This is a genomic window from Salinibacterium sp. GXW1014, assembly GCF_044769865.1.
GTDB lineage: Bacteria > Actinomycetota > Actinomycetes > Actinomycetales > Microbacteriaceae > Homoserinimonas.
This window is the reverse complement of the sequence record NZ_JBIZWA010000002.1, coordinates 678,977-723,732: the sequence shown is the minus strand read 5'-3', so window position 1 is coordinate 723,732 and position 44,756 is coordinate 678,977. Positions and strand designations below refer to the sequence as shown.

The 44,756-nt window shown below is 65.6% G+C and carries 39 protein-coding genes, 1 tRNA gene and 1 pseudogene; 32 read left to right on the top strand and 9 right to left on the bottom strand.

From position 1 onward, the window contains the following. The first annotated feature begins 554 nt into the window (after positions 1–554). The 19 genes from ACIQK7_RS13200 (at position 555) to ACIQK7_RS13110 (ending at position 18,740) form a co-directional block, all read left to right on the top strand. Complete coding sequence (locus tag ACIQK7_RS13200; protein ID WP_403025669.1) at positions 555–1,388, top strand: hypothetical protein; 834 nt, start codon at positions 555–557, stop codon at positions 1,386–1,388. A 58-nt stretch (positions 1,389–1,446) separates the two neighbouring features. Next, positions 1,447–2,412 carry an HAD-IIA family hydrolase gene (locus ACIQK7_RS13195; protein WP_403025666.1) on the top strand — a complete coding sequence of 322 codons (966 nt, stop codon included), beginning with the start codon at positions 1,447–1,449 and terminating at the stop codon, positions 2,410–2,412. Positions 2,413–2,457: 45 nt separating this feature from the next. Beyond that, positions 2,458–2,625, top strand: coding sequence for a hypothetical protein (locus tag ACIQK7_RS13190; protein WP_403025663.1), 168 nt, complete (start codon positions 2,458–2,460; stop codon positions 2,623–2,625). Beyond that, the gene (locus tag ACIQK7_RS13185) at positions 2,618–3,415 is read left to right on the top strand and encodes a TlyA family RNA methyltransferase (protein WP_403025727.1); all 798 of its coding nucleotides are present in this window, start codon (positions 2,618–2,620) and stop codon (positions 3,413–3,415) included. Before ACIQK7_RS13190 ends, ACIQK7_RS13185 begins: the two co-directional genes overlap by 8 nt. Positions 3,416–3,446: 31 nt before the next feature. Next, positions 3,447–4,421, top strand: a complete 975-nt coding sequence (locus ACIQK7_RS13180; protein WP_403025662.1) for an NAD kinase — start codon at positions 3,447–3,449, stop codon at positions 4,419–4,421. 27 nt (positions 4,422–4,448) lie between these two features. Continuing rightward, entirely contained in the window at positions 4,449–6,149 is a 1,701-nt protein-coding gene (recN, locus tag ACIQK7_RS13175; protein ID WP_403025659.1) for a DNA repair protein RecN, read from the top strand. A gap of 29 nt (positions 6,150–6,178) precedes the next feature. Next, positions 6,179–7,885 carry a CTP synthase gene (locus ACIQK7_RS13170; protein WP_403025656.1) on the top strand — a complete coding sequence of 569 codons (1,707 nt, stop codon included), beginning with the start codon at positions 6,179–6,181 and terminating at the stop codon, positions 7,883–7,885. 3 nt (positions 7,886–7,888) lie between these two features. Then, on the top strand, positions 7,889–8,467 hold the full coding sequence (locus ACIQK7_RS13165; protein WP_403025653.1) for an NUDIX domain-containing protein: 579 nt from the start codon (positions 7,889–7,891) through the stop codon (positions 8,465–8,467). Positions 8,468–8,471: 4 nt separating this feature from the next. Beyond that, a complete protein-coding gene (gene xerD, locus ACIQK7_RS13160; RefSeq protein ID WP_403025650.1) occupies positions 8,472–9,383 on the top strand; it encodes a site-specific tyrosine recombinase XerD in 912 nt (303 codons plus the stop codon). A gap of 165 nt (positions 9,384–9,548) precedes the next feature. Beyond that, positions 9,549–10,430, top strand: coding sequence for a ParA family protein (locus tag ACIQK7_RS13155; protein WP_403025724.1), 882 nt, complete (start codon positions 9,549–9,551; stop codon positions 10,428–10,430). Positions 10,431–10,434: 4 nt separating this feature from the next. Beyond that, positions 10,435–11,259 (top strand): segregation and condensation protein A, encoded by an 825-nt coding sequence (locus tag ACIQK7_RS13150; RefSeq protein ID WP_403025648.1) that lies wholly within the window; start codon positions 10,435–10,437, stop codon positions 11,257–11,259. Beyond that, entirely contained in the window at positions 11,249–11,869 is a 621-nt protein-coding gene (gene scpB / locus ACIQK7_RS13145; RefSeq protein WP_403025645.1) for an SMC-Scp complex subunit ScpB, read from the top strand. The genes ACIQK7_RS13150 and scpB overlap by 11 nt, the downstream gene beginning before the upstream one ends. Then, positions 11,856–12,623, top strand: coding sequence for a pseudouridine synthase (locus ACIQK7_RS13140; protein ID WP_403025643.1), 768 nt, complete (start codon positions 11,856–11,858; stop codon positions 12,621–12,623). The genes scpB and ACIQK7_RS13140 overlap by 14 nt, the downstream gene beginning before the upstream one ends. Beyond that, entirely contained in the window at positions 12,620–13,717 is a 1,098-nt protein-coding gene (locus ACIQK7_RS13135; protein WP_403025640.1) for a prephenate dehydrogenase, read from the top strand. The genes ACIQK7_RS13140 and ACIQK7_RS13135 overlap by 4 nt, the downstream gene beginning before the upstream one ends. A gap of 35 nt (positions 13,718–13,752) precedes the next feature. Continuing rightward, positions 13,753–14,433, top strand: a complete 681-nt coding sequence (cmk, locus tag ACIQK7_RS13130) for a (d)CMP kinase (RefSeq protein WP_403025637.1) — start codon at positions 13,753–13,755, stop codon at positions 14,431–14,433. A 32-nt stretch (positions 14,434–14,465) separates the two neighbouring features. After that, complete coding sequence (der, locus tag ACIQK7_RS13125; protein WP_325208947.1) at positions 14,466–15,971, top strand: ribosome biogenesis GTPase Der; 1,506 nt, start codon at positions 14,466–14,468, stop codon at positions 15,969–15,971. Positions 15,972–16,030: 59 nt separating this feature from the next. After that, a complete protein-coding gene (locus ACIQK7_RS13120; protein ID WP_403025633.1) occupies positions 16,031–17,092 on the top strand; it encodes a serine hydrolase domain-containing protein in 1,062 nt (353 codons plus the stop codon). A 42-nt stretch (positions 17,093–17,134) separates the two neighbouring features. Beyond that, on the top strand, positions 17,135–18,214 hold the full coding sequence (locus tag ACIQK7_RS13115) for an LLM class flavin-dependent oxidoreductase (RefSeq protein ID WP_403025630.1): 1,080 nt from the start codon (positions 17,135–17,137) through the stop codon (positions 18,212–18,214). A 55-nt stretch (positions 18,215–18,269) separates the two neighbouring features. Continuing rightward, positions 18,270–18,740 (top strand): NUDIX domain-containing protein, encoded by a 471-nt coding sequence (locus ACIQK7_RS13110; protein WP_403025628.1) that lies wholly within the window; start codon positions 18,270–18,272, stop codon positions 18,738–18,740. A 9-nt stretch (positions 18,741–18,749) separates the two neighbouring features. Here ACIQK7_RS13110 and ACIQK7_RS13105 read toward each other — a convergent pair whose 3' ends face one another. Genes ACIQK7_RS13105 through ACIQK7_RS13095 form a run of 3 tightly spaced genes read right to left on the bottom strand, consistent with a single transcriptional unit; the run spans position 18,750 to position 22,391 of the window. After that, positions 18,750–19,931, bottom strand: a complete 1,182-nt coding sequence (locus ACIQK7_RS13105; protein WP_403025626.1) for a TetR/AcrR family transcriptional regulator — start codon at positions 19,929–19,931, stop codon at positions 18,750–18,752. Further along, positions 19,928–21,139 carry a TetR/AcrR family transcriptional regulator gene (locus tag ACIQK7_RS13100; RefSeq protein ID WP_403025624.1) on the bottom strand — a complete coding sequence of 404 codons (1,212 nt, stop codon included), beginning with the start codon at positions 21,137–21,139 and terminating at the stop codon, positions 19,928–19,930. Before ACIQK7_RS13100 ends, ACIQK7_RS13105 begins: the two co-directional genes overlap by 4 nt. Positions 21,140–21,170: 31 nt before the next feature. After that, complete coding sequence (locus ACIQK7_RS13095) at positions 21,171–22,391, bottom strand: TetR/AcrR family transcriptional regulator (protein WP_403025621.1); 1,221 nt, start codon at positions 22,389–22,391, stop codon at positions 21,171–21,173. A gap of 267 nt (positions 22,392–22,658) precedes the next feature. On the opposite strand from ACIQK7_RS13095, the gene ACIQK7_RS13090 reads away from it, so the two are divergent. Further along, a tRNA-Pro gene (locus tag ACIQK7_RS13090) sits at positions 22,659–22,735 on the top strand. Positions 22,736–22,957: 222 nt separating this feature from the next. Here the strand turns inward: ACIQK7_RS13090 and ACIQK7_RS13085 are convergent. The 4 genes from ACIQK7_RS13085 to ACIQK7_RS13070 all read right to left on the bottom strand — a co-directional run bounded on the left by ACIQK7_RS13085 (position 22,958) and on the right by ACIQK7_RS13070 (position 27,594). Beyond that, the gene (locus ACIQK7_RS13085; RefSeq protein ID WP_403025619.1) at positions 22,958–24,937 is read right to left on the bottom strand and encodes a hypothetical protein; all 1,980 of its coding nucleotides are present in this window, start codon (positions 24,935–24,937) and stop codon (positions 22,958–22,960) included. Further along, the gene (locus tag ACIQK7_RS13080; protein WP_403025616.1) at positions 24,934–25,863 is read right to left on the bottom strand and encodes a hypothetical protein; all 930 of its coding nucleotides are present in this window, start codon (positions 25,861–25,863) and stop codon (positions 24,934–24,936) included. The genes ACIQK7_RS13085 and ACIQK7_RS13080 overlap by 4 nt, the downstream gene beginning before the upstream one ends. Positions 25,864–26,044: 181 nt before the next feature. After that, positions 26,045–26,920: a hypothetical protein gene (locus tag ACIQK7_RS13075; protein ID WP_403025613.1), complete on the bottom strand. Its 876-nt coding sequence runs from the start codon at positions 26,918–26,920 to the stop codon at positions 26,045–26,047. A gap of 254 nt (positions 26,921–27,174) precedes the next feature. Next, a complete protein-coding gene (locus ACIQK7_RS13070; RefSeq protein ID WP_403025610.1) occupies positions 27,175–27,594 on the bottom strand; it encodes a hypothetical protein in 420 nt (139 codons plus the stop codon). A 391-nt stretch (positions 27,595–27,985) separates the two neighbouring features. Here ACIQK7_RS13070 and ACIQK7_RS13065 point away from each other — a divergent pair, with 391 nt between their 5' ends. Continuing rightward, positions 27,986–28,834, top strand: coding sequence for a hypothetical protein (locus tag ACIQK7_RS13065; protein WP_403025607.1), 849 nt, complete (start codon positions 27,986–27,988; stop codon positions 28,832–28,834). A 449-nt stretch (positions 28,835–29,283) separates the two neighbouring features. Here ACIQK7_RS13065 and ACIQK7_RS13060 read toward each other — a convergent pair whose 3' ends face one another. Further along, a complete protein-coding gene (locus ACIQK7_RS13060) occupies positions 29,284–30,366 on the bottom strand; it encodes a hypothetical protein (protein WP_403025605.1) in 1,083 nt (360 codons plus the stop codon). A 269-nt stretch (positions 30,367–30,635) separates the two neighbouring features. Here ACIQK7_RS13060 and ACIQK7_RS13055 point away from each other — a divergent pair, with 269 nt between their 5' ends. Further along, positions 30,636–32,135 carry a competence protein CoiA family protein gene (locus ACIQK7_RS13055; RefSeq protein WP_403025603.1) on the top strand — a complete coding sequence of 500 codons (1,500 nt, stop codon included), beginning with the start codon at positions 30,636–30,638 and terminating at the stop codon, positions 32,133–32,135. 81 nt (positions 32,136–32,216) lie between these two features. On the opposite strand, the gene ACIQK7_RS13050 is transcribed toward ACIQK7_RS13055, so the two are convergent. Then, positions 32,217–32,570, bottom strand: a complete 354-nt coding sequence (locus ACIQK7_RS13050; RefSeq protein WP_403025601.1) for a hypothetical protein — start codon at positions 32,568–32,570, stop codon at positions 32,217–32,219. Positions 32,571–32,923: 353 nt separating this feature from the next. On the opposite strand from ACIQK7_RS13050, the gene ACIQK7_RS13045 reads away from it, so the two are divergent. The 10 genes and pseudogenes from ACIQK7_RS13045 to ACIQK7_RS13000 all read left to right on the top strand — a co-directional run bounded on the left by ACIQK7_RS13045 (position 32,924) and on the right by ACIQK7_RS13000 (position 44,489). Further along, positions 32,924–33,301 (top strand): hypothetical protein, encoded by a 378-nt coding sequence (locus ACIQK7_RS13045; RefSeq protein WP_403025600.1) that lies wholly within the window; start codon positions 32,924–32,926, stop codon positions 33,299–33,301. Between the two features lie 153 nt (positions 33,302–33,454). After that, entirely contained in the window at positions 33,455–33,766 is a 312-nt protein-coding gene (locus tag ACIQK7_RS13040; protein WP_403025597.1) for a hypothetical protein, read from the top strand. A gap of 900 nt (positions 33,767–34,666) precedes the next feature. Beyond that, positions 34,667–35,566 (top strand): hypothetical protein, encoded by a 900-nt coding sequence (locus tag ACIQK7_RS13035; protein WP_403025594.1) that lies wholly within the window; start codon positions 34,667–34,669, stop codon positions 35,564–35,566. Between the two features lie 550 nt (positions 35,567–36,116). Next, positions 36,117–36,293 (top strand): annotated as a pseudogene (locus tag ACIQK7_RS13030) (helix-turn-helix domain-containing protein); the annotation flags it as partial. An 80-nt stretch (positions 36,294–36,373) separates the two neighbouring features. Further along, positions 36,374–37,018, top strand: coding sequence for an N-6 DNA methylase (locus tag ACIQK7_RS13025; RefSeq protein WP_403025591.1), 645 nt, complete (start codon positions 36,374–36,376; stop codon positions 37,016–37,018). Continuing rightward, positions 37,015–38,676, top strand: coding sequence for an Eco57I restriction-modification methylase domain-containing protein (locus ACIQK7_RS13020; RefSeq protein ID WP_403025588.1), 1,662 nt, complete (start codon positions 37,015–37,017; stop codon positions 38,674–38,676). Before ACIQK7_RS13025 ends, ACIQK7_RS13020 begins: the two co-directional genes overlap by 4 nt. Then, positions 38,669–41,239 (top strand): DEAD/DEAH box helicase family protein, encoded by a 2,571-nt coding sequence (locus ACIQK7_RS13015; RefSeq protein ID WP_403025584.1) that lies wholly within the window; start codon positions 38,669–38,671, stop codon positions 41,237–41,239. The genes ACIQK7_RS13020 and ACIQK7_RS13015 overlap by 8 nt, the downstream gene beginning before the upstream one ends. Before the next feature lie 30 nt (positions 41,240–41,269). Continuing rightward, complete coding sequence (locus ACIQK7_RS13010; RefSeq protein ID WP_403025581.1) at positions 41,270–43,048, top strand: DUF262 domain-containing protein; 1,779 nt, start codon at positions 41,270–41,272, stop codon at positions 43,046–43,048. 119 nt (positions 43,049–43,167) lie between these two features. Then, the gene (locus ACIQK7_RS13005) at positions 43,168–43,293 is read left to right on the top strand and encodes a hypothetical protein (RefSeq protein ID WP_403025578.1); all 126 of its coding nucleotides are present in this window, start codon (positions 43,168–43,170) and stop codon (positions 43,291–43,293) included. A gap of 776 nt (positions 43,294–44,069) precedes the next feature. Continuing rightward, positions 44,070–44,489 carry a hypothetical protein gene (locus ACIQK7_RS13000; RefSeq protein WP_403025576.1) on the top strand — a complete coding sequence of 140 codons (420 nt, stop codon included), beginning with the start codon at positions 44,070–44,072 and terminating at the stop codon, positions 44,487–44,489. The last annotated feature ends 267 nt before the right edge of the window (positions 44,490–44,756 follow it).

Here is a 44,756-nt window from a genome sequence, read left to right as displayed (position 1 = left end):
CACCGGGACCAATCAGGAGAATATTCGTGAGCGAATCAGATCGTCCCCGCCGACCAGGTGAGCGCCCTGACGGCGCTCGCGATGACCGCCGCGGCCCCGCGAAGGGCCAACCGCGCGGTAGTAAGCCCCCGCGGCGTGACGCCCCCGGTTCAGGCGACGCCCGACGCGGCGGCGACGACGCTCGGCCTTTCCGTGACGATGACCGTCCGCGGCGCTCGGAGGACCAGCCGGGCAGCGGCGAGTCGCGCGCTCGTCGGGATGGGGATCGCCCCCGTCGCGACGGCGATTCCGCACGCCGCGACGGCGATCGCCCGCGTCGTGATGGCGATGCTCCGCGCAGGGACGGGGAGCGGCCTCGTCGCGACGGCGAGCGTGCATCCGGATCAGCACGCGGCGGCTCCGAGTCGCGGCCTCGCTGGAACGACGGTGGTCGACCCGAGCGTGGCGGCCGGCCTTCCGGTCCTCGGCGCCCCGGTGGTTCCGGCCGGGACGGGGTCTGGACCAAGGACGGCAAGCCGGCCCGCGGGGACCGGGATGCGCGCGATCGCGAGCCGATGGAGGATCGTGACCCCTACGGCATCCGTTCCGTGCGCAACCGGCACGATGACCCGCATATTCCCTCGGACGTGCGGCCCGACCAGCTCGACCGTGTCGCGCGTGCACAGCTGAAGACGCTGGCCAAAGAGAACGCCGATGTCGTCGCCACCCATCTCGTGATGGCGGCGCGGTTGATCGATGAGGACCCGGAGCTCGCACACCGCCACGCGACATCCGCTGCTCGCAAGGCCGGGCGCATCGCGGTTGTGCGTGAGTCCCTTGCGATCACGGCCTACGCGGTCGGTGATTTTGCCCTGGCGCTGCGCGAACTGCGCACCTACCGGCGCATCTCCGGCCGGGATGACCAGCTGCCGATGATGGTCGATTCTGAGCGGGGTCTCGGCCGGCCCGACCGGGCGCTTGAGCTTGGCCGCTCGGTGCCGCGCGAGACCCTTCCTGTGGATGTCCAGGTGGAACTCGCCATCGCGATGTCGGGAGCCAGGCTCGACCTCGGGCAGACAGATGCTGCTCTCCTGGAATTGGAGATTCCGCAGCTGGATCCGGAACGTGCCTACAGTTGGAGCCCCGCGCTGTTCTCGGCCTATGCCGCCGTGCTCGAGGACCTCGGCCGCGACGGGGACGCCGAAGATTGGTACCGCCGCGCCGATATCGCGGCGGCAGCGCTCGCTGGCGAAATGTCGAATGAAGAGGATGTCATTGAGGTTTTTGAAGAGGAAGCCGACGACGAAGGCAGCACACTCGTCAGCGACGACACAGGTGGGGTCGCCCCAGGCGAAGGCGGCGCCGACGCAGGGAACGCAGGACCGAACGACGACACCAGCAACGACTGAGCGCAGCGCGACGGCCCTTCGGGCGGGGGAGACTCCGCTCAGTGGAATCGACTGCGTCATGGTCGACCTTGACGGTGTCGTCTACAAGGGCGACCACGCCATCCCTGCGGCGGTCGAGAGCCTGACGTCCACGACGCTTCGTGTCGGATACCTGACGAACAACGCCTCGCGCACGGCGGCCTCGGTGGCCGAGCACCTGCAGCGGCTCGGGCTGCCGGCATCCGAATCGGATGTCGTCACCTCCTCGCAAGCAGCGGCGCGACTGCTGCTTGGGCTCGTTGATGAGGGTGCCGAGGTGCTCGTGGTCGGGGGAGAGGGCCTCATCGTGGAGGTGGAGCGCGCGGGCCTCACGCCGGTGCGCACCGCGAGTGACGCGACGGCCGCCGTCGTGCAGGGCTTCTCGCCCGAGGTCGGATGGAAGGACCTGGCGGAGGCTGCCTACGCGCTGCAGGGGGACCACGCCGAGCGGCCCTGGGTTGCGACGAACAACGACTGGACGATCCCGCTGGCGCGCGGCGTCGCGCCGGGCAATGGCACCCTCGTCTCCGCCGTGCACACGGCCGTGGCGAGGCTTCCCGTGATTGCGGGCAAGCCCGAGACGCCCATCTTCGAGGCGGCGATGGAACGATTCGGTGCACGCACGGCCCTGTTCGTGGGCGACCGGCTCGACACCGACATCCTGGGCGCCAACCGGACCGGCCTTCGTTCGGCGCTCGTGCTGACCGGCATCGACGGGGCGCGCCAGTTGCTCGCGGCCGACCCCTCGATGCGTCCCGATGTGATCCTGGGTGACCTGTCGGAGCTTGACGCGCCCTATCCCGAGGTCCTGAGCGAGGCGGATGGCGTCACGCGAGTGGGTGGTTCTGCCGTGCGGCTCGTGGGGCGGACACTCGAGCTCGTGGAAGCCGGGAATTTTGCGGATCTCGTGCGCGCGGCATCCGCTGCCGTGTGGGGTTCCGGGATGGCGATCTTCGCGATTGACGTGACCGGCCCGCTGCTCGACGCCCTGCGCATCGCGCGCTGAGCGGGCCGTCGACGGCTTCGGGGTCGCGTGTGGTGGAATTGGGGCATGGACCAGGAGCAACCCGTGCGTGACGACGCCGTCGCTGATGGCGAGTTCGTGTCTCGACTGCGCGTCATCGAGGATCAGCCGCTCGAGCAGCGCGCGGAGGCCTTCGTGCAGGTGCACGACGAGCTGCTCGCCATGCTCGAGGCGGGGGAGCACTCGCATCGCTGAGACGACCCGCCTCGACGCGGCACTTGCCGCGCGCGGACTCGCTCGATCGCGCACCCACGCCGCGCGTCTGATCGCCGACGGCCTCGTGAGCGTGGACGGCGTGCAGGCGGTGAAGTCGTCGCAGCAGGTGCTCGACTCGAGCGTGATCGAGGTTGCGGGCGCCGACCACTATGTCAGCCGCGCCGCCCACAAGCTGGTCGCGGCGCTGGACGCTTTCGCGATCTCGGTTGCCGGCCGCACGGCGCTGGATGTCGGGGCCTCGACGGGCGGATTCACGCAGGTGCTGTGCGAGCGCGGCGTCGCGCGGGTGGTCGCCCTTGATGTGGGGCATGGGCAGCTCGCGGCCGAGGTTGCGGCCGACCCCCGCGTCACAGTCGTGGAGGGGTTCAATGCCCGCGAGCTCAGCCCGCCATCGCTCGCAGAGGCCGTGGGTGAGCCGATGGCGCCCGACCTCGTGGTGGGTGACCTGTCGTTCATCAGCCTCACCATGATCATCCCGGCCCTCGTGCGGACGGCCGCCGAGGGAGCCGACCTCGTGCTCCTCGTGAAGCCGCAGTTCGAGGTGGGGCGCACGGGCATCCGCGAGGGAATCGTGCGTGACCCCGGCCTGAGGGCGGACGCCGTGGCGACCGTGCTGTGGAGCGCCTGGGATGCTGGGCTCGGCACGGCGGGTATCGTCTCCTCACCAATCCTCGGCGGCGCGGGTAATCACGAGTACCTCGTGCATCTCAGCACTGTCGGCAGCAATCCGACAGAATGGTTGGAGCGCGTTTCAGAGCTGAGCCGGTGACCCGGTTGGCCAGACCACTAGGGAGTGCCGAGTGAGTGCAGGTGACGGTTCGTCCACTGTGGCGGGCGCACGCAGCATCCTTGTCGTCTCCCACACGGGTCGCACGGAATCGCTCGCTGCGGCGGCGCAGGTCTGTCGCGAATTGCTCGACGGCGGGGTCGCGGCGGTCACGACGCGAGAGGAACGCCAGGACCTCATCAAGCATGACCCCGCGCTCGAGACGATTCGCGTGCTGGGCGAGGACGTCTCGATCGACATGCTCGAGCTCGGTATCGTGCTGGGCGGCGACGGCACGATCCTTCGCGCGGCGGAACTGCTGCGCGGCTGCTCGGCTCCCATCCTCGGCGTGAACCTTGGGCACGTGGGCTTCCTCGCCGAGAGCGAGCGCGACGATCTCGCCGAGACGGTGCGTCGTGCCCTCAACCGCGACTACCTCGTGGAGCAGCGTATGACGCTCGACGTGCGGGTCAAGGTCGGCAACGCGGTCGCCTACGAGACCTGGGCGCTCAATGAGGCGACGGTCGAGAAGGCGAGCCGCGAACGTATGCTCGAGGTCGTCATCGAGGTCGACCGGCGGCCACTCTCGTCGTTCGGTTGCGATGGCGTGGTGATGTCGACGCCGACCGGGTCGACGGCGTATTCGTTCTCGGCGGGGGGACCGGTGGTGTGGCCAGGGGTGGACGCGTTGCTGCTCGTGCCGCTCAGCGCTCACGCTCTCTTCGCACGCCCGCTCGTCGTTGGCCCTGACTCGGTGCTGGCCGTCGAGGTACTCGACCGCACGCAGGGCACGGGAGTGTTGTGGTGCGACGGTCGGCGCACCTGGGACCTGCCGCCGGGTGCCCGCGTGGTCGTGCGGCGTTCCGAGTTGCCGGTGCGCTTGGCGCGATTGCACGAGGCGCCATTCACCGATCGGTTGGTCAACAAGTTCCAGCTTCCCGTTGCTGGGTGGCGAGGACCGGAGAGCACGGCAACGCGCGAGGTCCCGATCCAGGCGGCACATGAGTGACTCGGCAGTACGTGGGGAGGGCGTGAGGTGATCGAGGAGATCCAGATCCGCAATCTCGGGGTCATCGGCGAGGCGAGCCTGCCGCTCGGGCCAGGGTTCACTGCGCTCACGGGTGAGACGGGTGCGGGCAAGACCATGGTGGTGACGGCGCTTGGACTCCTGCTGGGGGCCCGCGCCGACAGCGGCGTCGTGCGCAAGGGCAACCCCGCAGCATCCGTTGAGGGCCGGTGGCTCATCGACGAGGGCAGCCTCGTGGCCGAGCGGGTCTCGGATGCCGGTGGCGAGGTCGACCCCATCGGCGGCAGTCGTGCCGAGCTCATCCTGAACCGCAGCGTCACTGCGGAGGGACGCAGCCGAGCCGTTGTCGGGGGGCGCTCGGCCCCCGTCGGTGTGCTCGCCGAGTTGGGCAGCCAGCTGGTGGTCGTGCACGGCCAGTCGGAGCAGTTGCGCCTCAAGTCGTCCACTGCCCAGCGTGAGGCACTCGACCGTTTCGCGGGCGAGGAACTCGCAACGGTGCTTGCGGAGTACCACTCGGTGTACCGCGAGTGGCAGGACAGTCAGGGCGAGCTCGATGTGCTCGTGGCCGAGCGGGACCGGCGCGCGCGCGAGGCCGAGGAGCTGCGCGGAGCGCTCGACGAGATCGAGGCGGTCGAGCCGCTGGCCGATGAGGACACGCAGCTCGATGAGCGCATCGAGCGCCTCGGAAACCTTGAGGACCTGCGCCTCGCCGCCGAGTCGGCCCGCGTGCTCCTGGCCGGGGACCTCGATGAGACTCCGGCCGCCGCAACGCTCCTCGATGCCGCGCGCCGACAGCTCGAGCGGGTGTCGGACCACGATGCCTCGCTCGCCTCGATCGCCGAAGCCGTGACGAGCGCCTCCTTCGTGGTTGCCGACCTCGGCTCACAGTTGGCGAGCTACCTGGGCGGGCTCGACGCCGAGGCCGCGACGGAACTCGAGCGCCTCCAGGAGCGCCGGGCAGAACTTGCGACGCTCACGCGGAAGTACGGGCCGACCCTGGGTGACGTCATCGCGTTCGTCGACGAGGGCAGCACACGACTCCTCGAACTCGACAGTGACAGCGACCGCATCAGCGAGCTCTCGGCATCCGTCGAGCGCAGCAGGGAGCAGATCGGAACGCTCGCCTCCCGACTGCACGACATCCGGGCCGCCGCGGCCGGCAGGCTCGGCGACGAGGTCAGCGCCGAACTGAGCGCGCTCGCGATGCCCGACGCGACCCTCGCGGTCGAGGTCACGGAGCGGGCGGAATATGGGCTCAGCGGGAAGGACCAGGTCGCCCTGCTCCTGCAGCCCCACCCGGGCGCGGAACCGCGCCCGCTCGGCCGGGGCGCATCCGGGGGCGAGCTCTCGCGGGTCATGCTCGCGATCGAGGTCGTGCTGGCGGGCAGCGACCCCGTGCCGACCTTCGTCTTCGATGAGGTGGATGCGGGCGTCGGCGGTGCCGCGGCGATCGAGATCGGTCGACGACTCGCCCGACTCGCGGAGCGTTCGCAGGTCATCGTCGTCACGCATCTGGCCCAGGTTGCGGCATTTGCGAGCAACCATCTCTCGGTCGTGAAAGACAGCGACGGCTCCGTGACGGCCAGCAGCGTGCGCCAGTTGACGGGCGAGGAGCGCACTGCAGAGATGGCGCGACTGCTCTCGGGCCTCCCCGACTCCTCAAGCGGCCTCGAACACGCGCGAGAACTGCTGGAGCTCGCCGCCGAATAACGCAGACGCCGGTGATAGGCTGCAAACCCGTGGTGGACAATTCGAACGCGGGCACAACCAAGCACATCTTCGTCACTGGGGGTGTCGTCTCCTCCCTGGGCAAGGGCCTCACGGCGGCCAGCCTCGGCAACCTCCTGACGGCCCGCGGTCTGCGCGTCGTCATGCAGAAGCTCGATCCCTATCTCAACGTGGATCCAGGGACCATGAACCCCTTCCAGCACGGTGAGGTCTTCGTGACGGATGACGGTGCCGAGACCGATCTCGACATCGGGCACTACGAGCGCTTCCTCGACATCAACCTCGACGAGGCCGCCAACGTCACGACGGGCCAGATCTATTCGACCGTGATCGCGCGTGAGCGTCGCGGCGAATACCTGGGCGACACGGTGCAGGTCATCCCGCACATCACCGACGAGATCAAGCGCCGGATGCGCCTGCAGGCGCAGGAGCCGGCCGACGGAAGCCCCCGCCCCGACGTCATCATCACCGAGATCGGCGGCACCGTCGGCGACATCGAGTCGCAGCCCTTCATCGAGGCGGCCCGCCAGGTGCGCCACGAGCTCGGCCGCAACAACTGCTTCTTCGTGCACGTCTCGCTGGTTCCCTACCTCAGTGCGGCGGGCGAGCAGAAGACCAAGCCGACCCAGCACTCGGTTGCGGCTCTGCGTTCGATCGGTATCCAGCCGGATGCCATCGTGTTGCGTTCCGACCGCCCCGTCGCCGACAGCATGAACCGCAAGATCGCGCTCATGTGTGATGTCGACCCGGAGGCGGTCGTCAACTGCCCCGACGCATCCAGCATCTACGACATCCCGAGCACCCTCCACGAGCAGGGCCTCGACGCCTACATCATCGACCACCTCGGCCTCGAGGCAGACGCAGTCGACTGGACCGGGTGGCAGGAACTGCTCGATGTCGTGCACAACCCCAAGCACGAGGTGACGATCGGGCTCGTCGGCAAGTACATCGACCTGCCCGACGCCTACCTCTCCGTCACCGAGGCGCTCAAGGCGGGCGGTTTCGCCAACGATGCTCGCGTGCGTCTCGAGTGGGTGCCGTCCGACGAGTGCGAGACCCCCGAGGGTGCTGCCCGCATGCTGTCGCACCTCGACGGTATCTGCGTGCCGGGCGGCTTCGGCATCCGTGGCATCGAGGGCAAGCTTGGCGCCCTGCGCTTCGCCCGGGAGAACGGCATCCCGACCCTCGGGCTGTGCCTCGGCCTGCAGTGCATGGTGATCGAGTACGCGAGGGATGTCGCGGGCCTCGCCGGTGCGTCGTCGACCGAGTTCGACCCGGGCACGCCCGTGCCGGTCATCGCGACCATGGCGGAGCAGGTCGACATCATCGCGGGCGGCGACCTGGGTGGCACCATGCGCCTCGGTCTCTACGAGGCAGCCCTCGCCGAGGGCTCGCTCGTCTCGGAGCTCTACGGCGGCCCGAGCGCATCCGAGCGTCACCGCCACCGCTACGAGGTCAACAACGCCTACCGCGAGCAGATCGCGGATGCCGGCCTGTGGTTCTCAGGCACCTCGCCCGACGGCACGCTCGTCGAGTATGTCGAGCTGCCGCGCGACGTGCACCCGTTCTATGTGGGCACGCAGGCACACCCGGAGCTGCGCTCGCGGCCCAACAACGCGCATCCGCTCTTCTCCGGTCTTGTCGCGGCAGCGCTCGACCGGCAGAATGCGAGCCGCCTCTTCGAGGTCAGCGAGGCATCCGAGACCACCGCGGTCTGAGGGATGAGCGCTGAGCGGGGGAGTGACCAGCTGCTCGCGGATGAGCCCGCGCCGCAGGCGATCCTCGCCTCCGACACGGTGTTCGAGGGTGCTGTCTGGGACGTGCGCCGCGACCGGTTCAGCTATGGCGACGGCGAGATCGTGCGCGAGTACGTGGCGCACACGGGCGCCGTCGCCGTGCTCGCCCTCGACGAGCATGAGCGGATGCTCGTGATCAAGCAGTATCGCCACCCCATCGCGACGCGTGACTGGGAACTCCCCGCCGGCCTGCTCGACCAGGAGGGTGAGGACCCGCTGGAGGCGGCCAAGCGCGAACTCGAGGAGGAGGCCGACCTCTCGGCCCGCGAGTGGAGCCCCCTGCTCGAGTTCTTCACCTCGCCGGGCGGGAGCGACGAGCTTCTGCGCGTCTACCTCGCGCGCGGCCTCGAGTCGGTTACGCACGACTTCGAGCGCGGCGACGAGGAGGCCGACATGGAGCTCCGCTGGGTCGCGATCGACGAGGTGCTGGACGCGATCCGCGCGGGGCGCGTGCGCAACGGCATCCTCGTCGCGGCCACCCTGGCGCTCGCCGCGGGACGGTAGCGCCGTGACGGGCGAGGCCCTGCCGGTGCTCGTCGACCGGTACCTGCGGCACCTCGGCATCGAGCGCGGGCGCGCGGCGAACACGCTCGCGGCGTATGGGCGCGATTTGGGGCGATATCTCGAGTTTCTTGAGGCACGCGGCATCCGCTCGGCCGACGCGGTGACTGGCACGGATGTCGCGGCGTTCACGCAGGAGCTTGCCGCGGGGGAGGGCAAGAGCGCCTCATCGGTGGCGCGGGTGCTGTCGTCGGTGCGCGGGTTCCACCGGTTCTGTCTCGACGAGGGCTACGCGGTGGCGGATGCCGCGGCCGAACATAAGCCGCCGAAGCTCGCGTTGCGGCTGCCGAAGGCGATCGGGCTCGACCAGGTGGAGGCGATCCTGGCGGCGGCATCCGGGGACGACCCCGTTGCGCTGCGCGATCGCGCCCTCCTCGAACTGCTCTATGCGACGGGTGCCCGCGTCTCGGAGGCGGTCGGACTCAACGTCGACGATGTCATGGGGGAAGGCGACCTCGTGCGGTTGCTTGGCAAGGGCGGCAAGCAGCGCATCGTTCCCCTCGGCTCCTATGCGCGGCGGGCGATCGACGCCTACCTCGTGCGGGCACGCCCCGGAATGTCGGCGAAGGGCAAGTCGACACCCGCGCTCTTTCTCGGCGTGCGAGGGGCTCGGGTCTCGCGGCAGAACGCGTGGCTGATCATCCGGGCGCGGGCCGAGCAGGCCGGCATCGAGGGCGAGGTCTCCCCGCACACCCTGCGGCACTCCTTCGCGACGCACCTGCTCGAGGGCGGGGCGGATGTGCGGGTTGTGCAGGAGTTGCTCGGCCATTCTTCGGTCGCGACGACGCAGCTCTACACGCTCGTGACGGCGGACACGCTCCGCGACATGTACACGACGGCGCACCCGCGCGCGCGGTGACGGGCGCGCCAACCTTCAAGCACGGGTCGAGGTGACCTGACGGCACCCCACGCGTTGCGTCCGGGCTGCGGGCGACCTCCTCGATAGAATCGGGGCTTGCAGCCCGAGCATCCAATCGGGCGTGCGCTCACTGTGAGGATGAAGCGGATGGCGAGATCACGGGACATGTCGGCGGAACTCGACGGGGTCGACGTGCAGGCAGTGTCGCCCAAGCTGGGGCCCACCGGCCGGCCAGCGCGCGGCTTCCCAGCGCCGGAACCGCTGGGCTCGCACGGCCCTGCCCGCATCATCGCCCTCTGTAACCAGAAGGGCGGCGTCGGCAAGACCACGACGACCATCAGCGTCGGGGCGGCGCTCGCCGACTATGGCCGCCGGGTGCTGGCCGTCGACTTCGACCCCCAGGGTGCGCTTTCGGCCGGGCTCGGTGTGCAGACGCACGATGTGCCCAACATCTATGACCTCCTGCTCGGCACGCTGAAGGACCCCCACGAGGCGATCCAGCAGACGGCGACACCGGGCCTCGACGTGATCCCGGCCAACATCGACCTCTCGGCGGCCGAGGTGCACCTCGTCAATGAGGTCGCGCGCGAGCAGATCCTCGCCGGGGTGCTCCGCAAGGTCAAGGACGAGTACGACGTCATCCTGATCGACTGCCAGCCCTCGCTCGGCTTGCTGACCGTCAACGCCCTCACGGCGAGCCATGGCGTGCTCATTCCCCTCGAGTGCGAGTTCTTCGCCCTCCGCGGCGTCGCGCTGCTCATCGAGACGATCGAGAAGGTCAAGGACCGGCTCAACCCCGCCATCCAGCTCGACGGCATCCTCGCCACGATGTACGACTCGCGCACGCTGCACTCCCGTGAGGTGCTCGAGCGGGTCGTCGAGACCTTCGGCGACAAGGTGTTCGAGACCGTTATCGGCCGCACGATCAAGTTCCCCGACGCATCCGTCGCCGCGGCGCCCATCACCCAGTTCGCCCCCGAACACGCGGCCGCCGAGGCCTACCGGCAGCTCGCGAGAGAGCTCGTATTCCGCGGTGCGGTCGCTTGACGTCGTGACGGTGACTGAGGGGGCGGATGCCGCGGGCGCTGCCGGCTCCGCCGGCTTCACCGTCACGGTGGGCGACTTCGACGGGCCCTTCGACCTGCTGCTGACACTGATCGGCAAGCACGAGCTCGACATCACCGAGGTCTCGCTGAGCCTCGTGACATCCGAGTTCATCGCCTACTTACGCACCCTCGACACGCATGACGAGCTCAACGAGGCGAGCGAGTTCCTCGTGGTGGCCGCGACACTGCTCGACCTCAAGGTGGCCGGGCTGCTGCCGCAGGGCGAGCTCGTCGACGCGGAGGATGTCGCGCTGCTCGAGGCCCGCGACCTGCTCTTCGCCCGCCTACTGCAGTACCGGGCCTTCAAGGAGGCTTCGGCGTGGTTCGACGAGCGGCTCACGGCCGAGTCGAGCCGCACGGTGCGTTCGGTGCGACTGGAGGAGAAGTTCCGCGCCTCGACGCCCGAGCTCGTGTGGACGCTCTCGCCCGAGGAATTCGCGGCGCTCGCGGCCGTCGCGCTCGCGCCCAAGGAACTGCCGACCGTGGGGCTCGACCACCTGCACGCGCCGCTCGTGAGCATCCGGGAGCAGGCTGCGACGGTTGTCGCGCTGCTGCGCCGCGGCGAGCCCATGACGTTCCGCCAGCTCATCGCGGGGGCGGAGCAGAAGGGCGTCATCATCGCGCGCTTCCTCGCCGTGCTCGAGCTCTACCGCGGCGCCGCGATCTCCTTCGAGCAGATCGAGCCGCTCGGCGAACTGACCGTGCAGTGGACAGCGGAACACTGGTCCGACGAGAACCTCGCCAACCTGGGGGCTGACTATGGCAACTGATGAGAGCACCGCGACGATCGAGGCCGAAGCGGATGTCGCGGCTCCTGCGCCCCCATCGGCCGAGGAACTTCGCGCTCGACTTGAGGCGATCCTCATGGTCGTCGATGAGCCGCAGGGCGTCGTGACGCTCGCGACGGCGCTCGGGGCACCCGTCAAGGCGGTGCGCGCAGCGATCGACGCGCTCGTCGCGGACTACGACGGCGAGGCGGCGTCACCACGTCGCGGCTTCGAGCTGCGCGAGGTCGGCGGCGGATGGCGCATCTACGTGCGCGAGGAGCACGACGCGATCGTCAAGGACTTCGTGCTGACCCAGAACCCGAGCCGGCTGTCGCAGGCGGCTCTCGAGACGCTCGCCGTGATCGCCTACAAGCAGCCGATCACGCGCGGCGCGATCGCATCGATCCGCGCCGTCAACGTCGATTCTGTCGTGCGCACGCTGCTTGGCCGCGGGCTCATCACCGAGGCGTTCACGGATGCCGAGACGGGCGCGATTCACTACGGCACGACCGACCTGCTGCTGGTGCAGCTCGGCATCAACTCCCTCGACGAGTTGCCGCCAATCTCACCCCTGCTCGCTGACGGATCGGAGGGGTTCGATGACCTTCGCTGATTCGGAACAGCCCGAGGGCGTGCGGCTGCAGAAGCTCATGGCCGCCGCGGGCGTTGCCTCACGCCGCGTCTCAGAGAATCTCATCGCCGCCGGTCGTGTCGAGGTCAACGGCGAAGTCGTGACCGAACTCGGCCGTCGAGTCATGCCCGAGGATCAGGTGTCGGTCGATGGCGTCGCAATCCAGCTCGACACCTCGCGGCGCTACGTCATGCTTAACAAGCCGGTCGGCATCGTCAGCTCGTTGCAGGACGAGCGCGGGCGTCCCGACCTCGGTCGCTTCGTCTCGCAGTACGAGGAACGGCTCTTCAACGTCGGCCGCCTCGACGCGCAGACCTCCGGGCTGCTGATCCTCACGAACGATGGCGAGATGGCGCACGTGCTCGCGCATCCGTCGTTCGGGGTCATGAAGACCTACATCGCCAAGGTGCGCGGCAAGGTCACTGCGCAGACCATCGCAAAGCTCACGACCGGCTTCGAACTGGAGGACGGCTTCATTGCCGCCGACAAGGCTCGACTCCTCACGAGTGGCAGCAACGCCGATGCGTCGATGGTCGAGATCACGCTGCACTCGGGCCGCAACCGCATCGTGCGACGGATGCTCGATGAGGTCGGGCATCCCGTCATCGACCTGGTGCGCCGCCAGTTCGGTCCGCTGCACCTCGGCACGCTGAAGGCGGGACAGCTACGCGACCTGACAAAGGAGGAGGTCGGCAAGCTGTTGACGATCGCGCGAGAGAACGGATCCACCCGGTGAACGGCTCGATTGCAAGGACGAAGGGTCCCGTTAGGGTCGTCGGCGCAGGACTCCTCGGCGCGAGCGTCGGCCTCGGGCTGCGGGAGAAGGGCGTCGAGGTCATCCTGCACGATGCCTCGCCCACCAGCCTGAGCCTTGCTGTCGACTACGGGGCTGGACGCCGTGCCGAATCCTCGGACTCACCCGCGCTCGTCGTCGTCGCCGTGCCGCCGGACCTCGTGGCCGAAGTCGTGGCGCAGGAGCTGCAGGCGCATCCGAATGCCCTCGTGACGGATGTCGCGAGCGTCAAGATGGCGCCCCTCGCCGAGCTGAGCCTCGTCGGCGCCGACCTTTCGCGCTACATCGGTTCGCACCCCATGGCCGGCCGTGAGCGCGGCGGTGCCATCTCGGCGCGCGCCGACCTCTTCATCGGGCGCCCGTGGGTCATCGCGGCCCACGCCGGAATTCCGCCAGTACAGATCTCGGTCATCGAGCAGCTCGCCCTCGACCTCGGCGCCGTGCCCGTCGCGATGAGCGCGGAGGACCACGACCGTGCCGTCGCGCTCATCTCGCACGTGCCCCAGGCGGTGTCGACGCTCCTGGCCCGACGCCTCGTCGACGCCGAGGACAAGTCGCTCTCCCTCGCCGGGCAGGGCCTGCGGGACACGACGCGCATCGCCGCGAGTGCGCCCGAACTGTGGGTGCAGATCATGGGGGCGAACTCGAAGTTCATCATCGAGGTGCTCCGCGACATGCGCACCGACCTCGACGTGCTCATTCACTCCCTCTCCGACCAGGAGGCGTCTGGCGCCCGTCGCTCGCTCGCCCAGATCTTGGCCGGGGGCAATGCGGGAGTCGCGCGCCTCCCCGGCAAGCACGGCCAGGATCGACGCTTCGCGCAGATCACGGTCAAGGTCGACGACCGCCCGGGCGAGCTCGCCCGGCTGCTCACCGAGATCGGCGAGGTCGGGGTCAACATGGAGGACCTGCGCCTCGAGCACTCGCCCGGCGCGCAGATCGGCCTCGCGGAGATCGCCGTGCTCCCCGAGGTGGAGGAGCGGCTCGTGACCGAGCTCGAGCAGCGCGGCTGGAAGATCGCGGGCACGTACCGTTGAGTGCGTCGGAGCACACGGCAGAGCAGCACGCCGCAATGAGGGAGACCATGCAGGAGAAGATCATCGTCGCGGTCGACGGGCCCGCAGGCAGCGGCAAGTCGAGCGTGAGCCGCGCCGCCGCCCGGCGCCTCGGCTTCGACTACCAGGACACGGGCGCCGCATACCGCGCCCTCGCCTGGTTCGTGCTCGAACGGGGCATCGACCCCAGCGACCAGGAGGCGGTCGTCTCGGCGCTCGCCGACTTCGACTACGCGATCGGCATCGACCCCGACGACTACTTCGTGCGCGTCGGGGGAGTCGATGTCGAGGCGGCCATCCGCGAGCCGCGGATCTCGGCGGTCGTCAGCGCGGTCGCAGGCATCCTTCCCGTGCGGGCCTACCTCGTCGACCTGTTCCGCCACGTGATCGACTCGAGCGACAAGCCGGGCGTCATCACGGAGGGCAGGGACATCACGACCGTGGTGTGCCCGGATGCGCCCGTGCGCATTCTTCTCACAGCATCCGAAGAAGCTAGAATGGCGAGGCGCTCCGCTGAAATCACGGGGCAGTCGGCTGCCGAGGTCGCGAAGCATCTCACTTCGCGTGACGCGCAGGATTCCCGGGTGGTGGACTTCATGAACGCCGCGGAGGGCGTCACGGCGATCGACTCCACCAATCTCGACTTTGACCAGACCATCCAGGCGGTGGTCGATCTCGTGCACGATCGCGTCGGCTGATGCCGTCGCCGTGCCAGGACTGAAGGACACCAATGGCTGACCACGACGACTTCCCAGAGCTCGACGAGCAACTCGCCGAACGCATGGCGGCGCTCTCCGAGGACGAAGCGGCCATTCGGGCGAACGCGCTGCGCGCTGGGCTCGCGGACTACGAGCTCGACGAGGAGGACATCGATCTCCTTGAGGCGACGGGTGACGACGCCGACGAGGTCGTGTACCTCCCGGCCCTGCCCGTGCTCGCGGTCGTCGGTCGGCCGAACGTCGGCAAGTCCGCCCTCATCAACCGCATCCTCGGCCGTCGCGAGGCCGTCGTTGAAGACACCCCCGGTGTCACCCGCGACCGCGTGACCTACAAGGCCGAGTGGAACGAGCGTCGCTTCACCCTCGTCGACACGGGCGGGTGGGAGCCGGACGCCCGCGGTATCGACGCATCCGTCGCCGCCCAGGCCGAGGTCGCCGTCGACCTGGCCGACGCTGTGCTCTTCGTCGTCGACGCCAACGTCGGCGCGACCGCGACCGACGAACACGTCGTGCGGATGCTCCGCCAGGCGAAGCGCCCCGTCATCCTCGTCGCGAACAAGGTCGACGATGTGCGGCAGGAGCCGAACGCGGCCGAACTCTGGAGCCTTGGCCTCGGACAGCCGTGGCCGGTCTCGGCGCTGCACGGCCGCGGCGTCGCCGACCTGCTCGACCACGCGCTCACGGTGCTGCCCGAGATCTCGGCCGTCGCGAAGGAGGAGGTCGGCGGACCCCGTCGCGTCGCGATCCTCGGTCGACCCAACGTGGGCAAGTCGAGCCTGCTCAACAAGGCCGCGGGCGAGGAGCGCGTCGTCGTCAACGACCTCGCTGGCACCACGCGCGACCCGGTCGACGAGCAGGTGGAGATCGCGGGCAAGGTGTGGCGCTTCGTCGACACCGCCGGCATCCGTCGCCGTGTGAACCTCTCACAGGGCGCCGACTTCTACGCCTCGCTGCGCACGAGCGCCGCGCTTGAGAAGGCCGAGGTCGCCGTCGTCGTGCTCGACGTGACCGAGCCGATCAGCGTGCAGGATCTCAAGATCATCGACCTCGTGCTCGAGTCGGGTCGTGCCCTCGTGCTTGCCTACAACAAGTGGGACCTGCTCGACGACGAGCGCCGTATCTACCTCGAGCGTGAGATCGAACAGGACCTCTCGCACGTCTCGTGGGCGCCCCGCGTCAACATCTCCGCCAAGACGGGACGCCACCTCGAGAAGCTCGTGCCCGCCCTCGAGACCGCGCTCGAGTCGTGGGACACGCGCATCCCGACCGGCAAGTTCAATGCGCTGCTCGCCGACCTGACGGCCGAGCACCCGCATCCGGTTCGTGGTGGCAAGCAGCCGCGCATCCTGTTCGGCACGCAGGCGTCGAGCCGGCCGCCGACGTTCGTGCTCTTCACGACCGGGTTCCTCGACCCCCAGTACCGCCGCTTCATCCAGCGACGACTGCGGGAGATCTTCGGCTTCGAGGGCACGCCCATCAACGTGAATATGCGGGTGCGGGAGAAGCGCAAGCGCTAGGCTTCCTCCCCGGATTGGGGGTTGGTCGGCGATTCCTCGTCGACCCTAGACTCGCGCTCGTGACCGTCGACGAAACCCGAATTCGCTCGGTGCTCGACCGCTTTGCGGCGCGCGCCGACGTGGGTGCCGTCTCATTCGCGCTCGCGACGCCCAGCAACGGGTGGTCGATGCTCTATGAGAGCGAGTCGCCCGCACGACCGTACTTCATCGGGTCGATCACGAAGCTCTACACGGCGGCCATCATCATGCAGCTGCGCCAGGAGGGAGTGCTGGGGCTCGACGACCCCGTCACGACCTTCCTCGACCCCGACCTGGTCTCTGGCATCCACGTCTACCGCGAGACGGACTACTCGGAGCAGATCACGGTGCGGCACCTGCTCTCGCACACCTCCGGCCTGCCGAACTACCTCATGCAGCCCCGCGACGACGGTGGCTCGGTCTTCGGGGACGCGCTCGAGCGCGACCGCGGGTGGACCTTCGACCAGGCGCTGGGCGTGACGCGCACCATGCGACCGGCGTTCCCTCCCGGCACGTCGCGCCGAGCCCACTTCTCGCACACCAACTACGCGATTCTCGGGCGCATCATTGAGCAGGCGACGAGCGTGCCCTGGGAGGCGGCCGTCGCCGAGCGCATCATCGGGCCGCTCGGGCTCGCGGGCACGTGGTCGTTCTCCGTCGGTGATGTCGACCGCTATGACGGCGTCTCGCCCGTGCTGCACGGCCGTCGCACGGTGCGGCTGCCGCTCACGATGGCCTCGGTGCGGGCGCAGGGCGGCATCGTCTCGACTGCGGAGGACGGCATCGTGTTCCTGCGCGCGCTGCTCGACGGTGCGCTCTTCGACCGGCAGTTCGTGGGCGAGATGACGGGGGACTGGCGGCGACTGACCTTTCCCAGCCACGCGGGCGTGGGCATCATGCGTAGCCGTGTCTCGGCCCTCGCAACTCGAGGCGGGCCGCGTGAGTTCGTCGGGCATCCGAGTTCCACCGGTGCCGTGCTCTACTTCGCGCCCGGCGCGGGACTCTTCATCTCGGGCACGATCAACCAGATGCAGAACGCGGATGTCTCGCGCCGCCTGCTGGCGCAACTTGCCGTCGCGGCGAAGGGCATCGTGGGGGCGTAACCGCCCGGGGGAATAGCCGCCGGGAGCAGGCCGTTGCAGCCCATGATGACTTCTTCTGCGATTGACCCTGCCCAGCCGCATCCGCTTCGCCTCTCGGTGCTTGACCTGATTCCGGTGCGAAGCAACCAGACGACAGCGGATGCCGTGGCCGCCACGATCGAGCTGGCCAAGGTCGCTGATGAACTGGGTTTCGAGCGGTTCTGGGTCGCGGAGCACCACAACATGCCTGCGGTCGCCTCGACGAACCCGGCCGTGTTGATCGGCATCATCGGCGCGAACACCTCGCGCATCCGTGTGGGCTCCGGCGGGGTCATGCTGCCGAACCATTCGCCGCTCGTCGTGGCAGAGCAGTTCGCGATCCTGGAGGCGGCGTTTCCCGGACGCGTCGACCTGGGGCTCGGCCGGGCGCCCGGCAGCGACCCCGTCATCACCTCGTTCTTGCGCTCGAGTGGCACGACGAGCGACGTGAACGCCTTCGAGCAGAACGTGCAGGACATCGCAACGCTGCTCGATACCGAGGGTGCGATGCTGCAGCTGCCGAACGGCCGCAGCTATGCCTTGAGCGCCACGCCGAAGGCGTCCGCTGTGCCGCAGACCTGGCTCCTCGGCTCGAGTGATTACTCCGCGCGGCTCGCCGCCAAGCTGGGGCTGCCCTACGTCTTCGCCCACCACTTCTCAGGGGAGGGGACCGAGCGCATCCTGGAGCTCTATCGCAGTGGTTTCACGCCCGCCGCCGAGGGTGACTCGCCCCGCACCTTCCTCACACTCAACGTCTCGGTCGCGTCGACCGCGCAGGAGGCGATGGCCGCCGCGCTGCCCAACCTGCAGCAGATGGCGCGCCTGCGCACGGGCGCACCGCTCGGGCCCCTCGCGACGATCGAGGAGGCGGCGCGCGCTGAGTTGACGCCCGCGCAGCAGCAGACCGTCGACGCCATGCTCGAGCGCTGGGTCATCGACGAGCCTGTGGCGGCCGCTCGCCGCATCCGCGAACTCGCGCGACGCTACGGGGTCGACGAGGTCATGCTCGTGCCCGGCCTCTCGGCCAGCGACGCGGATGCCGCGAATGCCACGCCCGCCCGCGTCGACGCCCTCCGGCTGCTCGCCGCCGAACTGCTCGGCTGAGGCCCGGGGTTCGTCACACACGGTCTCATGAGCGCGCTCGTGAGAGAGTGGAACAGTGACGCACAAACCGCCCTACCGCCCCAGGACCTCGGGCGACGGCTGGGTGGAGGGCGCTGACGGCGCGCGGTTCTGGGGGCTCTACGGTGCCGCTGGCCTGCTCGCCCACGACCCCCAGCGCGGCGTGCTGCTGCAGCACCGCGCGATTTGGAGTCACTTCGGAGGAACGTGGGGCCTTCCCGGTGGCGCACGGCACGAGGGGGAGTCGGCCTACGACGCTGCCACGCGCGAGGCCGCCGAGGAAGCGGCTGTGCCGGGCGACGCGCTCGTGCCCCTCTTCGAGGAGATCCTCGACCTCGGCTTCTGGTCGTACACGACCGTCGCGGTGACCGTGACGCGCGCCTTCGACCCGAGGATCGCCGACCCCGAGAGCCTCGACCTGCGCTGGGTGCGGCTCGATGCGGTCGAGTCGTTGCCGTTGCATCCGCTCTTCGCTGAGGCGTGGCCCGCCCTCATGCGCCGGCTCTGACGCGGTAGCTCAGCAGGCGCGGATGGTCGCCATGGCGGCGAGCACGACGCGCTGCACGCGGGTCTCGGTGAGCTCGTCGCGCTGCCAGCCGAGCTTGCGCCCGAGATCGTTGACGATGCACATGCCCGCGAACACGAGGAACTGTGCCTCGGGCAGGGAGAGCTCCGGCCGGATGCCGAGCAGGGACCGCACCCAGTGGCCGACCGTGAAGGCCTGCATCCTCAGGAACTCCAGCTTCTGCTCGCCTGGCATGCGGCGGCCGTCGTTGAGGAAGGCCGTCATGCCGTCCGGTTCATCGAAGGAGTAGTGCACGTAGTTGCAGGAGAAGCCGACGAGGGCATCCCGAGGAGTCTCTGCCGTGGCGAGCACGTCATCATCGATGCGCTGCAGTTCGGCGTGACCCACACAGCACGCATCCAGAAGCAGGCCTGAGAGGTCGCCGAACTCGCTCGCGATCACGTCGACCGAGACGCCGGATGCCGCGGCGACGTCGTCGGGGGCGACAGCACAGAAGCCGTCCCTGGCAAAGAGGCTCAGGGCGGTGCGCTGGATGCGGCTGCGCGGGGAGTCGTCGTGCCGCCACGGCAGGTGCACCTCGCGGGCGGGGGCGATCTCGCTCGGCCGCACGGGGGAGCTGTCGAGCACCCGCATGGCCGCCGTGGTCAACAGCGTCAGGATCTTCTGCTCCGGCATGTCGGTGGGGTGGATCGTGATGCTCGCGACCGCGCTCTGGGATGCGGCGGCGAGCAGCGCGATCTCGGCGGGCTCCAGATCGGGTCGCATGACGGCCAGGGGGCGGCGGATGCGTGCCTGCACCTCCTCGACCATCGCCGCGTTCTCGGCACGGTCATCCGGCAGCAGGTGGCGCACCTCGGAACGGTAGAAGCCGCTCGCGTTGCGCTGCGCTATCGTCGCCCTCGCGGACGCCTCGATGACCGCGGCCAGCTGGGCGCGCGCTTGGCGTGAGTCGTGCACGTCAGCGACGAGGTGGTCGCTGGCCTGCAGGAGGGTTCGCGCGGCGCCGAGCACCGATTGCGCGAAGAGCGTGTACTTCTCGGGAGAGTGCCGTTCGACGTTGTCGCTCGATAGGCCGGCCGCCGCGGCGATGTCGTGCAGCGTGGTGCGGAGGTAGCCCTGGGCGGCGAAGACCCGTGCGGCCGCAGAGCGCACGAGTGTCGAGGTGTCGGTCACCTGATCAACGCCATGACCATGCACGCGAACTTCTCGATGCGGCTCGTGGTCGCATCGTCGTTCTTCCACCGGAGCATGCGGGCAAGGTCACTCACGAGGCTCATGGCGGCGAAGACCAGGAAGGTCGCCTCCGTGTGCGACAGCTCTGGCCGGGCATCCTGCATGGCCTTCGTGCAGAGGTTGACCGAGTAGTCCTGCAACGCGAGCATCGTGCCGTGGTTGCCGTCGTCGAAGTTGCGGGCATCGGCGAGGTAGACGGTCATGAGCTTGTAGTCGACCATGTAGTGGCGCACGTAGGCGCGGCACAGGCCCAGGAGGGTGTCGCGCGCGCTGACGGAGCTCTCCAGCGCATAGTTCAGATCGATCTCGAGCGCCTTGTGGCCGCTGAGGCATCCGCGCGTGAGGATGTCGGAGAGGGACGTATGCTGCCGTGCCCACTCGACATCGACACCCGCTGCCGTGGCGACCTCGTCGATCGTGACGGCGTGGTACCCGCGCTGGAAGCACAGGTCGACGGCGGCCTTGAGGAGCTGCCCATCCCTGCTGGTGTCGTCATGCCAGGCGGGCCGGGTCGCCGGCTGGTCCATGTGCACCTGCGCGGGGGAAGGCTCGCTGTCGAGCATCCTCATGGCGGTGACCGTGAGGAGCGTCTGCACCTTGGGTGCGGGCAGGCTCGTGGCGTGGATCGTGATGCTCGCGATGACACTGAAGGCGGCCGCGGCCATGAGGGTTGCGTCGTCCTCGGTGAGCTTCGGGCGGTGGAGCATGAGCGGTTGCCGCACTCGGCGGTGCAGTTCGCCGATGATTCCGCTGAGCTCGCGGGCGTCTTCGCGGCGAAGGTAGCGGTGCTCGGAACGGTAGAAGCCGCCGGTCGCGCGAGTGGCGATGGCGACCCGGGTGGCGTTCTCGATGATGCGGGTGATGACGCTGCGGGCCTGCCGCGGGTCATTCGTCTCGATGCCGTCGGTTGCGCGCACCATCTCCCGCGCGTTCGCGAGCACGACGTCCTTGAAGAGCGCGTACTTGTCCTCGTAGTGGGCGGAGAAGGTCTCGGCGTCCACGCCCGCTTCAGAGCACACCTCTTCGACGCTGGCGTCGTTGTAGCCGCGTTTGGCGAACACGCCGGCGGCGACCAAGCGCAGACGGGTGCGGGGGTCTGCATCGGTGGCGGTCATGGCGGCGCCCGGGTTCGACGTGTCGTTGTGCATCCGTTGCTCCTTTGCTGCGCGTGGGCGCGCTTCAGCGGCCGCCGATGAGGGTGGCGAGGACGAGACGCTCGGTCTTTGCCATGGCCTCGTGGTCGTACTCCCAGTTCACGTGGATGCCGACGTCCTCGACGATATTGAGGGCCGCGTACACGAGGAAGCGGGCTTCGGCGTCGGCGAGCTCCGGGCGGATGGCCTTGACGTTCTCCAGCCAGCCGTCCATGAACTCCTCGTGCAGCTGCTCAGCCCGCTCTGCGTACTGGGCCGGGAGGTGGTGCCCGTCGAGGATGAACACCGTCATGAGCTTGGGGTCGGTGAAATAGTGCTCGACGAACTTGTGGCTGAGCGCGAGCAGGATGTCGCGGGGGAGGCGTCCGGCCGCCGCCGCCGCGGTGCCCATGGCATCCCGCATGATGGCGCCGCCCGTCGCGAAGGCGGCGGTGAGGAGGTCGGCGGTGTTCTTGACCTTCCGCTCGATCGCCCACTTCGGGAACCCGGTCTCCCGGGCGATGTCCTTCATGGTGACCGCGGAGAAGCCCTTCTCGTAGACGAGGTTGATGGTGGCAGCGATCACGCGGCCCGCCTTGCTCTTGTCGGCCATCCACGGCGGGGTCATGCGCTGGCGGAACTCGCCGGTGCGGGCGGTGAGGGCCGACTGACTCTCGAGAAGACGCATGGCCGACACGACGAGGATCGTCTGCAACTTGGGGCTGGGCAACACGGTCGGCGCTGCCCCCGCGGTCGCAAGCGTGCTCGCGGCGGCGAGGGAGAGGAGTTCGACGTCGCCGCTGTTGAGGTCGGGACGCACGCGATGCAGCAGGGCGGCGATGCGCTCGTTGACGGTGGCGTGGGTGGCGCGGAGCTCAGCCTGGTCTTCCGCGGTGAGGTAGCGGTAGTCGCCGCGGACGAAGCCGGCGCGGGTGCGGCGGGCGACGTGGGCGGCGGCGAGTGACTCGAGCATGGAGACGAGGAGGGTGCGTGCCTGGCGCGTGTCGCTGGGCACGTTCACGCCGATGTCAGTGGCGGCTCGCAGCTCGCGGGCACTCGTGAGCATGCACTCGCGGAAGAGGTCGTAGATCGTGGGGAACTCCGCCTTGAGCGTGTCGCAATTGATCCCGGTCTCGGAGCAGACCTCTTCGAGCGTGGCGTTCACGAAACCCCGGGTGTCGAACAGCTCGATGCCTGCGTCGATGATGCGCCGCCGGAGGTCCGAAGTCGTTTCGGAGGTGCGGGCGGCGGAATTCGGGTGGGACATTTCGGGTTTCCCTTCGCCTTGCTCGTCTTCCCAGTGAATCACGTTGGGGGGACAAATTGGGGGTACAAGATCCCCCAGTGCGGGGGGAAATAAGGGGCATTCCGCAGCGGAACCGGGGTACAAGAGACTCTCGAGTTTGTACCCCGTCTGCTCACATGAGCGGGGCGCGACGGTCGAAAGCGTCGTGTTCGGATGCGCGCCAGAAACACGATAAGCTTGTCCGGTTGCTTCAGCCGCCGAGAGATCGGAAGCCGCAGCAGCAAGCCACGGGCTGTGGCGCAGCTTGGTAGCGCACTTGACTGGGGGTCAAGGGGTCGCAGGTTCAAATCCTGTCAGCCCGACCAATGGGTCGAACCAAAAACCGTCCCAAATACTCAAAGCGAAATCCCTTTCGGCAGATGCCGGGAGGGATTTCGTCGTTTTCGGAGGGGTTGAAACGGGTTGAATGCGCTCGGCCAGCCGATTCCCGATGCTCTGGGCGTTAAATGGCGAAACGCGCCCGTTTTCGGGCGCGTCGTATTGATCTGAATGCGGGGTGTGGGGGCGGAAACTGTGGGCGGGGTTGCCTAGGTTCTGAGCGGCGACGCCAATTTGCCTTGGTGGTAAAGAAGGATGACCGGATCGCTCGGGAGAGTTCCCGTGTAGCGGTTGATGCTCACACGGTCGCGGCGGCGCTGCTTCTTCTCGCCGGGGTCGCTCGGTTGGTCTTTCAGCGCTGCGATGGCTTCTTCTTTTAGGAAGGTGGCAACGGCGCGCAGGTTGTAGACGGTGAGCAGGAACGCCATGAAGAAGCCGGCGGCTGCGAATCCGCGGACCCGACGCCGCGAGGGACTATCGATGCTCTCCTGGCCGTCATCCTTGCTGTTGCCGTTGAGACCTTCGATGCTGTTCCGAGCGTGCTCGTGGAACTCATGCCATTCCTCGCTCTTGTACTGGAAACCTTGGCTGGTTCGAATGTCGTCCTCCTGCTGCAGTGTCACGGAGTGCTGGCGGCAGATCTTGGGGAGGAAATTCATGTCAGGAGCATCCGCTTCGTCAACGCGGATGCGCTCCTTCTCCGCGACTGCGGGAAGAGCCTTACCCTCACGTTCCATCAGGAGTTCGAAGATGGGGCAGCTGACGGTCGGGCTGTTGCTTCGGGCGGGGCAACTGACGGGTTGGCGTCCCTTGGCATCGGGGCGCTCTTTGGCTCGGACCTGGAACGCGCGCCGATTCTCGATTCGGACCTTATAGACCTCGTCATCGACGCCATTCTGTTTCTTCTCATGGTCAACCGAGGCCATCTGCAGCGCTTTCGGCGTGCCGGGGCACAAGCGGAGACCTTCGATGAATATGACGCCGTCCTTCGTCCCGAGCTCGCCGTCCTTCCCCTGGGGGCCAAGTCGGTCGATTCTGTAGTCGGTTGACGGGGTCCAGCCCAACGCCCGTGCGGGAAGGTGCAGCCGGGACGGTAGCGCGTTGGCCCAGTACTGTTTGTCGGCGTCGGCGAGACCTGGAGTGAGTCCGATCTGTGCCGCAATGCGCATGAGTTCGACGGCTTCTTCGGAGACGCCGACGTTAGGCATGCTGAGGGTGGCTGCCACGGCGAGTTGCGGAAACCGCCTGGCTCCGGGCGCCTCCGAGTCCACCCGGACAGCGATGTTCACCTCCCATCCCCAGATGTACTCCGTGTCCTTACCGCCGCGCTTCACGGGCGACGTGGAGTCTCTGCTGCCGGGAGCGAGGTCAGAGCGGTTGTCTTCACTCTTGGCATGGAATCCGGCGAACGGGTCGACAGTGCTGGTTTTCGAGAGTCGCTGGATTTCGTCGATGTCGCCGCTAGCAATCGCCGCGACCTCCGCGGCGATGAGTGCCTCCAAACGCTTCGGTGCGTATTGCTTGGCTAGGCTTGCGGAGCGGATGACGGTCTGGTCGAAGGAAATGTCGAGCTGGTTGCTGACCCTGCGTATGTGACGTGGCTGCTCGCGGTATGTCATGTGCAGCAGGGCATTGGTGAACTCGTTCAGGCGTGCTCGTGCGATCTGTTCGCGGTGCTTGTCGTGGGCCGCCAGAACGTCTCTGATTTGGCCGTAGGCGAGATTTACGTATCGCTTCATTGGATACGGGTCCATGAGCCGCAGGATTCGGTGGAACGAGTTGCCAACGTTCTTCTCCCACCGTGTCTCTTCGCCGGATGCAATGCCGAATGATGCAACCGGAGTGGGCAGTCCGAGGTAATCGCGCGATTCTTGAGTGAGACGGCGATAGAGAACACGGTTGAGGTTGCGGATCCACAGGGAGTTCTTCTCCGAAGCGAGGAGGAGCATTCCAACCAGGATCGCGCCGCGGGGGATGACCGGTGGCCGGCCGCCGCGTCCGGGCACTGGATTGTCGATCTGATCCCAGTCTTCGAGCAGCGTCAGGACGCCGGACTTCATGATCCTGGTCGCGGCGCGAACGACGTCTGCGTGACTGATCTCTGTTTCCAGTCGACCGCGCTGGTCGACTTCGACCTCGGTGAACCCGCCGAAACGGTCGTCGCCGTGGTCGTCAACTGTGCTGATCATGCGTTGACCTCGCCGGTGATGTGGGCGAGCCAGTCGGTGGTGCTACGGGCTTGGGTGTGCCGAAGGTAGGGGGAGAGGCTGGCTGGTGTCGTGAATCCGGTGACCTCCAGAAGCACGTCGATGGGCAGGTTCGCGTTGATGAGGGAGACGATCCACCCTGAGCGCAGTCGAGCAACAGATGGTCGTAGCTCTCCTCGGTTTTTGGTGAGGAACTGCTGCAACTGGTGGGGCGGATACTCGTCTAGTCGATAGGCGTGGAACACGTCGCCTGCGGTTCGAGCGCCGATCGCACGGCTCAGAGGTTGCACCCACGATGCGCGCACAGGTACTCGACGTTCGATGGGTTCGCGAAGGGTCACGAACGCGCGACCATTGGTGAGGTCGACGTCACTGACCTGTGCGTCCATGATCTGTTGCGCGGTCAGCCCCGCTCCGGCAGCCAAGGCCAGCAGCGCCCGCGCGTTCTGCCGTTTCAGTGGCGTCGACAAGGTATCCGACCACGAGCGCAATCGGGCGACCTCGTCTGCTGAGTGGGGAGTGACCGCTTCGGCTTGGCGAGGAGTCGGCAGCTTTTCGAGAAGAACACCAGCAACTGTCACCGCCACTCGCGCGATGATCCGCGACACATCAAATCGGTAGCTCGCGGAATGCTGGGCAAGCCCGACGTTGAGGTATCGGTTGAGGTGCGCCTGGGTGAAGATTCGCGCAGGCTCCACCGGGCAGCCGGTGGCGGTAACGACCCACGCGCTGAACAGTCCAATCATGGTCATCAAGCGGCGCGCATTTGCGTGGGTGCGCGGTGACATGGTGATCGTGCAGTCGATGGTGAACTGGCGGACCTGTATCCAGATCGCCGTTTGTGGGTTGGGTGTGTAGCCGGCGATGATTCGGGCGCACACGGTCGGGAGATGGGGGTCTGCCAGCATGAGGGCGGCCTCGGTGGCAGCGCGAGCAGTGGTCTTGTTAATGAGTCGGTTGTTTTCCACACCCCGTATGGATGCGGCACGAACTGATTTCTTCGCTGTTTCGAGATCTTTTTTCCGGGAGATTGCGCGGGCACGCAATAATCCCCGGTCAGAAGCGTATTCATCTGGCCAAAGTTTTTTCTCAAGGATCCCGTTTCGGGATCATTGGCGCGAATCGGTCCAGGGCGGCGAAGTTCTTCAGTCCCGAGATGCGAAGGACTTCCTCGGCCGGTGTTCCTTCGGCCAGGTGTTGGATCAGCCAGGTTGCACGCATCCGCACAGGCCGCACGTCCAAGGGACTACGTGATCGGGTGAGGAAGTCGGTGATCTGTCCCGGCGTGGCCGTTTGCCTCCCGGGGCGGAACAGCCAGCTACCGGCCGGAACCTCCAGCAGGGTCTGTCGCAGCGGTGCCACCCAGTCGGGAGTCACAGGGATGACCCGGGTGCGGTTCTGCCACACCACGATCCGGGCGGTCGGAACATCTCCCGTGGTGTCGATGACCACGTCGGTGGTCTGCACGTCGAGGAGTTCACGGGCTGCGAGGCCGGCGCCGAGGCCCAGGGCGAGCATGGTGCGGGCGTCTCGGCGGCGCCCGGGTGTGGCCTGGGTACTCGCCCAGGATACGAGGTCAGCTATCTCGGTCGCACTGTAGGGGCGAGTCGGAGCGGACCTGGCAATCGGTCGGTGCGGTGCGTCTGCTTGGTCCGGGTTGAGTATCTCGGCGATACGCCACAGGGTTGCCCGCAACGTTGCCTGACTGCCGCGGGCGGCACCTGGCATGCCGAGGTGGATGAACTGGTCAATCATGGTGGTCCGAAAAATGCGTGCCCGCTCCAGAGGGGTGCCCCGGGCCCGCCAGCACCACAACACCATCGGAACCGCCGCCGCGTACAGGTCCCGGTCGCGTCGCTGGGTATGGGGGAGGCAATCAGCGACGACCGCGTCTACGAAGGGGCCGATGGTGTCCCAGTAGGGCAGCGCCAAAATCGGCACGTAAGCGGTCGGTGGTTTTGTCATGGCGTCCTCAACTGGGCACCGCGTCTCGGGCCTAGCTCTCACCGTAGGAACCAGATGGCTGAAATAACCGCCGAGTCATTGACACTCCAACTGAGTAGCGCACACGGGAGGCGTCGTGCCGCGCACAGACCTTCTGCATCACACCGGGTGGTGCAGAGAGGCACCTCAGTCCCATGCGCACCACTTCGCGAACGCTCTACCTCCATGCCAGCACCCTCTGGGGCGCAGTAGCCGACACTGACCCGCGATCGGCCCTATTCGAAGCCGCCGAAGATCGCATCACGAGGAACAGCGTCGTCCGCGTTCCGGCCAGGCAGCGCCGATGGATCAGTCAGCTCCACTCCTATGAATCGTTCTGGGTTGAGCGAGGCAAGGCAGCCCGCGAGAATACCCGAGACCGAAGTTCCCTTCCGGACGAGGAGCGGCGTCTCGGCGAGTGGGCCCGCTACCAGCGCCGGAATCGAGCGGGCCTTTGTATTTACCAAACTGTGCGACTGGACGTATCGCCGGCATTCGAATGGGATCCCCAGACCGCCGCCTGGAACAGCAATCTCGCTGCATGCCGCCGGCACCTCGTCGCGACTGGCACCCTCCCGATCCTCGATGCAAGCGATGCCGGCCAGTTCGCTCTGGCGCGCTGGCTCGGTCGGCAACTCGACCTTCGGCGCCGGCATCTGCTTCCTCCACCACGGGCAGCGCAGCTCGACGCACTTATAGAGATGAGCAGGACCACCTGAACTCGTCCGCTCATCGCCAGCGTCCACCCCGTGATCTGCGTTCCGAAACGGCGACCGGGGGCTGCGCAGGCGCGGATCGTGCACAAACACACCGACTCATCGACAGCAGCAGCGCTATCCCTCTCAGCAGATTGACCCGAGCTATAGCGTCAGACCGCTATTGTTTCCGCTGTTGTGCGGCATCAACTTGAGGAGAGAGTCATCGAAACGGTGCCTGCCCATGCTGCTGCAGATCGATCCGCACCTGATGGGTGTCGCGCTCACCCCTCGTGGGTCGACCCGGTGGTGTCTTCGAGCGAGTCCCACCTCCGGGTATGGGGCTGAGTGAATGACTGACGTGCTCCGTCCCCTAGAGACGTTGGCCACTGCGAGACGCTTGGGGGTTCTCGGCGACACCCATGGCGACATGGAACATGTACTCGCCGTTTCCGCCCGAATGCACGAGCGCGGTGTGCGTGTGCTTTTGATTTTGGGGGATTTTGGCTTTATCTGGCCGCGCGGCAACTGGGGTGTGGATCTGAGCAAGCTCAGTCGGCGCCTTGCCGCCCGGCAGCAGAGCCTGTTCTTTGTTGACGGGAATCACGAGGACTTCGCGAGGTTGTACCGGCATCCGGTCAGCGCCGATGGGTTGCGGTGGCTGCGGCCCAACATCGCCCACATCCCGCGCGGCTACCGCACGGTCCTCAGCTCCGGGAAGACCCTTGCCGCGTTGGGCGGGGCCGCCTCAGTTGACGTCGGCAACCGGGTGGAAGGGCAGTCGTGGTGGGAGGAGGAGACCATCACCGACCACGACCTGGAGGTCCTTGGCCACGAGCACGCCTGCGTACTCGTCGGACATGATGCCCCTATCGGGGTCCCGACTCTGGAGGCACATCTGACCGCCACCAACCATTGGTGGCCGACGAGTGGCCTGGCCCATTCGGCTATGGGGCGGCGGATGTTCCATCGCGGCTTCATGCAAGTGCGGCCCAAGCTATACCTCGGCGGACACTACCATCTTCACGTTGATGAGACCGTCGAGTTCCACGACGATGCCGGCGACTTCACGTCGAGGATCGTGATCCTCAACATGAACGGACATGCGACGGTCAGCCAAGCGGTCCTGGATGTGGACACTCTGCAGCTAAAGTTCTTCTCCCTCCGCGACGAACACCGCACGCCAGTAGGGGAGGACTGACGATGATCCCCGGTCGCCACCCTCCGTCAGGTCCGTCTGCCAAGTCCCCGAAGTATGAAGGCAGTGAGGAAACGGTCCGCTACTTCGCGACGCTCGGCCGGTGGGTAAGTGCACAAGCCGTGATGGATTACTGCCAGATCTCAGCGGACACCCTGCGGGGATGGCGAGAAACCGATCAAGTGCTGGGGGCGGAGTTCAACGACGGAAACGTCTACTACCCGGCCGCGCAATTCCGAGACGGGCGAGCTGCGCCCGGGTTGTCAGACGTACTGGCCGTACTGTCACGCGGATACGGGGGCAACGCAACCCGGATTGCCTGGTTCGCCGGCCAGGCCTACATCGGCGACGAGCGGACGCGTTGGGACCTGCTGCTAGAGGGAAGAATCGGTCTCTTGATCGAGTGGGCAGAGCAAGACGTGGCACGAATCACAGGGCCCTGACCTAGACGATCACGCCGCGAATAGACCTACCCGGCGAGGGCCCCGCAGCAGGGTCCGCGACTCAGGATCGCTGCGTGTCGGAACGTGGACCAGGTACTGGTCGAGGTTGTCGAGCTGGGCGATGCCGCCAGCACGAAACAGCACCGTCAACGGAGTGCCAAGACCCAGATGCGTCACAATCCACGTTGCTCGCAACCGCTGACTCGCCGGCGCACCGGCCGTGGCGGCATGGATGAACTCGCTGATCTGATTCGGACGCACCCGTCGCTGCGCGGCGCCCCACACGAAGTCGCTGGGCTCCCTCTCGGCGACGGACTCGATGACCCACTGCTCCCACTCGTGAAGGACCGCCACCTGACGAGGCTTCGAACCGTGCACCGTCAGCAGCACCCCGTCCCCATCAACACCGACGTCCTCCACGCGCAGCGTCGTCGTCTCTATCGGACTCAGTCCCGCACCAGCCATCAGCGCAATCATCACCCGAGCCTTTTGCTTCAACTGTTCCGTCCGCTGGGCGCCGGCCCAGGCCCGGTACTCGTCCAACTCAGTCTCTCGGTAAGGCGGCTGCACGGTTCGTTTCGGCAGAGGGGTCGGGGCCGGAGCGTAGGCGAGGGCGTTGACTGTCCGAGCGGTGGTGGTCAGCGCCGACCGGTAGGAGGCAACGGTCCCGGCGGAAAGGGTCAGTGAGAGGCAGTAGGCATCGATAGTCTCCTGCGTGAAGAGATGTTGCGGGTCGGGCTGGATCCTGCGCGTTGTGACGCACCATAGCGCGAACGGCCCGACGATGCGCATGAGGGTTTTCGCCGAGAGCGTCCGCGCCTCTGCGGTGCGGGCGACCGCATCACGCACGATGTGACGCACCTTAGGCCACTGCTTCTGTGCAGATCGGTAGTGCTCGACCTCCGCGACAATCTGTGGACTGCACGACAGGTAGTACTCCCCGGTACTGAACGAGGCGGGCACCCCTGCAGGGATGCTGTTGTCTGCGAGCGGGGAATCGGTGCGGAGCGTGGTCAAGTCGGAAGCGAGGTTGTCGGTGAGTCGGTAATCGTTCATGTCGACCATGAGCGCGGCCAATTCGAGAATCACCATGAATCGGCAAGAATTTTTTCGCACACTCCATCCGACACCTTCTTTCGTGCTGCTGATCAGAACGCGGGATGGACCATGTTTCGCGCCGACAAGCTCCAAGCCTCGGTAGGCCGCCCGGCTGAAACCGTGAAAAGTTCTGCCAGCAACATCCGGTAACCGGCGGCGCCGCATGGGGAATCGCGCCTCTAGGCAACGGACGAGGAGACGCCGGAGGTAGATCCCTCGAACGTGGGCTTACGGGCGTAGCGGCTCATCGTGAGGATGTTGACATGCCGATCACCGCGTTCTTGGGCAACGAAGCGCTCGTGAGCACCGAGCTCAGCCAGGCTGATTTCGATGGGCTCAGAGGCGAAACGCAGCTTCAGTTTCGTTGCGGGGTACGTGCCATCCCTCGGCGTTCGGGCGCGGGGTTTCCGCACTTCTACCATCAAAGCCTCGCCGAATGCGACTTCCCGCACACGAATCCCGAGACTGACGAGCACCGCGCTATCAAGTCGGCGATCATTCGTGGCGCTTTGGCTGCAGGGTGGTCCGCGGAGGAAGAGTTCCCCAACGAGGACCGGACGTGGATTGCAGATGTCCTCGTCTACAACGGCTCTAGGCGTATTGCCTTCGAAGCGCAATGGTCCAAGCAAGATGATGAACAATTCCGTGGCCGTACCGACAGGTACAAGGACGCACGCATGGAAACAGTGTGGTTCTACCGACATGCGGACCCGCACGATGTAGCTCGCCATGGACTCATCCCGGTCCAGAAGCGCAGCGACGGCATCATCGTCACACACGGCACCAGCGAGGAAGACCAGCAGACGATCGAGGACGCTGTCGAGGCGATTCTTCGGCGCACAGCGTGGTGGAAATTTCCGAGCTCCTTCCCGCAAGTGACTGTGCACCGTTGGTTCGCCGTTCCGTGCATCGCATGTGGCGTCGTCAATGTGTGCTCCATTGATAGGGAGCGTCGCATCTCCTGCACTCGCTGCCTAAAGCTCATCACGAGCCGCATGGATGCAGACCTTGCGCAGGCGCGGATTGCAGCGGCAGAGGCTGGCTTCCCTGAGGTCGCCAACCTCGCCGGAACCGCCTGCGGGGCATGCGAGCATCAAATCGGCCCATGGGCAATCGAAGTCGGCCAGAAGGTCGCCACCTTCCGGCATATTCACGACAGCGACGGGCCGCTTCCGGCGCATTGGTGCATCCCCGGACACGAGGTCAACACCTACGCGGACGCCGTATCAGCGCTGACCACTCCCGCCGCACCTCGACCTGCAACCGCTCTGTTGCGATCAACCCACGCAGCCAAGGTGCGCAAAGACATCGCCGAGGTCGAACGCCGACTGCAGAAAGGCGCCCAATCAATCAGGGAGAAGCAGGAGGAAGCCAGGAAGAAAGAGGAGAGAAAGGCGTTCCTTGCCTCCCCAGCCGGAGAACAATGGCTTCGAAAGAAGCGCTCGGAGGAGCAATCCCGTCGCGACAAGGAAGCACACCGTTTGAGGCTCGCGTTCGCCGAACAGCAGAGGGCAGAGGAAGAACGCCGAACCAAGGAGTTCGCCGAAGCTGAAGCGGCACGGTCGGCGGCCGGTCAACTCACGATTCGTGAGACACACGAACGCACCATGCTTTTTCGAGAACGGTTGCGCCTGAATGGGAGCGCGGCGCTTGACTTGGTGGAGCAGCACGGTCAACTGGCGGAGCGGTGCCCCTGTACGGACTGTGAGGACTTTCGTTCCCGCCTGTCGGCGCACACCATCAACGCGCTCTTCACCACGTAGTCGGGGTCACTCTTTGTCGTACCATCGCGAGATCCCCCTGACATTCCCCGAGGACAGATGGGCGAGGCTACTCGGAGCGCATCAGTCGTCATAGTGGGTCAAGCGTTCCGCTGCGTCGACCTCTACGCGCTCGCAGATTTGCTCGAAGGTCAACGTCACTCCGAACTCGCCTGTGGCATTCCACCACGCTGTGTAGTCGGAACGCGTTGCGCGGTTGCGTGACTGTCTTGCATGCGCGCAGTCACTTTCTGTGATTGCACTGGCCCAGCCTGACTCGGTTCTGTCGAGCAGATCGCTTTCGCGCGCGTCGAGGCGGCCAGCCTCCAGGCAGAAGCGGCGGCGCAGCAACCACTCATAGCGGTCGGGGCGTGGATTGGCCGCAGCGAGATGGGAGTGGTCGCCCGTCGCGGCGACGGTGGATGGTGAAACCGACATTCAGATGTCCAATGACTTGGGCGCACTCGGCGCGGGCGGGGGTGTGGTGTGGCAGCCGTGGAAGCGGGCGGGGTCGAGCCTAAGTATGCGAATTGCGCGGGGAGGTCAAACGAGCAAAATCAGCCCAGTTGTGGGGGCGGCTTGTACCCCAAATCACGCAGGATCCATCGCTTATGTCCTCCGAAATGAGGACACAAAGTAACGACGTTTGCCGACTCTGCGACAACGGCCGCCCGCATCCGTCTTCCCCGGGGCTCCGCGCTCGTAAAGTCGGCTTCATTGCGACAGGCGGGCCCAGTCGCTGTAGGCCCTGCCAACGGGGCTCGCAGCGAACCGAAGACAGGGGCGTTTAGATGAGCAATGCAGGCAGCGTCACCGGGTTCAATGCCCTGGGACCGTTCTATCGCATGGCTGACGTCGCCGCGCGGCAGGGCCGGCTGGAAGCCGACGTTCGCCAAGACGTCGAGAACCACCTGTTGCTCGGCATCACACTGGCCGACGGAGTAATCGCGCTTCCTTCAGGTCAGTTCGATTCACAAGGCCGGCCCCTGCCAGGCCTTGCCGAGTTGTTCGAGCTCTACGGCACGGACGACCCAACAGGCATGGCTTTGCTCCTACTCACACCGACGCCCGTGTTCGACGGAGCCACAGGAAGTCAATGGCTCCGCGATGGGCGCAGCGCTAGCGTGCGGGAGATAATCGTTCGCGTTCGCCGCGCCCTCGAATCCTGAGTCTCACCGTGGCATGGGTGTGCGATCCCAACCCGGTCTGGTCTGTCGGTCTGCCGCGATGCCGTCGAGACAAGGAATTGGTTATCGCCGACTCATCAACAAGAAGCTCCCCAATCGCACAGAGGGAAGCGAGGACTCCGTACCGTCGAAGCTATGACAGGCAAAGAGAATCAGGATGCCGGGGCAATTGAGGAACTCACGGTAGAACTCGGCGGCGTATGGAGAGTCTCCACACTCTCAAGTCACTACGTCTTCGACCTCGACGGGATGACAGTGACACGGCACCCCGGTCCGACAGCAGTGAGTACGGTCCACGACACCCCTCGGCGACTCGCGACGATCGTTCGCTGTGCGGTGGGATCAGGAGGCTACTGGACGATGACTCCCGCCGTCGAGGGACCGCTGCAGCTGCAAGAGCTATGGTCTGCCTCAACCCTCATCACGAGCATCGAACGCATGCGGTGAGCGCCCGCCAGCTTCGGCGCCGCGCTCCCCGTGAACAGTTGCCTCGCACTCTGCAAGCAAGGATCGACCGGACATGGCAAGAAACCATCGACGACTCGTTCTCGTCGCGGCAGGTGGCGAAGATGCTGGGGCTGAGGCTCTCGGCTGTACGTCGCTGGCGTCGACAGGGAGCGCTTTACGGCTTCCGCGACGGATTCAGATGGCGGTATGCGTGTTGGCAGTTCACCGTTGATGGCACGATCCCTGCACTCGCGGAGATCGCGGCAGCGATACCGGAAGGCCTTCACCCTGCTGTAGTGCGCGGGTACATGACAACGCCGCAGCCAGAGCTGCGGCTGGACGGCGACGCAGTGACACCGCAAGCATGGATCCTCGCCGGGGGTAAGCCCGAGCTGGTCCTTTCATACTTCCGCGGCCAGTTTGAATAGTGACGGGATGAGGTTTCGGCTCTCGACGTCGATCAGCTGGTACCTGACCAACGCGGGCGACTGCCGTCGCTCGTCCCGACGGATGCGCCTCGTCGGCGGCGAAAGCGACGCGACATAGGCGTCTAAACTTCCAAAATTTGGGTTGCCCTGCTTTGAAACGCGACCTCATTCCTGGCATCGCGCTGCTTGGTGCTATCCCAAGCGAACCATTAAGGGGGTGAGCGTCGCGGCATTGATGCCAAGAGCGATCTCGTTGAGAGCAGGAACCACAATCCCTGCGGAACTCCCGGCCGTTCCACTCTGCTACTTGGGCGTCTTCACTCGCGACGTTGGCAACGAGTCGCGATGGGCGCCTCCGTCGGGCTTCCGCCTCGAAGCCTCCTGACGAGCCCTATCGAGCGCCGCACGGTGCCCCATAGGCTGACGACAGTGCCTTGCCCTCAGTAGGTCGGGCCATTTCGTTAGGGGGATCATGTCCGTTTCAGTGCCAGAAAAGACGCTAGAGCACTGGCTCAGCATTCACCTGAACTACCGGTACAAAGCGAAGGCGTCGCTGTGGTGGCCGGTCTCGGGTGAGGACATATCGGTTGCCGACCTACCTGCCACGCCGGGCAAGCAGTTCTGGATTGAAGTGAAAACGGTGACTTGGAAGTCAAGTTCAGGTATCCACTCGTTGAAAATCAATCTTTGGCAGCTTTGGAAATATGGGGATTCTGCGCACAATCCTGCGGGCATTCCTGACTACTACGTTTTCCCAATTCCCCCCTTCGACGGACACATCACCGATCCAGGGCTCGCGTGGCTCGGTGGACGCGGAAAGTCGTCGATCGGCTACGAATCCAAGGCGGGGGGCGATTGGTTTGCACGCTGGACTTGGGTAATACCTGGAAATGAACTTCGCACTCGGCTCGCATCGGAGCTAGCGGCATGGGGTGCGCGCGGGATGGACAAGAAGAAGACCTTCGAGATTGCGACGATTGCTGGCGGAAGTGCTAAGTGGTCAAGCGGTCTCGCAGAAATCGACCATCTTCGATGGCACGAGTTCCTTGATCTCCTTGAGGCTTGCGGGAAATCCGGATGGGGGGCTCTGTTGGCTACTCCCAAAGACTCGCAAAAGAAGCGTTCCCGAGCCTGGATCAAGGGGACATTCTTGAGCTTGAAAGCACGAGATAAGGAGGCCCGTAAGAGCGGGGAGAAGGCAAATCAGAATGCTAAGCAGGATCTGACCTACTGGGTTCCGGGAAAGAAGGACGAGTACCTGCCCCTCGGCAAGGATGATCTCGCGTCCACAGCCGACGGTAGTGGCGCCTCCAGAGCCGAACCGATCACCTTCCGGTCTCTCGTAACTCTTCGATATGACGCCATGGAATAGTTCTTTCGCAGAGCGGTCGTATCGCGTCCTGGGTGGCTGCGCGTCGAGGAGGCGCGATGCTTGCGATCGGGGCCTGTGATGTCCAGCCTCGCCGTCTGTGTTCAACGACAGCCTCCAGATGGAGGCTCGATACCAGGGGACTGCTGACGGTTCAGGTGACTTCCGACGATCGGTCACTTGCCCGAGCGACACGGACCGGCCTCGCGATGGACAACGACGTAAAAAGGGGCGTTATCGGCACCGACGGCACCAACGACGACGCTGTGCCGATCCGGCTTTCAGAGGTGCTCCGAGACGCACGCTCGGATCTCATCGGGCTTGGGGTCTTCTACGCCGGCACACACTCTGCTGGGGCAACGACTCCGACCGCTGGCAGGAATCAGTGACCGCCTGGGTCAAGGCGCATGCCCCATGCTGATCGGCCGCGCGGCGCGACCACATCGGCATCCACCTCGTTCGGCCACACCCGGAAAAACCCATTCAAGCCCTACCTCCGTCGGTATCATCGTGAGTGTTGGCCTGCCTGGCCATAGAGCGAGGGAGGATCAACGTGGCTGAACCGTGGCTGTCAGCAGACGACATCGCCGCCCACCTCGGGGTTACCAAGGACACCGTCTACACCTGGATCGCCGAGAAGGCCATGCCCGCCCACAAGGTCGGACGCCTCTGGAAGTTCCAAGCCAGCGAGATCGACGACTGGGTGCGCGCGGGTGCAGCGGCCAGTGACCACGAGCTCTCTCTAGCCCATCCCGGTGTCCGTGGTCGCTCCTACGCTCATGACAACGACGAGCCCGGGGAGGGGGGAAGATGAACCTGAAAGACGCCCAGCGCTTGGTGAAGTCCAAGCAACGCGTTGCGGACCACGGCGAGGTGTTCACGCCGGCGTGGATGGTCGAGGACATGCTCGACCTCGTTAAGCACGAGTCTGAGCGGATCGACTCCCGCGTGCTCGAACCCGCCTGCGGCTCTGGAAACTTCCTCATCCCCGTCCTGGCTCGCAAGCTCGCCACGGTCGAGCTTCGGCACGGCAAGAGCGAGTTCGAGAAGCGCCACTACGCATTGTTCGCGCTGATGTGCACCTACGGTATCGAACTTCTCGCAGACAACGCCGAAGAGTGCCGCCACAATCTCGCCGAGGTGTTCAACACGTTCTTGGGTATCGGCAACGATGACCAGTGGGCGCAAGCGGCACGCGCGGTCCTAGCCGTGAACATCGTGCAGGGCGATGCCTTGACCATGACCGTGCCAAGCGGTCAACCGATTACCTTTCCTGAGTGGGGCTACCTCGGCAAGGGGAAGTTCCAGAGGCGCGACTTTCGCTACGACGACCTCACTCAGCGCGCCTCGTACGAGGGAACCCTGTTCGGCGAACTCGACGACGACGACCTGTTCGTTCCCGCGCAGACCTATCCGACGATGACCGTCCGCCAGATCGCCGAGGCAGCCGTATGACCCTTGCACCATTCACCCTACGAGGGCACAACCCGGATGTCCTGACCTGCATCGCAAACCTCTCGAACGATGAGGTCTTCACCCCGCCCGAGTTCGCGAACCAGATGCTCGACACGCTTGCCGCCGCGTGGGCAGACGCCAACGACGGCGCGAACATCTGGGCTAACCCCGATGTCACGTTCCTCGATCCGTTCACCAAGTCCGGCGTGTTCCTCCGCGAGATCGTCCGTCGGCTCACCGACGGACTGATCCTGGCAATCCCCGACCTCGACCAACGCGTCGATCACATCCTCACCCATCAGGTGTTCGGCATCGGGATCACCCAGCTCACTGCGCTGCTTGCGCGCCGGAGCGTCTACTGCTCGAAGTTCGCCAACGGCACGCACTCGATCGCCAAGTCATTCACGACCGAGGACGGCAATATCTGGTTCGAGCGCACCGAGCACACCTGGGGTGGCGGGAAACGAGAGTTCCGATCCGATCCGCTGACCAGCGAAGAAGTCATCGTCTATACCAACCGCAAGTGCATCTACTGCGGAGCGGGCGAGGATGACTACGCACGTGGTGACGATCTTGAGACTCACGCCTACGCCTTTATCCATACCGACGACATCAAGGCTCGGATCGCCGAGCTGTTCGGAGACAACATGCAGTTCGACGTCATTATCGGCAACCCGCCGTACCAGCTCAGCGACGGCGGCTACGGCACCTCCGCTGCACCGATTTACCAGATGTTCGTAGAGAAGGCGCTGGGGCTCGACCCACGCTTCGCAGTCTTTGTCACTCCGTCTCGCTGGTTTGCGGGAGGCAAGGGCCTCGATGAGTACCGCAAGAAGATGCTGTCCGATCACCGCATGCACGACATCGTCGACTACCCAAAGCTCTACGAGGCCTTCCCAGGCGTGAAGATCAGAGGCGGGGTCTCATACTTCCTCTGGGACCGCGAACACGACGGCCCTTGCACGATCCAGACGATGTGGGACGGGCAGCCGGTGGGCGAGAAGGCGACCCGGTTCCTCGATGCCTACGATGTCTTGGTTCGACGCAACGAAGCTGTTCCAATCCTAGAGAAGGTCCGCGCGAAGCACGAGCCAACGCTCGACACTCGCGTGTCTACAGGCAAGCCATTCGGTCTACGCACCTTCTTTCATGGCAAGCCAACCGCCAGCGGTTTGAAGGACCCGGTACAGCTGTTCGGTTCTCGCAAGATCACTTGGGTCGCCCGAAGTGAGGTTCCGCTGAGTGACGGGTGGATCGATCAGTGGAAGGTCCTGATGACCGCTGTGCAGGGCACGAGCGCTGCGGTCGAGACGAAGTTCCTCTCCAAACCGATCATTGCTGGCCCCGGCACAGCTTGCACGGAAACGTATCTTGTCGCTGGAAGGTTTGACGCTGAGGAGGAAGCGACGCGGTACGCCGCGTACCTGCGCACCCGCTTTGTCCGCTTCCTTGTGTCGCTCCGTAAGTCCACTCAGCACGCTACTCGGGATGTGTACGCTTTTGTCCCAGATGTTCCTCTCGATCGGGACTGGACAGATGCTCTCCTGTACGAGCGCTACGGACTGACCGACGACGAGATCGCGTTCATCGAGTCCCAGGTCGCTGCCCACGACGACACCCTCTTCGACGAGGACGGGGCCGACGATAGCGATGAGTAGAGACATCGACGAGCTTCTCCCAGAGAGACCCGAAGCGAGGCTGCGCATCTATGCGTGGTCGCCGAACGATCCACCAGCAGGATATGCAGGACTTCTCAAGGTCGGGCAGACAACGAAGACGGATGTGAATGCGCGCATCCGCGAGTCTCAGGGCCAGATGCAGCAGGCCTACACGCTCCACGTCGACGAGCTCGCCGAACGCGGCGACGGGTCGATCTTTCGCGACTCGGATGTGCGCCAGCGGCTGATCGACAAGGGCTTCGCGAACCCGATCTTCGGCTCGGCGCGAGAGTGGATGCGCTGCACCCCGGAGGATGTGCGTACGGCGATCACCGAGCTTCGCACCGGCGTCAAGCTCAGCGGCACGCACCACGAGACGTTCCCGATGCGTCCGGAGCAGGCCAGTGCCGTCGATAAGGCCGAGGGCTACTTCAAGTCGATATGGGCAGAGGATTCCCAGGCGGTACCACGGTTCCTCTGGAACGCCAAGATGCGCTTCGGGAAGACCTTCGCCTCCTACCAGCTCGCGAAGCGGCTCGGCGCGAGACGCATCCTCGTGGTCACCTTCAAGCCTGCGGTGGAAGATGCCTGGCAGGCCGACCTGGAGTCTCACGCCGACTTCGACGGCTGGCAGTACCTCTCCTCGGCCACCGGGGGTAGCCCGGACGACGCGGACAAGACGAGACCGCTGGTGTACTTCGGCTCGTTCCAGGACCTGCTCGGGCGCGACCGGAAGACCGGGCTCATCAAAGCGAAGAACGAGTGGGTCCACACCACCAACTGGGACCTCGTGATCTTCGACGAGTACCACTTCGGCGCTTGGCGAGAGTCCGCTAAAGAGCTGTTCGAGGGCGAGGACGAGAAGGTCAAGCAGAAGGAACTGGCCGCCGAGTACAACGACGGTCTCGTGGCCTTCGACGAGGAGCTCGACGAGCTTGGCAACGACGAGGACGACTTCCTGCCGATCACCACCCGCGCCTACCTGTACCTGTCGGGCACACCGTTCAAGGCGCTGGCAACGGGCGAGTTCATCGAGGAGCAAATCTTCAACTGGACCTACACCGACGAGCAGCGGGCCAAGGCCGAGTACGCCGTCGCGCATCCGGACGCGTGGAACCCGTACGGTGCACTCCCGGAGATGCGCCTGTTCACGTACCAGATGCCTGACGAGCTCATCGCGGTCGCGAATCAGGGCGAGTTCGACGAGTTCGACCTCAATGAGTTCTTCGAGGCGAAGGGCGTCGGCGGGGACGCTGAGTTCACGCACAAGACCGACGTGCAGAAGTGGCTCGATCTCATCCGCGGTGCTCACCTGCCCACCCAGGTCGACGCGATGCGGATGGGCACCCGCCCGCCCTTCCCATACTCTGATGTCCGGCTCCTGCCGTACCTCCAGCACTCGTTCTGGTTCCTGCCCAACGTTGCGGCATGCCAAGCGATGGCGAACCTGCTCGCGGAGAAGCAGAATGTGTTCTGGCACGACTACAAGGTTCTCGTCGTCGCAGGCACTGGCGCGGGCATTGGACTGGATGCCCTCCCACCGGTGCGGGCTGCGATCAGTGACGGCCACGACACGAAGACGATCACGCTGTCGTGCGGCAAGCTCACCACGGGGGTCACCGTCAAGCAGTGGTCCTCGATCCTGATGCTGCGCAACCTGAACTCACCTGAGACCTACTTCCAGGCCGCGTTCCGTGTGCAGTCGCCGTGGTCGATCAAGAATCCCGACGGAGACAACCCGAGCGCCGAAGCTGTCCTCAAGCCGGTGTGCTTCGTGTTCGACTTCGCACCAACTCGCGCGCTGCGTCAGATCGCTGACTACGGTGCGGGCCTGTCGCCGGAGACGCCGAACCCGGAGCAGGCGGTCGAGGAGCTCGTGAAGTTCCTGCCGGTGTTGGCCTACGACGGGTCGAATATGACCCAGGTCGATGCCGGCGGCATCCTCGACATCGCCATGTCCGGGACCTCGGCGACCCTCCTGGCCCGCAAGTGGGAGTCCGCGATCCTCGTCAACGTCGACAACGACACCCTGCGCAAGATCATGAACAATCCCGACGCCCTCAACGCCGTCATGAACATCGAAGGCTTCCGCGCACTCGGCAACGACATCTTCGAGACCGTCGTGAACAAGAGCGACGCCGTGAAGAAGGCGAAGAAGGAGAAGGGCGAGGACATCACGCCAGCGGAGAAGAAGGAGCTCACGGCGGAGGAGAAGGAGTACAAGTCCAAACGGAAGCAGATTCAGGAGAAGCTGGTCAAGTTCGCCACCCGAATCCCAGCGTTCATGTACCTGACCGACTTCCGCGAGAACACCCTCCAGGATGTCATCACCAAACTCGAACCGGGCCTGTTCCGCACCGTCACCGGACTGACCGTCGAGGACTTCCATCTCCTCGTGAACCTCGGCGTCTTCAACGCCACCCACATGAACCAGGCCGTCTTCGCCTTCCGTCGCTACGAAGACTCGTCCCTGTCCTACACCGGCATCGAGTCCCACAAGGGTCTGCGTCGCTACGGCCTCTACGACACCGTGGTGGCCGTTGATGACGATGCCATCGCCTGACCAAATGCCCGCCTGACCGAGAGAAACCGCATGTCCTTCCAGTCCCCGCGCAGCATCGAGGAGATGCTGACCGCTATCCACAAGCGCGAGTACCTGATGCCCGCGATCCAGCGCGAGTTCGTCTGGGGCGCCGATCAGATCACCAAGCTCGTCGATAGCCTCATGCGTGGATACCCGGTCGGGTCGTTCCTGTTGTGGGACGTGAAACCCGAGACGGCGCAGTCGTACACGTTCTACGAGTTCCTGACTAACTACCACGAGCGCGACAATCCCTACGCCGACAAGGCGACGGTTCCTTCCGGGAGCGGCACGACGGCAGTTCTCGATGGGCAGCAGCGGCTCACCTCGCTGAACATCGCGCTGTACGGCAGCTTTGCGGAGAAGAAGAAGTACGCCTGGTGGAACAGCGCGGACGCGTTCCCCGTCAAGCGCCTCTACCTCAACCTCGTCGACGAGCCCGACGACGAGGAACTCGGCACCAAGTACGACCTGCGGTTTCTCACCGACCGGGAGGCATCCCCGGCGGGTGGCGAGGCAGACAAGTGGTTCCGGGTAGGCGCGGTCCTCGATCTCGCCAATGCCGGCCCTGCGATCATGCGAGAGCTGGAGCAACGGGGTATCGCCGGATCGGCTGACGCGTTCCAGCGGCTCTATGACTTGTACGAGGCGGTGCGGGTTCTCAAGCCGATGAACTACTTCCTGGTCACTGATCAGGACGCAGACAAGGTGCTCGAAATCTTTGTCCGCGTCAACAGCGGCGGCACCACGCTCTCGTACTCCGATCTGCTGCTGTCGATGGCCACGAACCAGTGGCAAGAACTGGACGCCCGTGAGGAAGTCCGCTCGCTGGTCTCCGAGATCAACAGCAACGCCGGCCGCCAGTTCTCGTTCTCCAAGGACGTGGTGCTGAAGACCGCACTGACGATCGCGGACGTGGATGTGCGGTTCAAGGTCACCAACTTCACCCAAGGCAACATGGCCAAGGTGGAGGCAGCCTGGCCGCAGATCAAGGGTGCGTTGCTGCGTGCTGCGACGCTGCTTCAGCAGTTCGGGTACAACGAGCGCAACCTCACCGCGAACAGTGTGATCGTCCCGGTCGCGCATTACCTGCACTTGCGGGGTGCGGGCGACTCCTACCTCGATTCCACCGCGGACGCTGCCGACAGGCTCGCCCTTCAACGATGGGTGACCCGCTCGCTGGTCAAGCGCGGCATCTGGGGTTCTGGGCTCGACACTCTTCTCACCCGCATCCGCGATGTCCTCCGCACCAACTCAATGAACGGCTTTCCGGTCGCTTCGGTCGAGGAGGCGATGGCGGCCGTTGGCAAGAGCCTCGCGTTCGACAACGCAGAGATCGACGAGCTGCTCAACCTCAAGTACGCCGGCCAGCGAACGTTCTCCGTTCTCTCGGTGCTGTACCCGGGACTGGACCTGAGCAAGAAGTTCCATGAAGATCACATCTTCCCCAAGTCCCGGTTCACCAAGAAGAAGCTCGTCGACGCCGGGATTCCCCTCGACAGCCTCGACGACTACCTCGCGGCCGTGAACCTCCTGCCGAACCTCCAACTGCTCGCTGGGACCGCCAACATCGAGAAGCAGGACGGCCTGCCTGCGGAGTGGATCGACACTGCCTTCCCGAGCGAGGACAAGCGCGCCACGTACCTCACCGAGAACGACCTCGACGGGCTTCCGCTTGACTTGGCGGACTTCGCGTCGTTCTTCGAGCAACGCAAGCAGCGAATCCGGGCCCGCCTACTCGCCGCTCTGGGAACGACACCGGGCGCACCGGAGGACGCGGCTCTCTCATAGCCCATGTTCACGCGGCGAGAAGTGACATCGCGGACACGGCTGGGAGGGGTACGACCCCGTTGCTGAGCGCGCCGTACTCGATACCGCCCTGACCGAGACCACGCCGTGAACGAAGGCCCTTGGAGCGTCGCGCACCGGTCGACGGCGAGCCGCAGGGTGGCGCACGCGTGATCGTCGCATACCGCGACCGCGACCGCGTCACCGATGACATCTGGACCGTCCCTTCGCGTGTCCCAAGCCGGTGACGGTCCAGGAGACCGCCTGAGCAGCGGGGCCGTCATTCGGCCGTCTCATTGTGTTGACTATGGAGTGTCGCTCAAGCGCTTGATGATCAATCCCGCGACGGGACCGTTCTCGTGGATGAGGCGCCGGACCGTCCGTATAGCTTCGCGTTCCTGAGCCGAGAGAGTGGCTTCGAACACTTCGAAAGCGTGCGCTTCGAAAGCCCTCCGAATTTCGCCCGACCCACCAGTTTTCCGCCTCGTTTCCGCCTCCCTGAAGTCGGCCGAGGTGCTGAGAGCGTCCAGCCCCTTTTCGGGATCGGCGGCGACACGCGTGAGTCGAGAGAGATACTGGCCGATGGAAGTGAGTGTCGGTGTGCGACTGGCTTTGCTCGGAGCTATGGGGCTTCCGGTTGCGTCCATCCAAACTGCGCTAGCGACAGTGGAGGCGAATGGTTTGGGCAGGACAGATCTTTCGCCAACGGTTCGTGCATGTGGCAGCGCATGAAACAGGTAGCGCTCGCGAACCAAGCTGACTAGGTAGCTCCGGTCTATGGGGCCGCGAGTCGAGTCCTGGACTATTTGCCACAGGGAACAACCTGAGGCTGAATCCTGGTGTCCTTCCACCGGAGCAATACTGCCATGCGCCGCGTCCTCGCACGCGCACCGAGCCATTTGGGCTCATCGATATCGCGGCACAGATGACGTAGGTAGAAGAGAGCCTGCTCCGAGCACAGGAACCATGGTCGGCGCCAACTACGAGCACTCCGGCACCCGCTTCCCAGAGCAGAATGGTGCCTATGGCAGAGACACTTCTCAGCGACGACATGCACGTCCACGATTTTGTTCGCGTGCTGCGGCGGCTGGAGCCCCACCTACCAATCTCCGACGCTTACGAGCGGGACCGGCCCCAGCTCAAGGGCGCGTGGTGGTCAAGCCAGCAGGAGCACATGACCGGCTGGTTCAATAGTCAGGACAGCCGCGGCTCAGGAGCATTCACGCGCAAGGCGCCGAACACGAGCGCGCGTACGACCTACAACCGTCTGCTGTGCCCGGCAGCATTCGTCTGGATGGCAGAAGCTCTGGGCGAGGATCCTGCCGTGGTGCAGGCGGCCGCTGACGCCGCTAGGAACGAGCCAAACGCGCGGAAGCGCCCCGGCCTACTGCGCAAGCACCTCCCGTGGGCGCGGATCTCGCACCTCGCGCGCGCGGTGAAGTAACAGGATCGTCTTCGAGCGCTGATGCAGCCGTGTCACCGGCTGCTGGTTCATCGTCCGGATGCACCCTGTGGCACCTCTCATGAACATCAGCGAACTACTGCCGATGCGTCGTGAGGCCATCTGGGTGCCATCAGCTCCATGCCGGACCAATTTGTAGTCGCCGCGGCCTCCAACCCCTGGCTGTGGTGGGTGTTGCTTGGGGTCGTCCTCGCCCTATTGGCCAAGGCATGGATCAAGTTCGCTCGCTTCGTCGGGGCGAATCTTCGG

What these genes read in the sequence shown, in the direction of transcription:
- ACIQK7_RS13070 (WP_403025610.1), bottom strand. Translation starts at nt 27,594, where the DNA reads ATGCCGGCGCCGAAGGTCGAGTTGCCGACCGAGCCAGCGCGCCAGAGC.
- ACIQK7_RS13055 (WP_403025603.1), top strand. Translation starts at nt 30,636, where the DNA reads ATGCCGATCACCGCGTTCTTGGGCAACGAAGCGCTCGTGAGCACCGAG.
- ACIQK7_RS13050 (WP_403025601.1), bottom strand. Translation starts at nt 32,570, where the DNA reads ATGTCGGTTTCACCATCCACCGTCGCCGCGACGGGCGACCACTCCCAT.
- ACIQK7_RS13035 (WP_403025594.1), top strand. Translation starts at nt 34,667, where the DNA reads ATGTCCGTTTCAGTGCCAGAAAAGACGCTAGAGCACTGGCTCAGCATT.
- ACIQK7_RS13165 (WP_403025653.1), top strand. Translation starts at nt 7,889, where the DNA reads ATGAGCGCTGAGCGGGGGAGTGACCAGCTGCTCGCGGATGAGCCCGCG.
- ACIQK7_RS13010 (WP_403025581.1), top strand. Translation starts at nt 41,270, where the DNA reads ATGTCCTTCCAGTCCCCGCGCAGCATCGAGGAGATGCTGACCGCTATC.
- ACIQK7_RS13025 (WP_403025591.1), top strand. Translation starts at nt 36,374, where the DNA reads ATGAACCTGAAAGACGCCCAGCGCTTGGTGAAGTCCAAGCAACGCGTT.
- ACIQK7_RS13140 (WP_403025643.1), top strand. Translation starts at nt 11,856, where the DNA reads ATGACCTTCGCTGATTCGGAACAGCCCGAGGGCGTGCGGCTGCAGAAG.
- scpB (WP_403025645.1), top strand. Translation starts at nt 11,249, where the DNA reads ATGGCAACTGATGAGAGCACCGCGACGATCGAGGCCGAAGCGGATGTC.
- ACIQK7_RS13000 (WP_403025576.1), top strand. Translation starts at nt 44,070, where the DNA reads ATGGCAGAGACACTTCTCAGCGACGACATGCACGTCCACGATTTTGTT.
- ACIQK7_RS13190 (WP_403025663.1), top strand. Translation starts at nt 2,458, where the DNA reads ATGGACCAGGAGCAACCCGTGCGTGACGACGCCGTCGCTGATGGCGAG.
- ACIQK7_RS13155 (WP_403025724.1), top strand. Translation starts at nt 9,549, where the DNA reads ATGTCGGCGGAACTCGACGGGGTCGACGTGCAGGCAGTGTCGCCCAAG.
- ACIQK7_RS13195 (WP_403025666.1), top strand. Translation starts at nt 1,447, where the DNA reads ATGGTCGACCTTGACGGTGTCGTCTACAAGGGCGACCACGCCATCCCT.
- ACIQK7_RS13045 (WP_403025600.1), top strand. Translation starts at nt 32,924, where the DNA reads ATGAGCAATGCAGGCAGCGTCACCGGGTTCAATGCCCTGGGACCGTTC.
- ACIQK7_RS13015 (WP_403025584.1), top strand. Translation starts at nt 38,669, where the DNA reads ATGAGTAGAGACATCGACGAGCTTCTCCCAGAGAGACCCGAAGCGAGG.
- ACIQK7_RS13200 (WP_403025669.1), top strand. Translation starts at nt 555, where the DNA reads ATGGAGGATCGTGACCCCTACGGCATCCGTTCCGTGCGCAACCGGCAC.
- ACIQK7_RS13060 (WP_403025605.1), bottom strand. Translation starts at nt 30,366, where the DNA reads ATGGTGATTCTCGAATTGGCCGCGCTCATGGTCGACATGAACGATTAC.
- ACIQK7_RS13020 (WP_403025588.1), top strand. Translation starts at nt 37,015, where the DNA reads ATGACCCTTGCACCATTCACCCTACGAGGGCACAACCCGGATGTCCTG.
- ACIQK7_RS13080 (WP_403025616.1), bottom strand. Translation starts at nt 25,863, where the DNA reads ATGCTGGCAGACCCCCATCTCCCGACCGTGTGCGCCCGAATCATCGCC.
- ACIQK7_RS13075 (WP_403025613.1), bottom strand. Translation starts at nt 26,920, where the DNA reads ATGACAAAACCACCGACCGCTTACGTGCCGATTTTGGCGCTGCCCTAC.
- cmk (WP_403025637.1), top strand. Translation starts at nt 13,753, where the DNA reads ATGAGGGAGACCATGCAGGAGAAGATCATCGTCGCGGTCGACGGGCCC.
- ACIQK7_RS13040 (WP_403025597.1), top strand. Translation starts at nt 33,455, where the DNA reads ATGACAGGCAAAGAGAATCAGGATGCCGGGGCAATTGAGGAACTCACG.
- ACIQK7_RS13115 (WP_403025630.1), top strand. Translation starts at nt 17,135, where the DNA reads ATGATGACTTCTTCTGCGATTGACCCTGCCCAGCCGCATCCGCTTCGC.
- ACIQK7_RS13065 (WP_403025607.1), top strand. Translation starts at nt 27,986, where the DNA reads ATGACTGACGTGCTCCGTCCCCTAGAGACGTTGGCCACTGCGAGACGC.
- der (WP_325208947.1), top strand. Translation starts at nt 14,466, where the DNA reads ATGGCTGACCACGACGACTTCCCAGAGCTCGACGAGCAACTCGCCGAA.
- ACIQK7_RS13095 (WP_403025621.1), bottom strand. Translation starts at nt 22,391, where the DNA reads ATGTCCCACCCGAATTCCGCCGCCCGCACCTCCGAAACGACTTCGGAC.
- ACIQK7_RS13100 (WP_403025624.1), bottom strand. Translation starts at nt 21,139, where the DNA reads ATGCACAACGACACGTCGAACCCGGGCGCCGCCATGACCGCCACCGAT.
- ACIQK7_RS13085 (WP_403025619.1), bottom strand. Translation starts at nt 24,937, where the DNA reads ATGATCAGCACAGTTGACGACCACGGCGACGACCGTTTCGGCGGGTTC.